Below are 53506 nucleotides of genomic sequence, written 5' to 3' on the forward strand. Positions count from 1 at the left end.
GCCGCGTCCTCGTCTGGCACACACGCCGGAGACGACGACCTCAGCTACCGCGCTACACCACTATGCGGGACTCAGCTACTGCGCCGTCCTCGTGGCCGGTGAGCCATTGCACGCCTGCGAGCTGATAACCACGCAGCCTCGCCGCCAGTCCTGCGTTCGCGAGCGTGTCGGTGAGACGTAGTGCGCTGTGGAGGTGCCGTGTGGTGGCCTTGGCGGTGTGAATGTGAGCGCCGTCGGTGACGACGGCGCAGTGCGCCGCCACCGGCAGGAGCGCAGTGTCGGCGTCGGGGTCTCGAGCGATGTGTGTCCAGGCCCGCAGCGAGTCACTGTCGGTCTGCGCTGGCTCACGGTCACGGAGCCAGTGCCATCCCTCGTGCAGGCTCATCTCGTGGCCGGGGACGTCTCGGGTCACGATCATGTCGCCGTCAGGGATCGCCAGTCGCATCGTCGCCGTGGTGTCGGCGGGTGAACCGGAGTCGTCGAGCGTGGCCGGGTCGGGCGTCCAGAGGAACCAGCTCGCACGCTCAGGCAAGTAGGTCAGTTGTGAGTCGGCGGTCACGGACTCTCGTCCAGCAGGGCGCGGGTGTTGTGCAGGCTGGTCTCGATGAATCGTGCGATCACCTCCTGCTCGCGTGCGGTGAACCCGGCCAGGGTCGCGCGGGTCTGCGCATCCAGGCGCCCGTAACGGTCCAGCATCTGCTCACGCGCCGCCGGGACGGCTTGGATGAGCACGCGGCGCCGGTCAGCGCCATCGCGGACCCGCTGCACCAGCCCGGTTTCGGTCAGCCGGTCGATCATGTGCGTGATCGCCCCGGTGGTCAGCCGCAGCCTGCGTGACAGCTCGCCGGCCGGCAGTGGTCCGTCCACGATGACTTCGTGCAGGCACGCTAGATCAGAGGGACCGATGCCTGCCTCACGGGCGACCGCCTCGTTCACCGCATCGACCGCCGACAGCCACGGGGGCAGGGCGCGTGCGATCCGCTCCACCGCATCGGGCTCCGCCGGGGTCTTGCCATCACTCGCCATCTCGATAGTGTACCTGAACTACTCATTATCTTATTCATTCAGATATTATGTGGGCATGCGCACTCGAACTCTTGGCCTCGTCGCGATCCTGCTGGCAGTCTTCGTCGACCTGCTCGGCGTGACGATCGTGACCGTTGCCCTGCCCTCCATCACCACCGACCTGGACGCCAGTGCCGCCCAAGCCCAAGCGGTGCTGTCCGGCTACACGCTGACCTTCGCGGTCGGGCTCATCACTGGCGCCCGGCTGGGCAAACTGCTCGGCCTACTGCGCGCGTTCGTCATCGGCGTGGTCGGCTTCACCCTCGCCTCCCTAGCCTGCGGACTCGCCGATGCCGCGTCGCTGCTCGTGGCCACCCGCGTCATTCAAGGACTGTTCGCGGCGCTCATGGTCCCGCAGGTCCTAGCGTTCATCCAGCTCATGTACGAACCGAGCGAGCGAGCCAAGCCAATGGCCGCGTTCTCCGCTCTGCTGGGCATCGCCGCCGCCGCGGGTCCGATCCTCGGCGGCGTGCTCATCGCCCTGGACCTGTTCGGCACGAGCTGGCGAGGCGTGTTCCTGGTCAACGTGCCCATCGGCATCGCCGTCGTCATCCTGGCGCTGCGGACCCTGCCGGCGGCACGCTCCGAGACTCGGGTCCAACTCGACCTGCTCGGTCTGGCGCTGTCGGCGGCCGCGCTCTTCCTGATTCTGCGAGGACTAGCGGGGCTCGCCGACACCGACACGCCGCTCATCGAAGCCGCCGCCATCGCCGGCGGCGCGGTGCTATTCGTGGTGTTCCTGATCCAGCAGCGCACCAGCGACCGCCGTGGCGGTCAGCCGTTGGTGCCGTTGGCGTTGCAGCAGCGCAGCACCTTCCGGTCCGCGATGGCGGTCCAAGTGCTGTTCTTCATTCCCGTGATGGGCTTCTCCCTGGTCATCACCCAGTACGTCCAGAGCCATCTCGACTACAGCGCCCTCACTGCCGGTCTCGTCGTGCTGCCCTGGGCGATCCTCACCGGAGTCGGCGCGGGCATCGGCACCACCGCGCTCCTGCCACGCCTGGGACGTCTCGTCATACAAATCGGCCTTCTCACCATGAGCCTGGGCATGGCGATGGTGATCCTCGCCGTCCTTCTGGCCTCCGACCAGCCCGCCTTCGCTTCGTTCCTGCCTGGTACCGCCATCGGCGGGCTCGGCATGGGACTGGTCGTCGGACCGCTAACCGAGACCGCCCTGGCCCGAGTGAGTCGCGACCACGCCTCGGAGGCATCTGGCCTGTTCAACAGCGTCGGACAACTCTCAGCCAGCTTCGGCTTCGCCACCGTCGGCAGCACCTACTTCGCCATCACGGCAACCGCAAAGAGCCCTTCCGATTCCGCCTACGACCATGCACTCACCATCGCGCTGAGTGGCGGCATCGCCGTCGCCCTCCTCGCGGCCGTGGTCGCCTACCGCCTACCCAGGCATCACATCACCGGCAGCACCCCGACCCCTACGCCAGATGCCTAGAGACCGCCACCACCATCGGCTCGAAAAGGGTGGTCACCGGGCCAACAATCGGTCCATCGCCTCAAGCCTGTGAGACGCCTTTTGGACGCGTGCCGCGCCGCGGGACCATTCGATTCGCGACACCTGCCAGGGGCCTCGCGCACGAGTGACAGCTGAGGACGTAGATCGGCTGTAGAGAATGAGGGCTAGACCCCTCAGTCGCTGGAGTAGTCTGCGTTTCGCGTACCCACGGGGTTCGGTGAGAGGAGGTTCTAGATGCACGCGAGCACTCGTCGAAACATCGCAGCCGCGATCATGTTGCTGCTGATGCTGGCTCCCTTCATCATGCTTACCGACCCCAGCTCGGACGTGGGCCACAAGGCGTTGCTCGCGAGTCTTGGCCTTGTCGTCGTCTGTCTTTGGCGGGTATGCGTCGCCCTGTGGGGGCCGATCGTCGCTCTGTTGACGTGGGGTACTGCCTGGCCCCTTTACTTCCTGATCTCGTGGCTACTCGCGGCCGGCCTGTGGCCCGCACCTGATCACTCCTGGGGGCACTTCTCGTTCCTCTTCCCCATCTGGGTGGCCATCGTGTTGCTCGCCGGCGGCACGCTCGTGCATCTGCTCGAAACAGAACATCGCCAGGCCACCTCGCCACCCGCGTTGAGAACTTCAGACGCGTAGATCTATAGCTCGGTCAAACCACAGAACGGTCGCCGACACTGCATCAACGACCTGGCCGACCTGTCGACAAGTCCTGCGCTCGGGTCCTCGCGCCACAGCGAGCGAGAAGGACAGGACGTCGACCCCGGTGAGGCGCCAGGTCCCACTCACCGGACGTGACGCGCCCGCGCGCTCGCCAGCGCTATAGCGGCGGCACCTGGTAGGTGTCGACCTTCCAGTCCCAGGCGCTCATGTCGTGCGGGTCCAGGTCCAGCAGCGAAGTGATCACCATCGCCATGAGCACGTCGGAGACCTCCACCCACAGCCCGTCCCGGTCGGGCAGACGTCCGTCCTCGCCAGGAACGGGTTCGGCGTTGGCCACCCAGGTCCAGAAGGGGATCTCGAACTCGGCCGGGTCCCCCACCAGGTCGCCGGTGTCGGACTCGTCCAGGCCGTAGCTCAGCCGCCGCTTCAGCCGGCCGCGCTCCCACCAGTCGAACTCCTCCCACCCCACCTTGGTGTTGCGGGCGACGTGCCTCATCTCGCCCGCGGTGATGTCCAGGGTGCGCCAGGGCTCGATCCGCGGGTCCAGGCTCAGGATGCTGGTGCTGGCCATGAGTACGTGTGCTCGTCCGTCCCGAAGGCGACGACCTCAGGGTCCTCCTCGGTCAGAAGGAACTCGCCCAACCGATGGCCCGTCCGTACGGGCTGCATCGGGATCCCTCGTAGAGCGTGGTACTGCTGCACCACCGACCGGGGACCGCCCCTGGGCCGCAGCCACTGCACGATGTCGAAGGTGTCCGCCACCGGCGGGAACTCCTCGATCGGGTCCTTCGGGGCTCCTCCGCGCATGACCCACACCTTAGGTTCATCCAAGGAGCGGACAGCGTCCGGAGCCCGCTCGAGATCGGTCGTCACCGAGTCAGGCTCAAGACCTGATCAGGCCCGACACGACAGAGGTTCCACGAGTTCTCACCGGGTCCTGGGTGGACGCGAGTCGGAACCGGCCATTCGTGACGCTCGGTCGGTGCTCAGCCAACCACTCACGACGCTCGGTCGGTCCTGAGGCAACCACAGGCGACGCTCGGTCGGTCCTGAGCCAACCACAGGCGACGCTCGGTCGGTCCTGAGCCAACCATTCGCGACGCTCGGTGGGGTGAGGTGGTGGGGCGGTGGGCGTGGTGGGGGTGGGTAAGGCGGGGCGTGGGTTTAGAGCGGGAGGGCGCGGACCCAGTTGGCGCCGGCGCCGGTGTCGTAGCGGCCGAGCTCGGTGAGCGCACCGTCCGCACCGACGGAGACCAGGGCCACGTCGGTGTCCTTCTCACCGGCGACCACCGCGAGGGTCCCGCCGCCCAGGACGGCGAAGCCGCGTGGCTGCGCCACGGTCCCGATCATCGACACCGGCTCGCCGAGCGAGCCGTCGGCCAGGACCGGCAGGCTGGCCAGGGTCGACTCGGAGCGTTCGCTGGCCAGCAGGAAGCTCCCGCCCCGAGCCAGGTGCAGGTCCGCACCCCAGACGAGGTGCCCCTCCACCGGGTCGGCGCCCAGCTCGCTGTGGCGCAGCCCCCGGTCCTGGGCGTAGGCCGGGGTCTGACCCTCCAGCAGCAGGTCGCCGCTGGCGTCGCGCCGGTAGGTCAGCGCCTCGCCGGAGAACTCGGTCAGGACGTAGGCGTGCGACTCGTCCTCGTCGAGCACGAGGTGCCGGGGCCCGGACCCCTCCGGCGCGCCGGCGGTGGGGGGCGCCAGCGGGGAGAGCCCGCCCGCGGGCGAGAGGGCGTACTGCGCGACGACGTCGCCGCCGAGCGACACGACGTAGAGCTGTCGACCACCACCGGCGAGCGCCACGCAGTGCGCGTTCGGCCACGAGACGGACGCCGTCGGGTCGTCCACGTGACCGTCCCCGTCGACCCCGAAGACGTGCGCGCTCCCGCCGCCGTAGGACGCCCCCACCAGCAGGCTGCCGCCGTGCGCCAGCGCCAGGTAGGTCATCGACGCCTCGACGTCGGTGCGCGAGAGGTGCTCGAGCCGGCCGGTCTCCCGGTCCACGGCGAAGACATCGATGCCGGGGGGATCGCCCTTGGCCGCGGCATACACCAGGTCGCGGTCCGCGTCGATCACGAACGTGCCGCACCCCTGCCCCACCTCGCTGACGGCGATCCGCTCCAGGGACGGCTCGCGCTCGCCGCCGGTGAGGCGGAAGGTGCTGATCGTGCTGTCTGCGGCGTTGGCCACGAGGACGAGTTCACTCATGACCCCACGGTATGCGCTGCGCCGTCGGCGTCAGCGGTCGGCGTCGGCCGACCAGGCGAAGAGCTCGCCGTCCGCGCCGGACACCGTGACGGAGGCCTCCGGTGCGAGGTCGAGGGTCACGCGGATCCACTGGTCCTGCCCCGCCGAGGTGTAGGTGATCGACTCGTTGCTCCGGTCGTCCACGGTGGTGCGCGCCCGGGCCAGCCAGGCGTGCTGCCGGCGCAGCCCGATCAGCCCCCGGTGCAGCGACTCCATCCAGGCCCCGTCGTCACCGAGGTCCGCCGGGCTCGTCGGCAGCTCGGGACGGATCTCGTCGTCACCACCCAGCCGCTCCTCCTTGAGCCCGCGGTATGCCCGCTCGTCGCCGTAGTAGATCGAGGGCATGCCCCCGACGGTCATGAGCACGGCCAGCGCCAGGACCGCGCCGGGGTCACCGACCCGGGTCGCGATCCGGGTCACGTCGTGGTTGCCCACGAAGGTCTGCGGCACGAAGCTCTGGAGCAGTGCGTCGTGGCGCTCCAGGGCGTGCGCGAGCTCCCAGAAGTTGGTGTCCAGGATGGAGCTCCAGACCGCCTTCCACAGCTCGTACTGGGTGACGGTGTCCAGCCCGCTCGCCGCCACGATCGCGGCGTAGTCGCCGTGGATGACCTCCCCGACGAAGAGCGCGTCCGGGAACTCCTCGCGCACCCGCGCGGTGATCCGGGACCACGCCTCCTCCGGCACGGCATACGCGACGTCCAGCCGCCAGCCCGCGACCCCGCGCCGGAGCCAGCGGAGCATCACCTCGACCACCAGGTCCTCGACCCGCTGGTCGGTGTGGTCCAGCTCGACCAGGCCCTCGTGCCCCTCCCAGCTCGCGGCCCCGCCGTCGGCGGACCGCTTGAGCATGCCGGCCCGCTCCTCGTCCCGCGTCAGCGGATGGTCGGCGGCGACGTGGTTGAAGACGCCGTCCAGCAGCACCGACAGGCCGCGCTCGCGACACTCCTCGAGCAGCCGGTCCAGGTCGGCCTCGTCACCGAGGCGCGGATCGATGCAGGAGTGGTCCAGCGTGTCGTAGCCGTGGCTGCGCGAGGCGAAGACCGGACCCAGCAGCAGCCCGGAGCACCCGAGCTCGACCAGGTGGTCGAGCCAGTCGGTCAGCCGGGGCAGCCGGTGCTCCACCGCGGCGTCGGCCACCTCGCCCTCGAGGACGTCGGGTGCCCCCAGGGCGCGCAGCGGATAGACGTGCCACCAGATCGCGTGGTCGAGCAGACGGGCGGCGCCGGGCGCGGTGGTGGCCATGACCCCATCGTCTCAGTCCTCGGCCCCGGGCGGGCAGCACCAGTGCCAGGGTGAGCGCCGTGGCACCGGCGGCCAGCCCCACCGAGGTGACCAGGGGGAGATGGCCGGCGAGCGCGGCGAAGCAGGTGCAGAAGACGAAGTAGCCGGGCAGGGTGCGCAGCAGCGAGGTCGCCACCGCGTCGGCTCCCGGCGACCCCTGGTGCCGCCAGACCAGCAGCGCGACGAAGGTCGAGACCGCCGGGAAGGCGCCCAGCGCGGCGCCCATCCGCGGGCCGAGCAGCCCGGCCGCGGCGACCAGACCGGCCACGGCGAGCCAACCCACCAGGGCCCGCGCCGCGAGGCTGCCCACGCTCAGCGGCGCACCGGCTCCGATCGAGGTCGTGCCGCGGCGTCGGGCGACCCACCACCGCGCACCGACCATCACGGCCGCACCGGCCACCAGGGCGGCGACCGCCGGCGCCCGTGCGACCAACCAGGCCGTGCCGGCATACGCCAGGCAGGCGGCGAGGAAGGCCCACGCCGCCGACCACCGACGGCTCGTCGCGAGGAAGACCAGCGGCGCGGCACACTGCGCGACCACGTGCGACCCGAGGCTGCCGGCCAGCACCCCGGCGGCGACGGTCCCGGACTCACCCCCGATCACCGTCACGGCGAGGACCGGACTGAGCGGCAGGGCGGTGACCATGCCGGCGGCGGCCGGGCCGAAGCGTCGCTCCATGGCGGCGGCGAGCAGGATGACGAGGGGGACGAGGAACAGCGAGGGGTGGGGCACCTCTCCAGCGTGACGCGGCTATCACGTGGGCACAAGCGATGCTTTATGACGCAATCTCATGTGATAATCCGATGTATGGAGCTGCGTCGCCTCCGCCTGCTGGCCGAGCTGGAGCACCGCGGCACGATCGCCGCCGTCGCCGAGGCCCTGTCCTTCAGCCCGTCCTCGGTCTCGGTCCAGCTCGCCGAGCTGGAGCGCGAGGCCGGCTCGGTGATCCTGCAGCGGGTCGGGCGGGGCGTCCAGCTCACGGCGGCGGGCCGGCTGCTCGCGCAGCACGCACGGGAAGCGCTGTCGGCGGACGAGGCCGTGCGCGCCGAGATGGCGGCGACCGCCGAGCGGCCCGGCGGGCGGCTGCGGATCGCCGTCGTGCAGACGGCCGCCCTGGCGCTCGTCCCGCCGGTGCTCGCGGGCCTGGCCCGGAGCGCTCCCGAGCTGCGCGTCGAGGTGGTGGGCAGGGAGACCGAGGCGGCGCTGGACGAGCTGCGGGCCCGCGGCCTGGATCTGGTCGTGGGGATCGACTACGAACCCGTCCCGACCAGCCGGCACCGGGACGTGCACCGGACCGACCTGCTGCAGGAGGACGTGCTGGTCGCTGTGCCGGCCCGGACGCGGCCCCGCCTGGGCGTCCCGATCGACGTGCGGACACTGGAGTCCGCGGCGTGGGCGGCGAGCCGACCGGGCAGCGGGCACAGCGCCGCGGTGGAGTATGTCTGTGCCCGCCACGGTGGTTTCGCCCCGGACATCCGGCACCGCACGGACGACTCGTTGATCCTGCGGGCGCTCGTGTCGTCGGGCCACGCGGTGACCCTGCTGCCGGCCCTCATCGGGACGGCCACCCCGCAGGTGGCCGTCCGGCCGGTCGAGGGCACCCCGTTGGTGCGGACGATCTTCTCCGCCACCCGTGAGGCGCTCCGTGGCAGCCCGGGGGTCGAGGCGGTGCGGGCGGCCCTGCACCAGGCGGCCCAGGTCGTGACGCAGGACCGCACCGACGTGCGGGCGCTCTGAGGTCGGCCGACCCGAGTCGCGGGACGGCGCGCCTCAGCCGGCCGTCTCCTGCTGGACGAGGGCACGGTAGGCGTCGAGCAGCCGGCGCCACTGCGGACCGGGCTCGCCGGTCCCGATCGGGCGGGCGTCGATCGTGGTGACCGGCACCAGCTCGCACACCGTCCCGGTGACGAAGACCTCGTCGGCGGTGTAGAGGTCGAAGAGCGTGAGCTTGTCCTCGTGGGTCTCGACGCCGAGCTCACGCCCCAGCCCCAGGACGATCTCGCGGGTGATGCCGTGCAGGCAGGCCGTCGCCACCGGGGTGCGCAGGACGCCGTCGGTGACGCAGAAGACGTTGGCGGTGTCCGCCTCCGCGACGAAGCCGTCGGTGTCGAGCATCAGCGTGGCGTCCACCTCCTCCTCGTCCAGGATCTCCAGCCTCGCCAGGATGGAGTTCAGCTGGTTCGAGTGGTGGATGGAGGGGTCCAGCACCTGCGGGGTGGGCCGCCGGATGCTCGCCGTCCGGAGTCGCTGCGGCGCCGGCGCCGGGGCCACCGGCTTGTGCTCCGGGACGATCACCAGGGTCCCCGACGGTGGCGCGTTGCGCGGGTCCATCCCGGACGTCGAGCGACTCCCGCGGGTCACCATGAGCCGGATGTGCGCATCACCGGTCATGCCGTTCGCGGCCAGCGTCTCCTCGATCGCGGCCGCGATGCCCGCCTCGTCCAGCGGGAGCACGAGCCGGACCGCGTGGGCCGAGGCCCGGAGCCGTGCCAGGTGCTGCTCCAGCCGGAAGACCCTGCCGTTGTAGACACGCATCCCCTCCCAGACGGCATCACCGGACTGGAAGCCGGCGTCGAACACCGAGATCTGCGGCTGGTCCGCGGGCACGACCTCGCCCCCGACATACACCTTGAGCTGAGCGACGGACACTGCGGCTACCTCCTGCTGGGACTGGATGACGGTCAGGGATCAGGGTGCCAGCCCGCGACCACCGGCGACCGCCGGGACGACGCACCGGAAGCCGAGGTTGCCACTGGCGGAGTCCGGGTCGTTGCTCGTCCTCGCGGCCACCCGATAGCGGTTGCAGTAGGAGTCGTGGCACAGGTAGGAACCGCCACGCATCACCCGCGCGGACCCGCTGCGGGGACCCTGCGGGTCCTGGGTCGGCGCGGCGGTATGCGCGGTGCCCCACCAGTCGGAGCACCACTCCCACACGTTGCCGGCGACGTCGAACAGGCCGTAGCCGTTGGGCGGGAAGCTGCCGACCGGCGCGGTCCCGGCATACCCGTCCTCCGCCGTGTTGCGCACGGGGAACCTGCCCTGCCAGATGTTGCACCTGTGCTCGCCTCCGACCAGCAGGTCCTCACCCCAGGCGTAGCGTGCGCCCACCAGGCCGCCGCGCGCGGCGCACTCCCACTCGGCCTCCGTCGGGAGCCGGCCGCCGACCCAGGCGCAGAAGGCCCGGGCGTCGTCGTGGTCGACGTGGACGACGGGGTGGTCGGGGCGCTCGGAGATGTCGCTGCCGGGCCCTTCGGGCGCCGACCAGACGGCACCGTCCACCCGGCACCACCAGGGCGCGCCCGGAGGTCGTTCGCCGCCGCGCAGGCGTCCCGGCAGGAACCCCGCGAAGACGAAGGACCACCCGAAGCGCTCCGCGCCGGTGCGGTGGCCCGTGGCCTCGACGAAGGCGGCGAACTGGGCGTTGGTCACCGCGGTCCTGCCGATCGAGAACGGGCTGAGCCGCACCTCGCGGAGCGGCCCCTCCCCGTCCCCGGGGTTGGCGTCCGGGTCCTCGGACCCCATCTGGAAGTTCCCCCCGTCCAGGTGCACCAGGTCCAGCAGGCCGGCCGGGGCCGGCGACCCCTCCGCCGCCCCTCGGTCACGGTCGATGACCGGGCGTTCACCCTGGGGCGCGCAGCACCGCGCAGCAGGCTCTGGGGCGGGGTCCATGGCCCCATGGTCCCCCACGACCCCGCGAGCACGACCCTCTGGTGCGGAGGGACTGCCCGGCCCCGGCACTCCCAGCCGGTCCGTCCACCATCAGCCTGGAGGAACAGGCCGACAGCTGACGAACCGGCTGGGAGTGGTCCGTCACCAGCGGTGGGCGACGTCGATCACCAGCCGTTGTCCGTCGCCCGGGCCGTCGAGGACGAAGGCCCGCATCGGCAACCGGGCGCGAACCCCCATGCCGATGGAGGTCTGACCCTCGAAGCTCCCGCCGAGGCGCACCTGGCGCAGCGTCCGGTAGCCCGTCGTCCCCACCAGCTCCGCGGGGCGGGCCGGGTCGTAGACCGGGTCACCGTCGGCGTCGTAGGTCGGGTTGCCGACCAGGACCTCGAGCTTGGCTCCGCCGCGCAGCGACAGGGCCTGCCCGCTCCCGGGGGCACGGTAGGTGTTGACGTAGCGCACGGAGTACTCCCCCGCGTCGCCCGAGACGTCCAGGACGACCCGGTCGAAGCAGTCGTGCCGTCCGGCGCGGACGTCGGTCAGCGGGGCCTGCTCCACGTCATACCCCGTGACCTTGGGCAGCGAGCCCCAGTGGATGCCGCAGTACGGCGCCGCCTGGGCGGCGGGCGCCGCGGCGATGCTGCTGACCGGCGTGAGTGCCAACCCCGCCAGCATGGCGCTGGCCAGGAGGGCACGTGGTGTGGTTCTCATGACGACCTCCTCGTCGTGCAGTGGTGCTCTCATGTCGCACGGGGGAGGAGAAAGGTTGCCGCGCAGATACGCCCGGCGAGGCGTCGGGCTCAGACCGGTGCGGTGAGGCCGCCCGCCTGCTCGGCGTCCAGCGAGGACGCCACCCGCCGCAGCTGCAGCTGCAGCTCACGCACCTCGTCGGCGGACAGGCCCAGGACCTCCAGCAGACGGCACTGCACCCGGTCGCTGTCCTCGAAGATCGCCTGGCCCGCGGCGGTCAGCTCCAGCACCCACGACCTGCCGTCCCCGGGCGCCGGGCCACGCCTGATGACGTCGCTCCCCTCGAGCCGTCGCAGGATCGGGGTGAGGGTGCCATGGTCCAGGTGCAGCAGGCTCGCGAGCTCCTTGATCGACAGCGGACCACGACCGCCGAGCACCACCACCACGAGGTACTGCGGATAGGTGAGTCCGTGCCGCTCGAGCAGCGGCCGGTAGCGCCGGGTCATGGCCCGGGAGGCGGCATACAGGTCGAAGCAGAGCAGCTCCTCCAGGTCCACGCCCGCGGAACGGTTCACGACACACTCCAGACGTCTCGGGTGACCGGGAGTGTAGCTCCGGGTTGCGGCACCACCGGACACCACTAGCATATCTTGTGCACAAGACATCTCGACCGAAGGAGAGACCGTGCCCACGCTGAACGCCCAGGACATCTCGCTGGCCTACACCGACTCCGGGGGCCAGGGCCGCCCCGTCGTGCTCATCCACGGCTGGCCGCTGCGCGGGTCGTCCTGGACCTCGCAGGTCCCCGCGCTGGAGGAGGCCGGATACCGGGTCATCACCTACGACCGTCGCGGTTTCGGCGACTCGGACAAGCCGGCCGACGGCTACGACTACGACACCCTCGCCGACGACCTGGCCGCCCTCCTGGACGGTCTGGACCTGACCGACGCCAGCCTGGTCGGCTTCTCCATGGGTGGGGGCGAGGTGGCCCGCTACGTCGGTTGTCACGGCACCGACCGGCTCCGGTCCGTCGTCTTCGCCGCCGCCGTCCCGCCGTTCCTGCTCACGACGGACGACAACCCCGACGGCGCGCTCGAGGAGGCGGACGTCCAGGAGATGGAGCAGGGCGCGCGCGAGGACCGCGAGTCCTTCCTCGACGGCTTCACCACGAACTTCTTCAGCGTCGACGGCGAGCTCGTCGTCGACGAGGAGCAGCGACAGGACGCCCTGACGATGCAGACTCCGGCTCGGGACGAGGCGGTCGTCGGATGCATCGACGCCTTCGCCCGGACCGACTTCCGGCAGGACCTGGAGGCCCTGACCGTGCCGACCCTGGTGCTGCACGGCGATGCCGACGCGGTGGTGCCCTTCGAGGCCTCCGGCCAGCGCACGGCCGCAGCCGTTCCCGGCTCCACGGTCACCGTGGTCGAGAGGGCGCCGCACGGGCTGAACGTCTCCCACGCCGAGGAGTTCAACCAGGCGCTGCTGTCCTTCCTGCGCGACTGAGGGTCCGGGGCCTGCCCGCTCACCCCGAGCGGCGCAGGCCCCGCGCCAGTGCGGCGGCACCTGCCGCGACGGGCAGCGCCAGCCGGAGCACCAGACGACCCGACGGCGTGGCCGAGCGCCGGATCCACGACACCGGCTCCAACGAGTCGTTCACCGCGCGGGCGGCATACTCCCGCATCCGCCGCTCATAGGCCGCGACGGCACCGACCACACCTGTGCTCGCGCCGGCCCGGCCCAGCTCCTCGACCAGTGCGGCCGCGTCCCGGACCGCGGTCGCGGCGCCCTGCCCGCCGGTCGGGGGCATGGCGTGCACCGCGTCACCGATCGCGGTGACGGGACCGGCCGACCACGGCGCGATCCCGGCAGGGTCCGCGGCGAGGAAGCGGAAGCCACCGACCGTGCGCCGGTCCGACCAGGTCAGCAGGTCGAGCGTGGCGTCGGCCCAGGACCGCTCCCCGAGGACCTGGGTCACCCGGTCCACCAGGTCCGACGGGGGCACCTCCTTGAGCCGCTCCGGCAGCAGCCCTTCCGTCCCCAGGAACCCCCAGATCACGACCGGCTCGGTGGTCCGGGCGAGTGATCGGACGCCGACGTGCGCCGGTCGCCCCCGGGGGTCGTGCAGCGAGGCGAAGAGCCCGGCGCCTGCCGGTCCGACGGCCAGCATCGGGTCCTCCCGGACCAGTGCCTGTGCCCCCTCGGGGAGCGAGGCCCACGGAGTGCGTCCGGCGACCCCCACCAGCCCCGTGGGGGTGCTCGTGGGCGACCCGGCCAGCGCGGCCGCCAGCTCGGACCCCGCGCCGTCGGCGAGGACCAGCAGATCCGCCTCGAGGCTCGTGCCGTCGTCGAGGTCCACCTCGACGAGCTGTCGCACGGTGCGGTGCCCCACGACCCGCAACCCGGTCCGCAGGGCCGACCCGAGCCCCTCGGCCAGCACCAGCCGGAGCGTCACGCGGTCGATCTCCACCGAGGTGCCGGGACCCTGGTCGTCCGAGGCGCGTACCAGCAGTCGTCCGCGGTGGTCACGCACCGCGATCCGGAAGTCCTCCGAGCCCATCGAGGAGCCGAGCAACAGCTCGTGCCGCTCGCCGGGCAGCAGGGTCTCCAGGGCCGCGAGCGCCGTCGGCCCGAGGTGCAGCTTGTAGCCGCCGGTGCGCGCGAGGTCGACGTCCGGCTCGACCACGGTGACGGCATACCCCCGGCGGAGCAGTCCCTGGGCCAGCGCGAGCCCGCCGATCCCACCCCCTGCGACGACCACCCGCATCATCGGCTCCGCCCCGCTGGCCCCGTCCTCATGCGGTCGACGCTCGCAGGTCGCGGACCGGACGTCCACCGGGACCGGGGGATATCCTCGCGACATGGCGACGTCGACGGTCCCCGGTGGCAAAGTGCACGACCTGCCCGACGACCTGCGGGCCGAGCTGACCGGTCACGACGACGCGCTCGCGGCGTGGCTGGACATCACGCCGCTGGCCCGTAACGAGTTCATCTGCTGGGTCGAGGACGCGAAGAAGGAGCAGACCCGCGCCCGCCGGATCCGTCGCACGCGGGAGGAGCTCGAGGACGGCATGCGCCGACCGTGCTGCTGGCCCGGCTGCAGCCACCGGGAGAAGACCGGCAGCTGAGTCAGGCGGTCGCGAGCAGGTCGACGCCCAACGTGGCCAGCACTCCGAAGAGGACGCCCCACAGGATGATGGACACGACCTGCCACACGATGACGCCTCGAGTGTTGGCGCCGAAGGCCACGAGTGCCCCCGACGTGATCTGGCTCGGCAGCACGGTCTGCCCGAGCAGGCTCACACCCGGCACCCCGAACCGGTCGAAGATGCGGTGCAGCCGCTGCTTCCGCGGTGACATGTCCTCGGGAGCCTCGACCCCCCTGAGCCGACGGATCCGGTCGCCGAAGAGCACGACGAGCACCATGCTGATGACGTTGCCCACGACCGCCGCCACGATGGCCACGACCGGGTTGAGCCCGGCCACCACCCCGATGACCGACCCGAAGTAGCTCTCGACGAAGGGGATGGCCGAGACGGCGATCACCCCCAACCACTGCAGCACCGCGGGAAGCCCGGCGGTCCACTCCTGAAGACCCTCGATCACAGCCATACCCCTCTCGTCGTTGTTAGTACGGCGTACTAGCTGTATGTTAGCACGGTGTACCAGCACAGCGTACCAACGAGGGAGGCAGGGTGACCGAGGACCGGCGGACCCAGATCGTCGACGCCGCCCACCGCCTGGTGCAGCGCTCGGGGATCGAGTCCATCAGCGTGCGCAGCGTCGCCCGGGAGGCCGGGATCGGGGCCAGCACCCTGCGCCACTACTTCCCCACGCAGGCCGACCTCTTCGAGGTCCTCATCGAGCCTGCCGTCGAGCGCATGCTCCCCGACCTGCGGATCCACGACCAACGTGTGGCACCACGGCGCCGGCTGACCGAGTGCCTCATGCAGTACTTCCCCGCAGAGTTCCTGCGACCGGACACGGTGTCGCTCTGGTTCGCCTCGTATGCCGTCGCCGTCGGGCCCACCGCCACCGAGCACGGGACCAGGACCCTGGAGCGGATGGCCCAGGTGTCCCGTGGACGGATCGAGCGGTGGCTGACGCAGGTGGAGGACGAGGACGCGCTGCTGGTGGACCGCCGCACGGCCATGCTGCAGGTCATGACCGTCCTGGACGGCATCTGCGTGCAGCTCATCACCCCGGGCACGATCTTCACGCCCGACGACGTGCGGCCGATGGTGGAGCGTGCGGTCAGCGCCGTGGTGCGCTGACCTCCTACGGGAATGCCGGGTATGCCGCCCGCACGGCGTGCACCGAGGCGGGCGTGGGCGCGGTGGTGCCGGGAGTGGGCTCCGGCTCCCCCGCGACGAGCCGCAACGGCACGACGCCGGTCCAGACGCTGCGCTCGCTCGGGGCGTCAGCACCCCCCGTGCGGGACTTGAACAACCACGACCCCTCCTCGATGGGCAGCACCAGGCAGGTCGTGGCGGCCACCTCGCGCCGGGTACTCGCCCGGATCTCGGTCGTCCGGCCGGGCAGCAGACGGTCGGTCAGGCGCTCCAGACCCTGCCAGGCCTCCTCGCCGCCGATCTCGACGGCCGTGCCGCGCAGCACCGCGCTGCGGTAGTTCGCCGAGGAGTCGAAGGCGCTCTCGGCCAGCACCAGACCGTCCAGCGCGACGACGGTCAGGGTCAGCGGCGCGCCCGCGACGAGGTGTCGCAGCGCGCCGGCCCCGGTGGAGCCGTGCAGCAGCACGCGGTCGCCGTCCCGGGCGACCAGGAGCGGCACGGACCACGGCATCCCGTCCACGACCGTGGACAGCACCCCCACCGGCATGCTGTCGAGGAGCTCGTCCAGGCGCGCCCGGTCCTCGGTGTAGCGGTCGGGCTTGCGGGTCGGGGTCGACAGGTCGGTCATGGCACCATCGTCGCGCACCGGCGGCATCCCGCACACCGCGACGAGAGGAAACCATGCGCAGGCTCGTGTACTACGTGGCCACCACGCTCGACGGCTTCATCGCCGGCCCCGACGGGACAGACCCGAGCGGGTCGGACTTCCTCCCGGTGACGCCGGATCTCGTGTCCTTCATCGCCCGGCACCACCCCGAGACGCTCCCCGCACCGGCACGCCAGGCGATGGGGATCGACGGGCCGGGCACCACCTTCGACACCGTCCTCGAGGGTCGCGCGTCCTACGAGCTGGGGCTCGCGGCCGGGATGACGGACGCCTACCCGCACCTGCGCCACCTCGTCTTCTCCAGCACGTTGCAGCGGCACGACCCGGCGGTCGAGGTGGTCCGCGGCGATGCCCTGGAGCGGGTGCGCTCGCTGAAGGCGGAGGAGGGCAGGGACCTGTGGCTGGTGGGCGGAGGCACCCTCGCGCACTCCCTGCTGCCCGAGATCGACCGCCTCGTGCTCAAGCAGAACCCGACGGTGATCGGGGCCGGGGTGCCGCTCTTCGCCGGGCCGTTCCAGCCGCACGTCTTCCGCCCGGTGGACCAGGTCCTGCTGGAGTCCGGGGTGCGGGTCCTGACCCTCGAGCGCTAGCTGCTGCGGCTCGCGCGCTGCTCCCGGTAGTGGGGGTTGGCCATGATCCCCAGGATGTTGCCGAAGGGGTCGGCCACCGCGGCGGTGACGAATCCCTCCCCACGCGGGGTCGGCTCCTCGTAGGCGGTCGCACCCAGCTCCAGCAGCCGGGACCACACGGCCTCCAGGTCGTCGACGGCCCAGTAGGCCACGACGCCACCCTCGGTGCCCTTCGGGCCCGCGAAGCGCCGGTCGACGATGCCGAGCTCGGTCTGGTCGTCACCGATCCGGAACTCGACGTACTGCGGCGGCTCGGGCGGCTCCGGCATGGCGAAGTAGCTCTCGACCCCCAGCAGCTCGGCATACCAGTCGCGGGCCTGTGCGACGTCGTCCGCGAAGTAGCTCAGGGTCGCGATCCCGCGCAACGGGCTGGTGGTGGTCATGGGTCCTCCTCGGTGGTGGCCGGTGGCCCCGAACCTAGCCCGAGGGACCGACGAACCTCACCCCGAGCGGACCGACCAGCCGGTGTCCGTCTCGCGCAGCACCAGGTCCGCGGGGTCCGACCGGTCCCGGACCGTGCTGGCGTTGACCTCGTCCACCCGCGCCACCCACGCCCGGGCCCGCTCTGCCCCCTTGCCCCACGCCTCGTGCCGGGAGACCAGGCGGGCCTGCCGCACCCCGGCATCCACCGCGACCCACCAGACCGCGTCCAGCTGGGCCCGCGCCGCCCGCCACCGGTCGTCCCGGAGCAGCAGGTAGTTGCCCTCGGTGAGCACCAGGCGCGCGGTCGGCGGGATGTGCAGAGCGGCCGCGAGCGGCTGCTCCAGGTCGCGCTCGAAGCCCGGGGCGTAGACCGGCCCCGACCCCGGCGCGGGGCGGCGCACCCGGTGCAGCAGCGCGGCATACCCCTCGACGTCGAAGGTCTCCGGGGCACCCTTGCGGTCGGTCAGACCCAGCCGCGCCAGCTGTGCATCGGCCAGGTGGAAGCCGTCCATCGGCAGGTGCGCGGCCCACCCCTGCCCGTGGACGGCGGTGAGCTCGCCCAGCAGCAGCCGCACCAGGGTGGACTTCCCCGCCCCCGGCTCCCCGGCAATCCCCAGCACCGCCCGGCCACCCTCCGCCCCGTCCACCAGCGCCTCGGCGAGCGTGCAGAGCTGCCGGAGGCCGGGCATACCGGTCACTCCTTCCGCCAGATGGACACGTGGCTCTCACTCTCCCCGGTGAACTCCGCACCGCGCCAGTCCGCCGTCCGCCGCTCCAGCCGCAGCCCCGCCAGACGGGCCATGAGGTCCAGCTCGCTGGGCCAGACGTAGCGGAAGTGGTGCGGGAAGTAGGCGTAGGACCCGTCTGCCTGCCGCGAGTAGTGGTGCGACATCGCCTGCTGGGTCACCGGGTCGTAGGTGTCGAGCCCGACGTGCTCCTCGCTGACGTCGAAGGGCACCGCGGCCTGGCCGGGCGGGAGCCGCCGCAGCGACGGCACCCCGACCTCGACCACGAAGCGTCCGCCCGGCTCGAGGTGCCGCGCGGCGTTCGCGAAGCAGGCGACCTGCTCCTCCTGCGTGGTGAGGTTGCCGATGGTGTTGAAGACGAGGTAGACGAGCGAGAACAGACCCTCGACCCTCGTCGTCGCCATGTCGCCGACGGTCACCGGCAGGTCCGGCGCCTTGCGGTGGAGCTGGTCGGCCATCGGTCGGGACAGCTCGATCCCCACGACGTCCACGCCGCGCTCGGCCAGGGGTATGCCGACGCGCCCGGTGCCGATCGCCAGCTCCAGGGCGCGGCCGGCGCCGGCGAGGTCGGCGAGCAGGTCGACGGCGGGGTCGAGCACCTCCGGCGCGAACATCGCCGCCGAGCTCTCGTCGTAGCGCGCGGCCGTCCCCTCGTCCCACAGGTCGCTGGTCGTCATGGCGCCAGCCTGCCGCCGCGGCCGTCCTCGTCGCCACCGCATTTCCTCGGGCACACTGAGGGCCATGGCCTCCTTCACCGGCATCCCGCACGCCGCGACCGACTTCTACGCGCGGCTGGAGCAGGACAACACCAAGGAGTTCTGGGCGGCGCACCGGGAGGACTACGAGCGCGACGTGGCCGGGCCGCTGCGCGCGCTCACCGACAGGCTCGCCGACGACTTCGGTGAGGCCAAGCTCTTCCGCCCGCACCGGGACGTGCGCTTCTCCGCCGACAAGAGCCCCTACAAGACGCACCAGGGGGCCTACGTCCCTGTCGCGGAGGCGACCGGGTGGTACGTCCAGGTGTCCGCGGACGGCCTCATGCTCGGCGGCGGCTGCTACCAGATGGACGCCGCCCGGCTGCGGGCCTACCGCGCCGCCGTGGACAGCCCCGGCACCGGTCAGGAGCTGGAGAGCCTGGTGGCCGGGCTCCGCGAGGGCGGCTGGGAGATCGGCGGCGACCGCGTCAAGACCGCCCCGCGCGGCTGGGACCGCGAGCATGAGCGGATCGAGCTGCTGCGGCACAAGAACCTCACCTGCATGCGCTGGGAGCAGGACGGCGACATCGTCACCACCCCGCGGCTGCTGGACGAGGTCCGTGGGCTGTGGGAGCAGGTGCGTCCCCTCGTCGACTGGTTGGCGGCGACCGACACCGGCCCCCGGGCAGGTGTCGACCGGTGATGATCCGGCCCGCCGAGCTGACGGCGATCAGGCAGGGTCAGATCGACCTGGCCTTCCGCCGCTGGGACCGGCCCCGGGTCAAGGTCGGCACCCGGCTGCGCACCTCGGTCGGTCTCATCGAGGTGACCTCGGTGGATCAGGTCGCCACCTCTTCGCTGCGGGCCGAGGACGCCCGCCGGGCCGGCGCCGCCAGCCTGGCCGCGCTCCGGGCCGGCCTCGCGTCGAAGGCGGAGCGACCGGCATACCGCGTGGGGTTGCGGTATGCCGGTCCGGACCCGCGCACCCAGCTCCGGGAGCAGATCCCCGACGCCGAGGAGATCGGGCGGTTGCGCGCCTGGATGGACCGGCTGGACGCCGCGTCCAGCCATGGCCCGTGGACACGGGAGACGTTGCGCCTCATCGACGAGAACCCCGGCGTGCGGGCGCCCGAGCTCGCCGAGGAGCTCGGCCGGGAGACGCTGTCGTGGAAGGCGGACGTGCGCAAGCTCAAGGAGAAGGGGCTCACCGAGTCCCTCGCCATCGGCTACCGCCTCTCCCCCCGCGGTGAGGCTGTCCTGGACCACGGCGGGCCGGCCCGGCGGCGGGACCCGCGACCGACAGGCACCGGCCTGCCCCGCTCGATCGGGGCCCAGGCGACGCGCGCACTGCACGCCGCTGGCGTCAGCACGGTCGAGGAGCTGGCCGGGTGGACCGAGGTCGACCTGGACGGGTTGCACGGCGTCGGTCCGGTCGCCGTGGCGCGGCTCCGGGAAGCCCTGGGCGAGCTGGGTCGCGGGTTCGCCGGCTGACGCCTCACGGCCCGACCGCACCCACGACCTCCAGGTCGGCGGGCAGGTCCTCCCCGCGGATCCAGGCCAGGACCGTCGCGTTGAACAGGTCTGGATCCTCGCCGTTCCACCCGTGGTGCAGCCCCGGCGCCGATGCCGCGTGGGCACCGGTGATGATCCCCAGGCCCACCTCCAGGCTCCGCCGCACCGGCGCGAGCTCGGCCCCGCCCGCCAGCAGCAGCACGGGGAGGGCCGTCTGGAGCGGTGGCGGCGCGAAGTCGGTGACCTCCTCGTAGACGCGTCGGAAGGTGCGGTGCGGGACGCCGGTGGTGTCGGCGACGTAGGCCTCGTGCGCCTCGGCGGGCAGCTGCATCGCCCGGGCACCGACACGGGCCAGCACCCTCGAGGTCATGACCGGCGCGCCCCACCGGGCGACACCACGCCAGAACCAGCTCGGTGTCACCGGCTGCAGGCTCACCCCGGAGAGCACGAGGGAGGCCAGCAGGTCCGGGTGGTCCCGCAGCAGGTGCCACCCGACATACCCACCCAGCGAGAGCCCGACGACGTGCACCGGGCCACCCTGCCGGGCGAGCTCCTCGGCCACCAGGTCGGCGGTGTCGGCGAAGGAGGTCCACTCCACCTCGCGCGAGCCGCCGAACCCCGGCAGGTCGATCGTGAGGCAGCGCACCCGACCCGCCAGCCCCGACACCTGGTCGGCCCACATCCAGCTGCTGGTGCCGAAGCCGTGGAGGAAGGCCACGGTGGGCGCCTCGTCGGGCCCGCCGGCGTGGACCTGGGTGGCGAGTCTCATGCCTGCCCCCTGTCGGGTCTCGGCACGACCACCGAGGCCAGGGTGTAGGGGCGCGTGCCGGCACGCGGCCCCTGCTGGAGCATCTCCCCCACGAGCTCCTCCAGCCGGGACCGCATCTGACCGCGCTCCGCATCGGTGAGGTGCACCACGACCCGGTTGTAGGACAAGCCGGCGTCGAGGAGCTCGGGCACCGTGGACTCGTCCAGTGCTGCGGCGAAGGTGTCCATCAGCGAGGCGACGTAGGTGGCGAAGAAGCCCCGGTGCTCCGAGACCGACGCATCGCGCAGGGCGTCGGGCTCCAGCCGGTCCATGCCGGCCGCGATCCGCAGCAGCCGGTCACGTTCGGTGGAGCCGTCGGCCACCTCGAGCACGCCGGCGTCCAGGAGCGCGCTCACGTGCCGGTAGAGCGTGGCCGAGGGCACGTCGTGGAGGCTCTCGGCCAGCTGCTTGGTCGTCGCGGTCCGCCCGGCCAGCTCCGAGAGCAGCCGCAGCCGCACGGGGTGGGCGAGGAGATCGAGCGGTGGACTGTTCCCGTTCATGAGAACAGCGTATTCTCATGAATGGGAATGTGGCAAGGGGCTCAGCAGGTGGTCGTCCCCGAGCGGTGCTTGGAGGCGGTGAAGGTGCAGGTGTCCTGGACCGAGCCGCGGCTGTTGCGCAGCGTGGCGGTGTCGCCGGGCGTGTTGTTCCACACGTAGTTGCCCTGGCCCCAGTAGACGTGGCCCGCGGCGTTCCTGCCCTTGCCGGTGTGCAGGACGACCGCCTTGCCGGGCTTCAGGGTGAGGTTCTTCGGGAAGGTGAACCGGTGGTTCTGCTTGTCCCTCACGGTGTAGCCGGACAGGTTGATGGTGCTCCGTCCGGTGTTCTTGATCGTGATCTTCTCGCGGTTGATGTGCGCGTTGGTGCGGTTGTCCTTCCCCGACGGGTCCGCGACGAAGGTGGTGAACCGGAGCGCGGACGCCGCCTCGACCGACGGCACCGGGCCGGCGCCGAGCACCAGGGTGCCGGTGAGCGCCGCGGCGGCGCAGAGGGCGGAGAGGAGTCGGGCAGGGGTCGCGAACATGGGGGGCCTCCAGGACGGGCGGTGGGTGACACCGGGGTCCCGGGCAGCAGGAAGTTACCAGAAGGTAGGCGCGCGCTGCTCCACCCGCAGGGGTGAGGAGGCTCAGAGGTCGTGGCGCCGCAGGAAGCCCGTGACGGCGGCGTTGAAGCCGGCCGGGTTCTCGAGGTTCGGGTAGTGCGCGCCGCCCGGGACCTCCTCGTGGTCCGCGTCCGGCACGACCTCGGCCAGGCGCCGGCCCAGGCGACGGTGGTCCTCCCCGTCGAGCGCGCCGGGCAGCGCCAGCACCGGCACCGAGATGCCGGCAGCCCGCTCCCACGTCTCGGTGACCGGGGTGGGTGGCACGGGAGGCAGGGGTATGCCGTCGGCCCCCACCCGCAGGTGTCCGGCCAGCGTCTCCCGCGCCATCGTCTCGACGAGGTCCCACACCTGCGGGTCGACCTCGGCACGGTCACGCCCGGGACCGTGCGTGAACCGCAGGAAGGCGGCGATCCACCCCTCCAGGTCGGCCTGCTCCTCGGCGCGCCGCCAGGCGGCGAGGGTCTCCAGGGTCCAGCTGTCGGCGAAGTCCGGCTCACTCGTGCCGGTGCCGCTCACCACGAGCCCGGCCACCCGGTCGGGGTGCTCGAGCGCGGTGTCGACCGCGATGCCGCCACCCATGGACACGCCGACGAGCACGGCGCGCCCGACCCCGAGCGCGTCGAGCAGCTCCACGACGTCGTCGGTCAGGCGGTATGCCTCCTCCGCGTCGGAGGTGCCGCCGTGGCCCCGCGCGTCGGGTGCGAGGACGAGCCGGTCCGGGAAGGCCTCGAGCTGCGGCTCCCACATCCGGTGGTCCACCGCCCCGCCGTGCAGCAGGACGAGCGGGGTGCCGGTGGCCTCGCCGCGGGGGGCGCGCAGGGCATACCGGACGCTGTGGGAGCCGAGCTGGGCGGAGGTGGGCGAGGAGGCGATCATGACAACCAAGGTGTCATATGTCGTTCTCGTTGACAACCCAGGTGTCATACTGACCTCCGTGGACACCCCTCTGGACCCCACTGCTCTCGCGCCCCGCCTGGCCGAGGTCTACGGCGTGCTCGGGCCGATCTACCGGCGGGTCGCCCGGATCGTGGAGCGCGACCAGGAGGTGATGGGGATGTCCGTCGGGGTGCGCGCGGTCCTGGACCAGCTCCGGCACGAGGGGGACCTGACCGTGCCGGAGATGGCGAGGGAGCAGGCGCTGAGCCGGCAGTTCGTCCAGCGGATGGTGAACGACGCGCTCGAAGCCGGGTTCGTGCGGCTGCGGGACAACCCGGCGCACCGCCGCTCCCGCCTGGTGCAGCTCACCGCCGCAGGACGGCAGGCGATCGGAGCGGTCCACGACCGCGAGCGCGGGCTCCTCGCCGAGGTCGGGGGCGAGCTCACCGGTGCCGAGCTCGACGCGACCCTGCGGGTGCTCCGGCAGATGCTGCTCGCCCTGGAGGACATCGAGCGTCGCTGAGCCTGCGGCCGCCGTCGCTCAGCGGTTCTCGCCCGTCGCGGGCCCGCCCTCCCAGGGGTAGCCATGGTCGACGAAGGCGCGACGGACGGCGTCCTTGTCGCCCTCGATCTCGTCGTCGAAGAGCACCCGCCCCTCCTTGGCCTCGATGACCGTCTTGCTGCCCCTGCGGTGCACGCCCCCGACCGTCTCCCGGGGGATGACGCGCTGCACCTCGCCGTAGCGCCGCACCTCCAGCGCGTCGTCCCTGACCTCGAGCACCGGGCTCTCCAGGATCACCCACAGCCCGAAGGCGAGACCGAGGACGGCCCCGATGAGCGGTCGGCCCCACACCAGCCAGGTGCCCTCGAAGGAGGAGAACAGCTCCAACGGGCCCTGGAAGGGCACCCAGGGCAGTCCTGCCGCCCACTGCGCCACCAGCGGCAGCAGGAACCCGGCCGCCACCCCGGCGAGCGCGAAGCCACCGGCCACCAGGGAGCGACCCGCCCCGTCGAAGCCTCCGACGACCGTTCCCGACCCGTCCCCACCGTCTGTCATGGCCCCCATGCTAGGACGCGCCCCGCGCGCTCAGCCGTCCTCGACCACCTCGGTGAGGAAGGCGTCCATGATCGGGCCGGCCGTCGTCGACCCGCGCTCGCCCTCCTCGACGAAGACGGCCACCGCGAGGTCACCCTGGACGGCGACCATCCACACGGGCGTGCGTGGCGGGTCGTCGGTGCCCACCTCGGCCGTCCCGGTCTTGGCCAGCACCGGTGGGCCGGGGTTGTCGGCCAGCATCGAGCCCCCGCCCTCGGTGACCACCGCCCGCATCATGGTCCGCAACGCCTCCGACTCCTCGGGGCTCAGGGCGCCGTCCGGCTCGGGGACCTCCTGCCCGTCCACCACCCGGGGGACGACCGGGGAGCCCTGCGCGACGGTCGCGGCGACGACCGCCATCGCGGTCGGTGAGGCGAGCACCCTGCCCTGGCCGATGAGGCTCGCGGCGTGCTCGGTCTCGCTGGCGGCCTCGACCGGCACCGAGCCGGAGAAGGCCGTGACAGGCATGTCCCAGACGCCGCCGATCCCGAGGTCTGCCGCGGCCTGCGCCAACGCCTCCATGGGGACCCGGTCGCGCTCGGCGATGAGAGCGGTGTTGCACGAGTTGGCCATCGCGGTGGTGAGCGGGATCTCGCCCAGCGCGGACACCGGGTATCCCGGCACGTTGGTGAACTCGTAGCCGTCCACCACGAGGCTCTCGGTGCAGGTCACCGTGGTCTGCGGGGTGCTCCCGTCCCGCAGCAACCCGAGGGCCGACGCGAGCTTGAAGGTCGACCCCGGAGGATATTGCGAGGCCAGCGCCGTCGACCGCCCCTCCGAGCCAGGACCGTTGGCCAGCGCCAGGACGTCGCCGGTGGTGTGGTCGATCGCGACCAGCGCGCTGGCCGGCCCGACCTCGCCGAGGGCGGTCTCGGCCGCCCGCTGCATGCTGGTGCTCAGCGTCAGCCGCAGCGGGTCACCGGCGACCGGGTCCCGCTCGAGCAGGGTGTCGGTGACGCGACCGGTGTCCGCGTCCACCGCGGCCACGCGCAGCCCGGGCTCGCCCCGCAGCGACTCGTCGAAGGCCGCCTGCAGACCGCTGCGGCCGACCTCGTCCCCCTCGGCATACCGGTCCGGGTGCTGCTCCAGCAGCTCCTGGGTCACCGGCCCGACCGTGCCGAGCAGCGGCTGGGCGAAGGTCCGGGTGGGCCCGAGGACGAGCTCGTCCTCGATCGCGACCGCGCCCGGTATGCCCTCGGTCGCCGCGGCCAGGTCCTGCCCGTCGGGGTCGCTCTGGCGGTAGGTGATGAGCTCGACGAAGGCCTGCTCCCCGGCGGTCCAGACCCGCTCGGCATAGGGCTCGGCGTCGAGGTCCGCCGCCTGCGCCAGGTCGCGCGCCGCGCTCCGGAAGGCCTCGGGCTCGACGGCGGTCTTGTCGATCCCGATCCGCCAGACCGGCCGACCGGTCGCGAGCGGCTCGCCGTCGCGGTCGACCACGTCGGCCCGCACCGGCGGGGTCTCCTCCAGCCGCAGCTCCTGCCCTCGCGGGACGCCGAGCAGCGCGTGCTCCCACGAGGCCACCCACTGGTCCTCGGCGACCTGCATCCGCAGGGCGACCTCCTGGTCCAGGTCCGCCCCCTCGCCCGGGAGATCCCAGGTCAGCCGCAGCCGGGCCTGGGCGCGCTGCGCCTCGTCCGGCTCCCCCACGTCCAGCACCTCGACGGACAGGGGTGCCTCACCCAGGCCGGTGTGCGCCCGCTCCAGCTGGGCGGCGGCGTCTGCCGGGGTGCTGTCGACCAGGCTCACCCCACCGAGGTCGCCCGACTCCAGCCCGGCCGCCAGCTCGGCGGCCACCTGCTCCGGGCTGCCGTCCGGCCCGGCGTCGCAGGCCACGAGCGACCCACCGAGGGCGAGGGTCAGGCCGAGGATCGTGGTGCGGTGCCGCGCTCGTCCGGGAGGGGCGGCGCGGGCCACCCGTCGTCCGGCCGTCACCGTACCGTCGCCGCCGGCGCGGGTCCGCTCGATTCCCAGGCCTCGAGCACCTTGACGGGCGTGAACGGCAGCTCACGCAGGCGCAGCCCGGTCGCGTCGAAGATCGCGTTGCCGATCGCTGCGGGGACGCCGACGATCCCGACCTCCCCGATGCCCTTGGCGCCCGTCGCGCCCATCCACGGGTCGGGCTCGCCGACCCAGCCGACCTCGATGTCCACGACGTCTGCGTGCGCGGCGACGTGGTAGCCCGCCAGGTCGGCGTTGACCACGTGCCCGAAGCGGGGGTCGCGGTAGGACTCCTCGAAGAGCGCACCGGACAACCCCATCGTCATCCCGCCGACGAGCTGGCTGCGGGCGGTCCGCGGGTTCATGATCCGACCGCCGTCGAAGTGGCCGTAGAGCCGCCGCACCCGCACCTCGCCCGAGACCTCGCTGACCGCGACCTCGGCGAAGTGGGCGCCGAAGGCCATCCGACGCACCCCGCGCACCCCCTGGGGCATCCGGGTGCGTGCCCGCGTGGTGGCGCCCTCGGCAGGGTCGCTCCCGTGCTCGGCGCGGAACGCCTGCGCCGCCTCGACGACGGCGGATCCCCAGCCGAAGGTGCCGGTGCTGCCACCGGCGATGATCGCGTAGGGAGCGTCGGTCGTGCCGATCCGTGCCTCGACCTGGTCCTGCGGCACGTCCAGCGCCTGCGCGGCGATCTGGGCCAGCACCGTCCACGCGCCGGTGCCGATGTCGCTGGCCTGCATGCTCACGACGTAGCGACCGCCGGTGAAGGTGATCCGCGCCAGGCTCGGGCCCATCCCCATCTGCGGGAAGCTCGCGCTGGCCACGCCCATGCCCAGCAGCCACTCCCCCTCGCGTCGTCCGCCGGGCTGCTGCTGCTGCTCGAGACCGAAGATCCGTGCGCCCTCGGTCAGGCAGGTCGCGACGTGCCTGCTGCTCCACGGCCTCCCCGACTCCGGGTCGGCCTCCGGCTCGTTGCGCAGCCGCAGCTCGACCGGGTCCATCCCCATCTCCCGCGCGAGCTCGTCCATCGCCGTCTCGAGCGCGAACATGCCGGTGTACTCCCCCGGCGCCCGCATGAACGTGCCAGGCCCGATGTCGAGGTGCTGCGCCCGGTAGGACACCCGCCGGGTGGGGGAGGCATACATCGACAGGCTGGGGCCGGCGGTCGGGTCGACCCAGGGGATGACCCGGGAGACCGGGGCGAAGACCTCGTGGTCCACCGCGCGCAACCGACCCTGCTCGTCGGCGGCGAGCGCGACCCGCTGCCGGGTCTCGGGCCGGTAGCCGGTGCCCGCGAACATCTGCGGCCGGGTGAGCGCGACCTTGACCGCCCGCCCCGGCAGCTTCCGCGCCGCCATGGCCGTGACCATGACGTGCGGGTGCGGCATGCCCTTGGTGCCGAACGAGCCGCCGACGTAGGGCGAGATCACCTCGACCTGGGTCGGCAGCAGTCCGAAAGCCCCCGCGAGCACCCCCTGCGGCGCGACCACGCCCTGGTTGCTGTCCCACACCGTGAGCCGGGTCGAGCGCGGCTGCACGGTCGCCAGCGGCCCGAGGTCGGCGTGCCACAGCGCGACCATGCTGTGCGGCTCGATCGGGTTGTGGTGGTTGACCGGGGTCGCATAGTGCCCCTCGACGCGGTATGCCGCTCCCGCGAGCTCGCCGTCGACGTCACCGACGGTGTGCTGACCCGGGTAGACCCCCATCACCCGGCGCAGCGGCCGGACGCCGGGGTCCTCGGGGTCGAGACGCACGTCGGGCCCGGACGGAGGGGCGGCGTAGTCCACCCGGACCAGGGACGCGGCATACCGGGCGGTCTCCAGCGAGTCGGCCACGACGGCGGCGACGATCTCGCCGCGGTAGCGCACCCGCGGCTTGCGCAGCACCGCCAGGGTGGGGATCGTCGGGAGTGCCAGCCGCGGGGCGTTCTCGTGCGTGAGCACGAGGGCCACCCCGGGCACGGCACGGGCGGCCTCCGCGTCGATCCCGGTGATCGCACCGGTGGCGACGGTGGAGAGGACGGGGACCAGGAAGAGCGGGTCCTCCAGCTCGTGCTCGTAGGCGTACGGCGCCAGGCCGGAGACCTTGAGGGGGGCGTCGACCCGGGCGCGGTCGCGGCCCTGCTCGGTCGCGGCGTCGCTCATGCCGTCTCCTCCGTCAGGGCCGACAGCACGGCGGGGACGGCCCGCCGCAGCTGGGTGACCTTGTAACCGTTGTCCGGCCCCGGCCTGGCCTGCTCCATCTCGACCGCGATCGCGGCGGCGTAGGCCTCGTGGGTGGCCGGGCCGCCGCGCAGCACCTCCTCGGCCCGCAGGGCCCGGTGCGGCTTGTGCGAGACCCCACCCAGACCGATCCGCACGTCCGCGACCTGTCCGTCCCGGACCTCGAGGGCGGCGGCGACGGAGACGGTGGCGAAGGCATACGAGGCGCGCTCACGCAGCTTGCGGTAGCGGGATCGGCGGGCGAAGCCCGGGCCGGCGATCTCGATCGCCGTGATCAGCTCGCTGCGCTCGAGCGTGGTGTCGCGCTCGGGCCGGTCCCCGGGGAGCCGGTGCAGGTCGGCGAAGTCGATCCGCCGTTCGCCTAGCGGGCCCTCGACGACGACGGTGACGTCCAGGGCGGCGAGCGCCACGCACAGGTCGGAGGGGTGGACGGCGACGCAGGAGTCGGACGTCCCGATCAGCGCGTTGTAGGTGCCCAGCCCCTCGATCGCCGAGCAGCCCGAGCCCGGGTCCCGCTTGTTGCACGGGGTGCTGAGGTCCTGGAAGTAGACGCAGCGGGTGCGCTGCAGCAGGTTGCCGCCCATGGTCGCCATGTTGCGCAGCTGCCCGGACGCACCGGCCAGCATCGCCGCGCTCACCACCGGGAAGGTGCGGCGCACCAGCGGGTGGGCGGCGACGTCGGCGTTGCGGGCCAGCGCCCCGATCCGCAGCCCACCCTCCTCGAGCTCGGTGACCTCGGTGAGGTCGAGGTGGCTGACGTCGATGAGCCGGTCGGTCTCGCGGATGCCCAGGCGCAGGTGGTCGATGAGGTTCGTCCCGCCGGCGAGGTATGCCGTGCGCTCGCCCTCGCGGGAGGCGCCCGCGGTGCGGCGCAGGGCGTCGGCGACGCTGGTCGCGCGCTCGTAGGTGAAGGGCCTCACGGCTGCGCCCCGGTCCCGGCACGCCGGGCGGCCGTGTCGCGGATGGCGGCGACGATGTTGACGTAGGCGCCGCAGCGGCACAGGTTGCCGCTCATCCGCTCGCGGATCTCCTCGTCGGTGAGCTCCACCGCCGTGTCGGGGTCGGTGAGTGCACCGGGCTCGGTGACGTGGCTGGGCATACCGGCCGCGACCTCGGCGAGCATCGCCTGGGCGGAGCAGACCTGCCCCGGGGTGCAGTAGCCGCACTGCAGCCCGTCCCGGTCGACGAAGGCCTGCTGCAGGTCGCTGAGCTCGTCGGGCGTGCCGAGCCCCTCGGCGGTGACCACCTCCGCGCCGTCGAGGGAGGCGGTCAGCGACAGGCAGGACACGACCCGGCGCCCGTCGACGAGCACCGTGCAGGCGCCGCACTGCCCGTGGTCGCAGCCCTTCTTCACCGAGGTCACCCCGAGGTGGTCGCGCAGCGCGTCGAGCAGGGTCACCCGCACGTCGTGGCGCAGCTCCTGGGGGTGGCCGTTGACGACGAGCTTGGTGGACAGGTGGCTCGTTCCCCCGACGGCATGATCCATCGCCTCAGTCTGCCCCGCGGCCCTCGGCGGCGCACGTCGAGCCCGTCAGCACCTCGACCAGGTGGGCGGAGGCCAGGCGGTGCCAGGCGGCGCGATGGCGCATCATGCCGTGGGTGTCGGCGAGGTCGGTCCGCGCCCGCGCGTCCGCGCCGAGACCGCGCAGCCGCTCGGCGGCGAGGCGGGAGCCCTCGGCCGCGGTCATCTGGTCCTCGGAGCCGTGCAGCAGCAGCACCCGGCCGCTGGCCGGCGGCCGCAGCACCGACAGGTCGGCCTCGTCCACCCAGGCGGCCGCCGTGACCACCGTCTCGACCCCGTCGGCGAGGTGCAGCGCCACCCGGCCCCCCATCGAGTAGCCCAGCAGGCCCACCGGCAGGCCCGGGTGCTCGGCACGCACGGTCTCCAGCGCCCACCGCGCGTCCCGCACCGGTGCGCCGTCGTTCCAGCCGCGCCGGGCATACCGCAGGAAGGAGACGTCGATCCGGTGCGGCGCCCCGGCCCGAGCCACCGCGCTCGCGAAGAGGCGGCTGCGCAGCACCGAGAGCTGGCGCCAGCTCGTCGGCTCGGTGCTGCGCTGCTGGCCGCCGTGCAGCACGAGGACGTGGGCGCACGGATCCCGGTGGCGGCGCACCGTGTGCAGGCGCCGGGTCACAGGAGGTAGCGGTACATCAGCAGGAAGTGCAGGGCGGCTGCGAGCATCACCAGCAGGTGCCAGATCTCGTGGAAGCCGAAGACGCCGGGCACCGGGTTGGGCCGCTCCAGGATGAAGATGATGAAGCCGATGCTGTAGACCACGCCCCCGGCGGCCATGAGCACCAGCGCTCCGGTGGGCAGCTCGAGCCCGCCGAGGACCAGCACCACGGGCATCCACCCGAGCACGATGTAGAGCGTGTTGGTGACCCACTTGGGCAGCTCGCGCCAGACCGACCGGGCCGCGATGCCGAGTCCCGCGATGCCCCAGACGGTGCCGAGCACCGCCCAGCCGAAGGCCGTCCGGTCCAGCACCAGCACGATCGGCGTGACCGTGCCCGCGATGAGGAAGAAGACCGAGGTGTAGTCCAGCGTCCGCAGCACGTCGTTGACCTTCGGCCCGCGGTCGAACCCGTGGTGCACCGTGCTGGCGACGAAGAGGGTCACGAGGGAGGCGGCATACACCGACAGCCCGACCACCCGCCACGGGTCGCCGCCGACGCCCGCCTGCGCGATGAGCAGGGCGGCACCGAGCACGGCGAAGCAGGACGCGACGAGGTGGGAGATCGTGTTGATCCGCTCGTCGGTCACATGGACGCTGCCGTCGCGGCTGCGCTGGACGGTCTCCACGGGCTCACTCTCGATGTCGGACACGGCGTATGTCGATGGTAGCCGGGGCGTGGTGCAGGCAACGTTCAGCCGGGCAGCACCCGGCGGCCCTCCCAGGTGCCGTGCTCGGAGACGGGCCGGAAGCGCAGCGTCGTGAACTCGTGGTGGAAGTCGCGGCGCTCCCGCTCGACCATCGCGTCGGCGTGCCGGCGAGGTGCCTCGACGCTCCCGTCGGTGCGCCCGTGGACCATGCCGGTCATCTCGCGGGCGCTGCGCCAGACCGAGAAGGTGGAGACGGTGCGGGATGGCCGGAAGGCGGCGAGCGCCAGGGTCGTGGCGGGGTGGTCCCGCACCAGCCGCTCCACCGGCCGCCCCCAGTGCACGAAGCGCGGCACCTCCGGCAGCCGCATCCGCGCCAGCGTCACCGCGACGACCGGCTCGGCCGGGTCCGAGCGTCCGGCGAGCTCGGGCAGGTCCCCCAGCTCGCGCACCCGGCCCCAGCGGCGCAGGAACTCCAGCCGCACGTGCCAGCCCTGCGCCAGCTCGCGCCCGAGCTGGTCCTGCTCCAGGAAGCGCTGCAGCGCACCCTCGTCCTCCCAGGCCGCGAAGACCGCGAGCCGGCGCAGCTGCAGCCGGTCCGGTGAGACGACCGGTGCGCCCAGCCGCATCGTGACCATCGTCTCCGCGTGCCGCAGACCGGGCACGTCCCGCAGCGGCCGCGCCAGCGCCCGGGCGCCGGTGCGTGCCGGCACCTGCACCAGGTGGAAGGAGTGCACCACCGCAACCTACCGATGAGTCCGCAGGGCCGGCACGGTCCACCTCGCAGGACCGGCTGCGCCCAGGCACGCTGGTCGACACCAGGACGACCGGAGGACGACACCCATGAGCAACCCCAAGACGCAGCAGCCCGAGGCGGCCCCGCAGGTCGTCGACCGCGCAGCCTTCGACGCCGCCCTGGAGGAGCAGGTCGCGCGGGACAAGGAGGTCACCCGCCTGGGCGACCAGGTCTCGGCCGCGCGTCGCCGGCTCCCGATGGTGGAGGTGGACAACTACACCTTCGAGGGCCCGGACGGTCCGGTGACGCTGGTGGAGCTCTTCGGCGATCACTACCTGCTGCTGGTGCAGAACGTCATGCACGGCGTGGACTGGGACGAGGGTTGCCCGAGCTGCACGTGGGCGGTGGACAACCTGCCGGCCAACATGGAGCGGATGGGCGAGGAGGGCATCGCCTTCGCGATGATCTCGCAGGCACCGATCGACAAGCTGGAGGCGTGGCGAGCGCAGCACGGCTGGCCGCACACGTGGGTCTCCTCCGGGGGGACGAGCTACCACGACGACTGGGGCTGGACTGTCGAGGGCGAGGACGGCTCACCCTTCCCCCTCCCGGGGTACTCGTACTACCTGCTGCACGACGGCAGGCCCTACCTCACCTACATGACGGGCGCACGGGGCACCGAGGCGATCCTGCCGGTCGCGCACATCATGGACCGCACGGTCTACGGGCGGCAGCAGGACTGGGAGGACAGCCCGGAGGGCTGGCCGCAGTACCCGACGTACGGGTGAGGGTCCAGCAGGATGCGCCATAGTGGGCGCATGGAGGCAGCACTGCGCGACATCCTGACGGCGGGCGGCACCGGCGCCCTCACGACCATCAAGCGGGACGGCCGGCCGCAGCTGTCGATGGTGACCTACGTGATCGACCCCGAGGCGACCCTCGTCCGGGTCTCCACGACCGACGGCCGGGCCAAGGTCGCCAACCTGCGCCGCGACCCGCGCGGGAGCCTCTACGTCACCAGCTCGTCGGGATGGTCGTATGCCGTCGCCCAGGGCACCGTCGAGCTCTCACCCGTCGCCGGGGCGGAGGACGACCCGGTGGTCGAGGACCTCGTCCAGCTCTACCGCGACGCGAACGGCGAGCACCCCGACTGGGACGAGTACCGCCAGGCGATGGTGGCCGACCGGCGGCTCGTCGTCCGGCTGCGGGTGGAGCACGTCTACGGCGTGGCCCAGGGCTGAGCCGCCGCCGAGGTCACAGCTGCTGCAGGTCGCTGAAGAGCTGCATCACGGGAGCGTCCATCTCGACCTGGGTGAGCAGCACGGCATACCGCCCGGAGCGGGGGTCCACCCACAGGTCCGTGCCCAGGCCGCCGGACCAGCCGAACCGGCCCGCGTGCGCTGCCGTCCGCTCGACGGCGACGCCGAAGCCCCAGCCCGAGGAGTCCCAGAACCCGGGGAAGAAGCTGCCCGAGTCCTTGGCGGCGTCCGGCACCTGGTCGACCCGCAGCTGGGCGAGCAGCTCGGCACCGACGATCCGCTCGCCGTCGTGCACCCCACCGGCTGCCAGCACCCGGGCGAAGGCGGCGTAGTCCCGCACCGTCGAGACCAGCTCGTCGTGCGCCCGGTCCGCGGCGTCGTCGGCGACGTAGTGGCCCGCACCAGCCGGCTCGATCTGCACCAGCGTGCCGTCGTCCTGCCGCCGGTAGGCCGCGGGGAGGCGGTCCGCGGCGCCGGGGGCGACGGCATACCCCGTGTCGTGCATGCCCAGCGGGTTCAGCAGGTCGTCGGCCAGGTGGTCGCCGAGCGGTCGCCCGGCCACGCGCCCCAGCAGGATGCCGAGGAGCCCGAAGGAGTGGTGGTAGCGCCACCTCTCCCCCGGCTGCGCCACCAGCGGCAGCGAGCTGAGCGCCCCTAGCCACTCCGGGGCGCTCAGCGTGAGCGGGTCGGGGCCCGCCTCGACGCCGGCCTCCCGCATCGCCTCCTGCAGCGGCGACTCCTCGAGGACCATGCCGTAGCCCGAGGTGCAGGTGAGCAGGTGCCGCACCGTGACCCTGCCCCGCGCGGGCACCGTGTCGTCCAGCGCGGCGTCGGGCGACCGCAGCACCTGCCGGTCGGCGAGCTCGGGCACCCATCGCTCGACCGGGTCGTCCAGGGTGATCGCCCCCGCGCCCACCAGGCGGAGCGCGGCGACCGCGAGCACCGGCTTGGTCATCGACGCGATCCGCACGACCGCGTCCTCGGCGAGCTCGCCCACGGCCGCGACCTCGATCGCGCCGTCGGCGTCGCCCAGGGCGGCCACGATGCCGGGGGCGGTGCCCTGGTCCAGGTGGCGGTCCAGCAGGTCGGTCAGCTCGCTCATCGTCTCGTCTCCCGATGGATGGATGGGGCGCTGGTCCGACCGTCGACCGGCCGGTGACTCATCGGTCCGGGTGCGACGGCGGACGTGCACGACGCCTGCTCCCCCACGGTATGCCCGTGCTCAGGTCCGCGGTGCACGTCGGGCCGCACGTGGGGACGGCGAATGACACCGGTGTAGTTCTCCACAGGCTGTGCACATCCTGGGGACGACGCGGTGGCTCGTCGGTGGGCACGTGGGCCGGAGCCCCGCGAGCTCAGCCGGCGCGGACGGCGCTGCGGCGCAGCGCCCGGTCGGCCACGCGGTAGCCGTCGCGGGCCATGGCCTGCCAGATCGGCAGCGCGACCGCGGGGTCGTCCTCGGTGATCCGTGCCAGGTCGTCGGCCGAGAGGACGAGCAGCTCCAGCTCGGTCGCGGCGCGGATCGTCGTCTCCTGCACCTCACCGGTGCCGAGGGCGAGCTCGCCGAAGGACGTGCCCGGCCCCATCGTCACCAGCGTCATCAGCTCGCCGTCCGGCCCGGTGTCCTCCGCCACCGCCTTCCCGGCGACGATGAGGTGGATGCCGGCGAAGCCGCCGCCCGCCTCCAGGACCACCTCGCCCCCCGGCACAGTGCGCCGGGTCATCGCCGCGCGCACCGCCTCCAGGGCGGCGCCGTCGAGGTCGCGCACCAGGGGGTGGTCCTCCACCGGGTCGGGCTCCTTGCGCGGGCCGCAGTGGGTGCGGATGAGCTGCCGCTCGCACCACTCGATCGCGGTGGGCAGGTCGGTGAAGATCGGCGAGGCCTGGTCGGTCCCGGCGTCCGGGTCGGGGAAGACGCCGTCCGGGTCGACCGCGATCCCCTCCGAGCCCTCCTCCCGGAGCCGGTCCCGCAGCGCCAGCAGCGTCACCCGGCTCACCTCGGCGATGTCGTTGACGTGGGTCAGGTCGAAGATCGCCAGCTCGGGCGCGTCCTGCACCACCTGGCGGACGACGGCCTCGGCCCCGGCGAAGAGGATGTCGCCGTGCAGCTCGTAGACCCGCGCCCGGTCCGAGACCCGCTCCAGCACCTCCTGGTCCGCGCCCTGCCAGCGCGTGGTGGAGCGGGCGGTGGCCAGCGAGTAGCTGCTGCGCAGGGCGCTGCGCGAGCCTCGGCTGACGTGCATGAGATGCAGCTCCATGTCGGTCGACATCCGCTCGAAGAGCGCGACGCCGCGGGCACTGTTGCCGTGCGCGTCCAGCCGCGGTGAGAAGACCGCCAACCCGACCTGTCCGGGAAGGATGCCGATGATGCCGCCGCTGACCCCGCTCTTGGCCGGTATGCCCACGGCCGTCACCCAGTCCCCGGCCGCGTCGTACATGCCGCAGGTGGTCATGACCGACAGGACGTGCTCGACCAGCGTGGGGTCGAGCACCTGCTCCCCGGTGCGCGGCTGCCGTCCTCCGTTGGCCAGGGTCGCCGCCATGAGCGCCAGGTCGCGGGTGTCGACCGCCACCGAGCACTGGCGGACGTACTGGTCCAGCACCTCCTCCGGGTCGCCCTCGAGGATCCCGAACTCGCGCAGCATGTGCGCGATGGCCCGGTTGCGGTGGGCCGTCCCCAGCTCCGAGGAGTAGATCGAGGTGTCCAGCTCGAGCTCGCGACCGGCGAAGCGGCCGTACCACTCCAGCGCCCGGGCGAAGCGTGCGTCGCCGCTGTCGCCGGAGACCAGCGAGGACGCGGTGATCGCCCCCGCGTTGATCATCGGGTTCTTCGGTCTCCCCGTGTCCGGCGAGACGCTGATCTCGTTGAAGGCGTCACCGGACGGCTCGACGTCCACCTTCCGCGCCACCGCCTCGACGCCCTGGTCGTGCAGGCCGAGGGCATACGTGAACGGCTTGGACATCGACTGGATGCTGTAGCGGTGGTCGGCCTCCCCCACCTCGTAGACCTGGCCGTCCACGCTCGCGAGGCACAGCGCGAAGCGGTCGGGGTCGGCCGCCGCGAGCTCGGGGATGTAGGCGGCCACCTCCCCGCCCGAGTCGCCGCACTGCTCGACGATCTGCTCGAGATAGTCCTGCACCGGGTTGCGCATCAGAGTCCTCCTCGCCGTGGCCGACCCGATGAGCCTACGGGTGGCAGGATCGGGGTCATGTCGGACGATCAGGCGCGCACGCTCGAGGCGGTGCGACGGTATGCCGTCGAGCTCGACGCGCAGGTGCTGACCGGGCCTGGCGTGTGCTCGGGCCTGGGCGCGTGGCTGCTGCTGGCGCTGGCGGCAGGCAGCGGCAGCGCCGACGAGCCGGGTGCCGCGGCCCTCACCGACGCCCTGGGGCTGAGCCCGCAGGAGGCGGTGGCCGCGCTGACCCGGCTGCTGGACGACCCGCACCCCGCCGTCGCGGCGGCGGTGGCGCGGTGGGCGGACGCCGGGAGCCTCACCGAGGACTTCGCCGCGTGGTCCGTGCCGGAGCGGGTCGAGGACGGGCCGCTGCCGGACCAGGCCGGGGCGGACCGCTGGGCCAGCGAGCGGACCGACGGCCTGATCGAGAGCTTCCCGGTGGAGATCACCGAGCTGACCCGCCTGGTGCTGGCGTCCGCGCTGGCCAGCCGCATCTCGTGGACCACGCCGCTGACCGAGGAGGCGGACGGTGGTCTCGGCACCGAGGCCGCCACCGCCCGGCACGCCGTCCTCGACACCGGGGCCGCGGGGCAGGTCGGCGTGGTCGCCCCGACCTCCTCCTCCGGCCTGGCCGTCGTCAGCGTCATCGCCGACCCCCAGGTGCCACCCGGGCGGGTGATCGCGGCGGCGCACGAGGTCGCCGCCCGCTTCGCCAGCCCGCGCATGCTGCAGGGCGTCGAGGTGAGCGCCGACGGCCACGCCTGGACCGTGACCGAGCGCCGGGAGGTGCGGCCTAGCTTCCGGGACGTGGTGGAGGAGTGGACCGGCTGGGTGCCGGCGTGGCGGATCAGCAGCGACCACGACCTGTCGGCCGCCCCGGGCTTCCCGGCCGCGATGGCCGCGATGGGTCGGTTCGTCCTGCCGGCCGAGCGACCGGCCGAGTGCGGGGCCCGGCAGAGCGCCGTGGCCGCCTACTCGGCGACCGGCTTCGAGGCGGCCGCGGTCACCGGAATGGCCGTCCGCGCCGCGGGGCTGCCCCAGGAGCAGGAGGTCCTGGTGCGGGAGATCCACCTGCGCCTGGACCGGCCGCACGCGGTGGTCGCCGTCGCGCTCGACCACGGCGGCGCCTGGCACGGCATCCCCGTCTTCACCGCCTGGGTGGACCCGGCGGAGCACTGAGGCCGCGCAGGGTCAGAGGCTGCCGAGCCGTCCGGCGAGCTGGCGGTGCCGGGAGAGGCTGGACTCGTTGAGCCCCTGGATGTCGACCGTGGTGCCGTGCGCCGCATACTTGCGCTCGATCGCGTCGAGGGCGGCGACGGTCGACGCGTCCCAGATGTGCGAGTCGCTCATGTCGATGACCACCGTCCCGGGGTCGCCGGCGTAGTCGAACTGGTGCACCAGGTCGTTGCTGGAGGCGAAGAAGAGCTCGCCCACGACCTTGTAGGTGCGCACCTCGGGGTCGTCGCCGGGGACGGTGACGACCTGGGTGAAGTGGGCGACCCGGCGGGCGAAGACGACCATCGCGGTGAGCACCCCGACCACCACGCCGATCGCGAGGTTGTGCGTGGCGATAGTGGTGACGACGGTCGCGAGCATGACGACGTTTTCGCTCTTGGGCATCCGGCGCAGCGTCGACGGGGCGATGCTGTGCCAGTCGAAGGTCGCGACCGAGACCATGATCATCACCGCGACCAGCGCCGCCATCGGGATGGAGGCGACGAGGTCGCCGAGCGCGACGACGAGGACGAGCAGGAAGACGCCGGCGAGGAAGGTCGAGATCCGGGTCCGCGCGCCGGAGGCCTTGACGTTGACCATGGTCTGGCCGATCATCGCGCAGCCGCCCATGCCGCCGAAGAGGCCCGTGACGAGGTTGGCTACGCCCTGTCCCCACCCCTCGCGGGTCTTGTCCGACCCGGTGTCGGTGATGTCGTCGACGAGCTTGGCGGTCATCAGCGACTCCATCAGCCCGACGAGCGCCATGCCGAGGGCATACGGCGCGATGATCTGCAGCGTCTCCCAGGTGAGGGGGACGTCCGGGACCAGCAGGGAAGGCAGGCTGTCCGGCAGCCGCCCCTCGTCGCCGACGTCGGGCAGGCTCCACCCCGCGGCGAGCGCCATCGCGGTGAGCAGCACGATGGCGACCAGCGGGGCGGGGACGACCGTCGTCACCCGCGGCAGCAGGACCATGATCGCGATGCCGGCCGCGACGAGCGGGTAGACCAGCCAGGGCACCCCCAGCAGGTGGGGCAGCTGCGCCATGAAGATGAGGATCGCCAGCGCGTTGACGAAGCCGACCATGACCATGCGCGGCAGGAAGCGCATCAGCCTGGCCACCCCCAGCAGGGACAGCACGATCTGCAGCGCACCGGCCAGCAGCACCGTGGCGATGAGGTAGTCCAGGCCGTGCTCGGCGACGACCGGGGCGATGACCAGTGCGATCGCCCCGGTGGCGGCGGAGATCATGGCCCGGCGACCGCCGACGACCGCGATGGTCACCGCCATGGTGAAGGACGCGAAGAGCCCCACCCGCGGGTCGACACCGGCGATGACGGAGAACGAGATGGCCTCGGGGATCAGGGCCAGCGCGACGACGAGGCCGGCCAGGATCTCGGTGCGCAGCCGCGCCGGGCTGCGCAGCGCGGCGCGGACGGAGTGCGGGTCGGGGGTGGTCGAGGGCGCGGAGGCAGGCAGCATGGACAGGGCGAGTCCTCGCAGAATCGTCGGTGGTGTCAGGGAGATATGCCGCCGGGCCGGTCTGGGTGGGCACCCACCGAGGGCAGCGGCTCCAGTCTATCGCGTCGGGAGACTGGGGAGCGCCGGACGCCGGGTCGGCGGCACGCCGTCAGGACGGAGCGCCGACCAGCGTCCCGACCGCCGCGTCGCGGTCCTGGTGCTCCAGCACGCTGACCTTCTTGACCTCGAGCATGCGGTAGGCCTCGAAGAAGGCGTCGAGCTCGTCGCGGAAGGCCTGCGGCAGGTCCTCCAACCCCTGGAGGTGGTCCCGGTGGTGGTCGTGCAGCGGCACGCAGATGAGCTTGGTCTCCTCGATCTCACCGACCTGCAGCAGGAAGCCGGCGACCACCCGGCACCGGATCCGGATGCCCGGGAAGGTCGGCTCGTCGATGAGGACGAGTGCGTCGAGGGCATCGCCGTCCTCCCCGTCGGCACCCATGACATACCCGTAGTCGCCCGGGAAACCGGCCGGTCCACCGAGCCGGCGGTCGAACCACATCTCGCCGTCGGCTCCGACCTGGTACTTGTTCCGGCTACCGCGAGGGATCTCGACGACGACGTTTCAGACCCCGTCGGCGTGCATGGCGTCGCGGTCGTCCCAGGTCTCCTCGCCCATGGACCCCGAGGCTACGCACCGGGCTCCGCGTGCCGCCAGGCGGTCAGCCCTCGGCGACCGCGGCGAGCCGATCCAGCGAGGCGCGCAGGTTGTCGGCGGTGGTGCTGCGGGCCTTGGCCAGGCGGGACTCGTCGGTGAGCTCGGTCCAGTCGTAGACGTGGGTCACGCGGCAGCGACCCTCGCCCAGCGGCTCGACCTGCCAGCCCCACTCGTGCCCGGCCGGGTCCTGGCCCTCGCTCGCCGGTCGCCAGGCGACCCGGCGACCCTCCTCGAAGGCCACGACGTGGTTGTCGCGCACCTTGTCGTTGGTGAGCCGCATCGAGAAGACGTCGCCCACGGCGCGGATCCGCTCGCCCCGGACGATCTCGGCCAGGTTGTCGTTGCCGTCCCAGTCGGGCTGGCGGCCCGGGTCGGCGATGAGCTCGAAGACCACCTCCGCCGGCGCCTCGATGTCGCGGCTGGCGGTGATGACGCGCTGTTCGCTGTCCATGGGTCCATGATGGACCCCATGACCGCAGCCCGGGGCAGCAGCGACACCCGCACCGTCGGCGAGGGCGCCGACCTCATCACGTATGACGTCCACGGCGATCTCGCGGACGCCTCGCCCGACCGCCCGGTCCTGCTGGCCTTCGGCTCGCCGATGGACGCGGTGGGCTTCCTGGCGCTCGCCGAGCAGCTCGACGACCGGCCGGTGGTGACCCTGGACCCGCGCGGCTCGGGCCGCAACCCACGGGGCACCGACCCGATGACCCCGGAGCAGCACGCCGAGGACCTGCACCGCGTGGTCGAGGCTCTCGGCGCCGCGCCGGTGGACGTCTTCGGCTCCAGCGGGGGCGCCGTCAACGCCCTCGCGCACGCCGCGGCATACCCGGAGGACGTGCGCCGGGTCGTGGCCCACGAGCCGCCGCTGGCCACCTACCTGCCGGACCGGGAGACGCTGCTCGCCGCCTGCGCGGACCTGGAGCAGACCTACGAGCGGGACGGCCACGGCCACGCGATGGCCCAGTTCATCGCGCTCGTGATGGCGCCCGGTGAGCTGGACGCGGCATACCTCCAGCAGCCCGCCCCTGACCCCGCCGCCTTCGGCATGCCGGCTGAGGACGACGGGTCGCGCGACGACCCGCTCTTTCGCAACCTGCCCGCGTGCAACGCGCTGGAGCTCGACGTGGAGCGGCTCGGCACGCTCGGGGACCGGCTGGTGCTGGCCGTCGGCGAGGACTCGGGCGAGACGTTCGCCGCCCGCGGCGCCCGGTCCGTGGCGCGGGCGCTGGGCGGCGAGGCCGTGGTCGTGCCCGGTGACCACGGCGGATTCATGGGAGAGGTCTACGGCCAGCCCGCCGGCAAGCCCGAGGAGTTCGCCGCAGCGCTGCGCGAGATCCTCGGCTGACCACCCTGGTGCAGGAACGGTGCGTCACATCCGTCGCCCTGACGACGGATGTGACGCACCGTTCCTGCACCACCGTCGAGGTCACCCCTCGAGGACGGCCTTCATCCGCTCCAGCGTGGTGCGCATCCCCTGCTCGTTGGTGCGCCCGCGCATCCTCCCGAGCAGCGCCCAGTAGACCCGCAGCGGGAGCATCGGCTCGAGCCGGTAGTACTCGGTGACGTCGGTGCCGCCACCGGACGGCTGGAGCCGGTAGCCCCAGTTGTTGACCGCGACCTTCTTCGTGCCGACGGAGAACTCGAAGACCCGCTCCGGCTCGCAGCGGGTGACCCGGCAGGCGGACCAGTAGGTCGGACCCACGCCGTTGCGCACCACCTTCCCGGCGAAGGTCGCGCCCACCTCCGGTCCGGTCGACCCGCCGGTCCAGCGCCCGGCGACCGTCTCGGGGCTGAACTCGCCGATCCGCGTGACGTCGCTGATCAGCGCCCAGACCCGGTCCGGTGGCGCGTCCATGTGCAGCGTGACCTCACCGCCGAGCGGTCTCATCTGCTCCTCCTCGCTGCGGCACCCGGTATGCGCCGCGGTCGGCTCCTGCGGACGACGGTAGTGGGTCGGGGTGCGGCCGCCCATCACACCCTGACGGGTGGTGTGGGCCGGTCGCGCCGTGACTAACGTCGACGTGGTCCCGTCCGGCGACCGCCACGTCACCGGTCACCCGATCACCGAGGGGTTCACATGGCCGCGCGCGAGAACGACACCGCCACCTCAGCAGTGGACCTGCACGAGCCGTCCGCACCGCACTACCCGCCGGCACCCGAGGCTCCGGCACCGCCCACCCCGCGGCACGCCGGCGCCGCGGCGGACAACGCGGTCTACACCGAGCGGACGCAGCCCGGTCACGGCGGTGAGCTGCACCAGCAGCCCGGCCCCGACCAGCCCACGCTCACCACCTCCCAGGGGCAGCCGCTGTCGGACGGCCAGAACTCGCTGACGGCCGGTGAGGCGGGGCCGACGCTGCTCGAGGACTTCGCCCTGCGCGACAAGATCTTCCACTTCGACCACGAGCGGATCCCCGAGCGCGTCGTGCACGCCCGCGGCTACGGCGCGCACGGGACCTTCACCGCCGCCGAGGACCTCTCGGACCTGACCTGCGCCTCCGTGTTCGCGAAGGCGGGCAAGCAGACCCCGGTCTTCGTCCGGTTCTCCACGGTCGCCGGCAACCTGGGGTCGTTCGACCTCGCCCGGGACGTGCGCGGCTTCGCGACGAAGTTCTACACCGACGAGGGCAACTGGGACCTGGTCGGCAACAACATCCCGGTCTTCTTCATCCAGGACGCGCTCAAGTTCCCCGACCTGATCCACGCGGTGAAGGAGGAGCAGGACCGGGGCTGGCCGCAGGCGCAGTCCGCCCACGACACCTTCTGGGACTTCGCGGGGCTGATGCCCGAGTCGACGCACATGCTGATGTGGCAGATGTCGGACCGCGCCATCCCACGCTCCTTCCGGTTCATGCAGGGCTTCGGCGTGCACACCTTCCGGTTCGTCGACAAGGACGGTCGGAGCACCTTCGTCAAGTTCCACTGGGTGCCCAGGCAAGGGCTGCAGTCGGTGGTGTGGAACGAGGCGGTGAAGATCAACGGGGCCGACCCGGACTTCCACCGCAAGGACCTGTGGCAGGCCATCACCAACGGGGACCTGCCGGAGTGGGACCTCGCCGTGCAGACCTTCGACGACGAGTTCGCCGACCAGTTCGAGTTCGACGTGCTGGACGCGACGAAGCTCATCCCCGAGGAGCAGGTGCCGCTGCGGGTGATCGGCACGATGCGGCTCGAGCGCACCGTCGACAACGTCTTCAGCGAGACCGAGCAGGTCGCCTTCTGCACCCAGAACATCGTGCCCGGGATCGACTTCACCAACGACCCGCTCCTCCAGGGTCGCAACTTCTCCTACCTGGACACCCAGCTCAAGCGGCTGGGCAGCCCCAACTTCAGCCAGCTCCCCGTCAACGCGCCCCGCTGCCCGGTCGCCCACTTCCAGCGGGACGGGCACATGCAGACCGGGCGTCAGGCCGGCCGGGCCACCTACGAGCCGAACTCCTTCACCGGAGCAGCGGCGGGGCCGCGCGCGGACGCGGAGAAGGGCTTCCGCAGCGCGGAACGCCCGGTGAGCGGCGACACCCGCCGGATCAGGCCGGAGTCGTTCGCGGACCACTACTCCCAGGCCGGGCAGTTCTGGCGCAGCCAGAGCGCGGTGGAGCAGCAGCACATCCGGATGTCGTTCGTCTTCGAGCTCTCCAAGTGCGAGATCCCCCAGATCCGCACGCGTGTCGTCGCCAACCTGCGCAACGTCGACGAGGAGCTGGCCGCCGCCGTGGCCGACGGTCTCGGGATGGAGCTGCCGGAGGCGACCGAACCGCACACCCGGCCGAACCACGACCTGCCGGCTTCACCCGCGCTGAGCATGACAACTCGGGCGCCGGAGAGCTTCGCCGGCCGCAAGCTGGGCATCCTCGTGAGCGACGGCGTGGACGCGGGTGTGCTGGACGGGCTGCAGCAGACCTTCGAGCAGGGCGGCGCCCTGGTGGAGACGATCGGGCTCAAGGTGGGTGGGGTCACCCTCGCCGACGGCGAGCGCCGCACCGTGGACCACACCGTCGCCGGAGCCCCCTCCGTGCTCTTCGACGCGGTGGCCCTGCTGGGTGCGGGACCGGCCGCCGAGCAGCTGGCCGGTCACCCTGCCACCCGCGACTTCGTCGCGGACGCCTTCAGCCACTACAAGGTCATCGGCCACCTCCCCGGTGCCCGGGCGATGCTCGAGGCCGGCGGCATCGCCGACAGCCTGGACGAGGCCTGCCTCGACCTCGAGTCCGTCACGCCGCAGGAGTTCCTCGACGCCTGTGCCGAGCTGCGCCGGTGGGCGCGAGACGTCTGACCGACCCGACCCAGGAGCACCCATGACCAGAGCTGACCTGTCCTCGATCCCCGGCCAGCACCAGGAGTGGCCGGGCACCGTCGCCGACCTCGACCCGCAGCCGGACCACGGCGAGCAGTCCTGGACCGGCCGGGAGCGGCTGGTCGGCCGGCGGGCACTCATCACCGGCGGCGACTCGGGCATCGGCCGCGCGGTCGCCCTCACCTTCGCCCAGGAAGGCGCCTCGGTGGCGGTGGCGCACCTGCCGCAGGAGCAGGAGGACGCCGAGCGCACCCGGCACCTGGTGGAGCAGGCGGGAGGCACCTGCCACCTCTTCCCGGTCGACCTGACCGACCGCGAGGCGAACGAGCAGGTCGCCCGGGACGCCGTCGAGGCACTCGGTGGGCTGGACGTGCTCGTCGCCAACGCGGCATACCAGATGACCCACGACGTGCTGGAGGACTTCCCGCCCGAGCAGATCGAGCGGACCTTCGCCACCAACGTGTTCTCCCCCTTCTGGTTGGTCCGTGCACTGGCCGGTCAGCTCGACACGGGTGGCTCGGTCGTCGTGACCACCTCGATCCAGGCCTACTCGCCCTCGGACCACCTGCTGGACTATGCCGCGACCAAGGCCGCGCTCAACAACCTGGTGGTCAATCTCGCGGCCGAGCTGGGGCCGCGCGGCATCCGGGTGAACGCCGTGGCACCGGGGCCGATCTGGACGCCGCTCATCCCGGCGACGATGACGGCGGACAAGGTCGAGGGCTTCGGCTCCGACACCCCGCTCGGGCGCGCCGGACACCCGGTGGAGGTGGCTGCGGCCTACGTCTTCCTCGCCTCGGACGAGGCGAGCTACGTCTCCGGGACGGTCCTCGGGGTGACCGGCGGCAAGCCGGTCTTCTGACCCGGGTCACCCGCCCGGCGGGTGGACATGGTGACCGCGTTGGCGGCCACGATGACGGCCAGACCGACCCACTCGTGCAGGGCGAGGAGCTGGCCGAGCAGCACCATCCCGACGAGCGCGGCGAGCACCGGGTGGGCGCTCATGGCGATCCCGAAGACGCCGGCCGGCACCCGCCGCAGCACGAGCAGGTCCAGGGTGTAGGGCACGACCGTCGACAGCACCCCGGCGACCACGGCATACCCGAAGGCGGCGGTGGTGAACCGTCCGGTGACGCTCAGCCACACCAGCACCGGGAGGTATGCCGTCGCCGTGACCGCGGTGGCCAGCGCCGTGCCCTGCACACCGGGCACCACGGCGCCCACCGCCCGGTTCGCGAGGATGTAGCCGCCCCAGCAGGCTGCCGCGGCCAGGCCCAGGAGCACGCCGACGTGGTCGCTGCTCGGCCCCGGCAGCACCAGCACGTAGACCCCGATCCCCGCGGCCACGGCGAGCGCCAGGTCGCGCGCCGAGCGTGAGCCCAGCAGGGCCACCGCGAGGGGGCCGAGGAACTCCAGCGTGACCGCCAGGCCGAGCCCGATGCGCTCCACGGCCGCGTAGAGGGACAGGTTCATGCCGGCGAACATCGCCGCAAGCCAGACGATCCTCAGCCACTGGGTCCGCGTCAGCCGGCGCACGGGTGGACGGGTCAGCGGCAGCAGCACCACCGAGGCGACGAGCTGCCGCACCGCGACGACACCGGCCGGGCCGATGGCCGAGAACGCGTGGCTGCCCCAGGCGGCCCCCACCTGCGTGCTGCCGGCCGCGGTGAGCATCAGCGCGACGTCCCGCGCACGGGTGCGTCCAGGGCGCGACGGGGCGAGGCTCGGGGGTGGGGCGACCGACATGCCTCCAGTGTTGGCGGTGCCGGGGCATACGAGAAATGCACAACTCTTGATCGACATACACTTCACGTATGTCCGACGCCGACCCCTCGCTGCGCGACCTACGTTCCTTCGTCGCCGTCGTCGACCAGGGGACGTTCACCGACGCCGCGATCTCGCTGCGGACCACCCAGGCGAGCGTCTCCCGCCACGTCGGGTCGCTCGAGGCCGCGCTGGGGGTGCGGCTGCTGCAGCGGGGCGGGCGGGTGGTGACCCTGACCGTCGCCGGGCGTCGCGTGCTCGGCCACGCGCGCCGGGTGCTGGACGAGGCCACCGCCGTCGTCCGGGCCGCCCAGGACGAGGGGCGGGAGGTCAGGGTCGGGTATGCCTGGGCCGCCCTCGGCGCGCACACGGCCACCGTGCAGCGGGCGTGGTCGCGGCGCCGCCCAGGCTCGGAGCTGACCTTCGTCAACAGCACCACCCGCTTCGCCGGGCTGACCGAGGGGATCGCGGAGGTGGCCGTCGTCCGGCGCGACCCGGGCGTCTCGCAGATCGCGAGCGCGCTGCTGGGGCACGAGGACCGGGTGGCGGCGCTGCCGGCCGGGCACGAGCTGGCCCGGCGTCGCAGCCTGCGGATGGCCGACTACGCGGGGCAGGTCGTCGCGCGCGACGTCGCCACCGGCACCACCACGCCCGACCTGTGGACGCCGCAGCAGGCGCCCCGGGCCTACCGCGAGGTGCGGGGCACCGACGAGTGGCTCACCACCATCGCGGCCGGCCGGGCGATCGGCCTGACGTCGCAGGCCACGGCCGCGCAGTACTCCCGGCAGGGCGTCGTCTTCCGCCGGGTGCGCGACGCCCCGACCGTGGCCGTCCACCTCATCTGGTGGCGCCAGGACGCACCGGTCTGGCTCGACGACCTCTGCGCCATCATCCGGGAGGCGTACCAGGCCGGCTCGCGGTGAGCCGACCGGTCAGCGGCGGCTCTGGGCGACCGCCTCGAGCGCCGTGAGCGCCGCCGCGATGGCCGGCTGCTCCCTGCTGCCACGGCGGATGCCGGTCCGCAGGTGCCGGGCCGGGGCCGGGTCACCGTGCAGCGGCACCCGCACGACCGGGTATGCCGTGGGGATCTGCGCGAGGCGCGGGACCAGCGCGATGCCGAGACCGGCGCCGACGAGGGCGGCACCGGTGTCCCACTCCGAGGCGAAGTGGGCCACGGAGGGCGTGAAGCCGGCCTCGGTGCACGCGGTCTGCAGCAGCTGGTGGTAAGGCCGTCCAGGCCGATCCATGATCCAGCGCTCCTCCGCGAGGTCGCGCAGCGCGACCGACGTCCTCGCCGCGAGCGGGTGACCCTCGCGCACCAGGAGATCGATCGGGTCGTCCACCAGGTGGCGCTGCTCGAAACGTGCATCGGTGCTGGCGGGGAGGGTGGCGACGGCCACGACGACCGCGATGTCGGCCCGGTCGGTGAGCAGCAGCTCGAAGCACTCCTCGGGGTCGGCCTCGATGATCTGCACCTCGCTGCCCAGCTCGGCCCGGACGCGTGCCGCGACCCCCGGCAGCAGTGCCGACGCGGCCGTGGAGAAGCCCGCGAGCCGCAGCACCCCGCCCCCGGTCTGCGCCACCCGCGCGACCTCGGCGCGGATCTGCTCCCACCGGTCCACCAGGTCGTCGGTCCGGGCCAGCAGCACCTGCGCGGCGGGGCTGAGCCGCACCCCGCGCCCGTCGTGCACGAGCAGCTCGACCCCGAGCTCCCGGCCGAGGGCGCGCAGCTGCTGCGAGACCGCGGAGGGGGTGTAGCTGAGCGCCTCGGCGGCGGCCGTGACGGTGCCGCGCTGCGCCACCATCCGCAGCACCTGGAGGCGCCGGTCGATCATGCAGCCAGTGTGCACGACACCGTGCAGATTTCGGCGCTGGTGCGGCGCCGTCAGGCACCCGCAGACTCACGGTGTGCGCACCCTCGACCCCCTCCTGGACCCCTACCGGATCAAGGGCCTCCAGCTGCGCAACCGGGTCGTCAGCACCAGCCACGAGCCGGCCTACGCCGAGGGGGGACTCCCGCGCGAGCGCTACCTGGCCTACCACCGGGAGAAGGCGCGCGGCGGCGTCGGCCTCACCATGATCGGTGGCTCGGCGGTCGTCGCGCGCGACAGCCCCCCGGCCTTCGGCAACCTGGAGCTGCACCGCGACGAGATCGTGCCGTGGATGCGCCGGCTCGCGGACGCCGTGCACGCGGAGGGGGCCGCGGTGATGTGCCAGGTGACCCACCTGGGTCGGCGGACCAGCAACTACACCGCCGACTGGCTCCCGACGATCTATCCCTCCCCGTTGCGCGAGCCCGCGCACCGTGCCTTTCCCAAGGTCGCCGAGGCGTGGGACCTCGACCGGGTCGTCGACGACTACGTCAGCGCCGCCCAGCGCTGCGTCGAGGCGGGCCTGGACGGGATCGAGCTGCAGAGCTACGGCCACCTGCTCGACGCCTTTCTCTCCCCCGCGACCAACCACCGCGACGACGAGTGGGGCGGATCCTTGGAGCACCGCATGGCCTTCCCGCGCCGGGTCATCCGGGCGGTCCGGGAGGCGATCGGTCCGGAGCCGGTCCTCGCGATCCGCATGTCGATGGACGAGGACCGACCCGACGGGTTGCAGCGTGAGGAGGCGCTGACCGCGCTGCGCGCCTTCACCGAGGACGGCATCGACCTGCTCAGCGTGATCAAGGGCACCATCGAGAGCGACGCGACCCTGGCCAGGGTCATCCCCTCGATGGGCACCCCCTCCGCACCCTTCCTCGACTTCGCCGGGGAGATCCGCCGCGAGATCGACATCCCGGTCATGCACGCCTCGCGGATCTCCGACGCGGCCACCGCGCGGCACGCGATCAGGGACGGGTTGCTGGACCTGGTGGGGATGACCCGCCCGCAGATGGCCGACCCCTACCTCGTCGCCAAGATCGCCGCCGGCGAGGAGGACCGGGTGCGGCCCTGCGTGGGCGCCAACTACTGCCTGGACGCGATCTACGAGTCCGGCGACGCCAAGTGCCTGCACAACCCGGCGACCGGACGTGAGCTCACCCTCGGCCACGTGGTCCCGCCGGCCACGGTGCGGCGCAAGGTCGTCGTGGTCGGCGCCGGCCCGGCCGGCCTGGAGGCCGGCAGGGTGCTGGGCGAGCGCGGCCACGACGTCGTCATCCTGGAGGCCGACGACCTGCCCGGCGGCCAGGTCAGGCTGGCCTCGCGGCCCTCCCGCCGCCGCGACCTCATCGGCGTGGTCGACTGGCGGGTCAGCGAGCTCAAGCACACGGGGGTCGACCTGCGCCTCGGCGTCTTCGCCGAGGCGGACACGGTGCTCGCCGAGGAGCCGGACGTCGTGATCGTCGCGACCGGGGGTATGCCGAACCACGGCTTCCTCGCCGAGGGCGGGTCGCTGGTGCGCGACACCTGGGACGTCATGTCCGGCGACGTGCGGGCCGGGGGCAACGTGCTCGTCTACGACGACAACGGTGCCGAGCCCGGGGTGGACGCCGCCGAGCTGCTGGCCACCCGCGGTGCACGGGTGGAGTTCGTCACCCCGGAGCGGACGCTGGCGCCGCTCGTCGGAGGGATGAACTCACCCGCCTACCTCCGGGCGTTCGACGAGCACTCCGTGGCGGTCACCCTGGCCACCCGGCTGGTCGGTGTCACCCGCCATCCCGGAGGCGGTGTGGTCGCGCGGCTGCGGCACGACTACTCCGGGGCCGAGTCCGAGCGGCAGGTCGACCAGGTCGTGATCGAGCACGGCACCCTGCCCAACGACGACCTCTACCACGAGCTCGTGCCGCTGTCGGCCAACCACGGCGCGGTCGACCACCAGGCGCTGCTGGACGTCCGGCCGCAGCCGGTCGGCGGCGAGGGCTTCCAGCTCTTCCGGATCGGTGACGCGGTCGCCAGCCGCAACATCCACGCCGCCACCTACGACGCCCTGCGCCTCTGCCTGCCCATCTGACCGGCATACCCGAAGGAGGACCCGATGACCACCCTCACCGCCGCCACCGAGGCGACCGACCTCGCCGGCCTCGTCGCCCGCAGGACGCCGGGCTTCAGCCTGGACGCGCCGTTCTACACCAGCCAGGAGGTCTTCGACGCCGACCTCGCGGCGGTGTGGGCGCGCAGCTGGGTCTTCGTCGCGACCGAGGCCGAGATCCGTGAGCCCGGCGACTTCGTCACCATCGACATCGGGCCCCACTCCGTCATCGTCGTCCGCGACGACGACGAGCAGGTCAGCGCACTGCGCAACGTCTGCCGGCACCGCGGCTCGCGGGTGCTGACCGAGCGCTCCGGCTCGGTGGGCAACATCGTCTGCGGCTACCACCGGTGGACCTACGCGACCGACGGCACCCTGCTGCACGCCGGCGACCAGGCACCCACCTTCGACCGCTCCTGCTTCGGGCTGCGACGGGTGCACGTGCGCACCGTGTCCGGGCTGATCTTCGTCAGCCTCGCCGACGACCCGCCGGCCGATGTGGACGAGATGGCCGCCACCGTCGCGCCCTACCTCGACCCGCACCAACCGCTGCGGACCAAGGTGGCCGCCCAGCACGACCTGGTGGAGCACGCCAACTGGAAGCTGGTGATGGAGAACAACCGGGAGTGCTACCACTGCGAGGGCGGTCACCCCGAGCTGACCTGCACCTTCTTCCCGACCTACGGCTACGACCGGGACCAGATCCCCGCCCGGCTGATGCCGGCCCACGAGCGCTACCTGGCGGCCGAGGCAGACCTGGAGGCCGCCTGCCTGCAGCGCGGCATGGCCTTCGCCGAGGTCGAGGCCCTGGACGAGGACCGGGTCACGGCCTACCGGGTCCAGCGCGAGGCCCTCGACGGTGCCGGCGAGTCCTACACCCTCGACGGGGCGGTGGCCTGCCGCCGGCTGCTCGGCGACTTCGACACCGCCCGGCTCGGCCGGGCCTCGGTGCACACCCAGCCGAACGCGTGGTTCCACTTCCTCTCCGACCACATCGTGACCTTCGCCGTGCTGCCCCTCGCCCCGGACCGGACCCTGGTGCGCACCACCTGGCTCGTGCACGAGGACGCGGTCGAGGGTGAGGACTACGACCTGACCAGCCTCACCCAGGTGTGGGACCACACCAACGAGGAGGACGGCGAGTTCTGCGCCCGGGCGCAGCAGGGCGTCGGCGACCCCGGCTACCTGCCGGGCCCCTACTCCGCGAGCGAGCGTCAGGTCGAGTCCTTCGTGGCGTGGTACGTCGCGCGGCTGCGCGAGGAGCTCGCCCGATGACGCACGTCCTGGCGGAGCCGAGCACCGGCACCCACCGTGAGCAGGTCGACGAGGCCCTGGTCTGCGTCGCCGTCGAGCAGGTCACCCATGACGTGCGCAGCCTCACGCTCGCGGTGCCCGGCGGGGCGGCGCTGTGGTTCCGGCCCGGTCAGTACGTCACGGTCACCGTCGAGGTCGACGGGGAGCAGCTCAGCCGCTGCTACACCATCGCCTCCTCCCCGCTGCAGACCGGGAGCATCACCCTCACCGTGAAGCGGCAGGGGCCGGTGTCCGGCTGGCTGCACGACCGGCTCGGCATCGGGGGACGGGTGCGGGTGAGCGGGCCGATGGGGGTCTTCAGCACGCACGAGCACCCGGCCCCCGCCTACCTGCTCCTCTCCGCCGGGAGCGGGATCACGCCGGTCATGTCGATGCTGCGGACGCTCGCCGGGGCGGACGTGCCCACGGACGTCGTCTTCGTCCACAGCGCGAGGACCCCGGCCGACATCATCTTCCGGCACGAGCTGGAGGAGCTGGAGGCGGCGCTGCCCTGGCTGCGGGTCGCGGTGGTCTGCGAGGGGGACGGCGACGACGAGGTATGGCGTGGGGCCAGGGGCAGGCTCACGCGCGAGCTGCTCGGGGCGCTGGTGCCGGACGCGGCCGCGCGGGAGGTGTTCACCTGCGGCCCCGCGCCGTACATGGACAGCGTGCGCGGGCTGCTGAGCGAGCTGGGGTGCGATCCCGCGCGGTGTCACGAGGAGTCCTTCGTGCTCGACACCGGGGGGGCCGTGGTGACCGGACCACCCGGTGACCTCCCCCGCGGTCCGGTTCGGACGCATACCGTGACGCTGACCCGCAGCGGTCGGCAGGTGACCTGCGCGGCCGGTCAGACCATCCTCGCCGCCGCCGCGGAGGCGGGGCTGAGCCTGCCGTCGTCCTGCGCGGAGGGGGTGTGCGGCACCTGCAAGAGCCAGCTGCTCACCGGCCGGGTCGACATGCGGCACGGCGGCGGCATCCGGCCTCGCGAGATCGCCGCCGACAAGGTGCTGCTGTGCTGCTCCACGCCGGAGGAGGACTGCGTCATCGAGGCGTGAGACCTGGTGGCAGGACCGTCGGTTCCCTCACGCATGATGGGCGTATGCCGCAGCCGCAGGACCCGGTGCGGGTCGTGGAGATCGGGATCGCGCCCGGCAGCCGCCTGCCCGTGCGGACCCTCGATCAGGTCGACGCCGAGGCCGGGGTGGGCCTGGTCGGCGACCGCTACCACGGCAGCCGGCACCGGCACGTGACGATCCAGTCCCGCAGCGACCTCGACGACGCCGCCGCCGACCTGGGCCGGCCGGTCCCCGCCACCGGCACCCGACGGAACGTCACGGTCTCCCACGGTTCGGTGCCGACCCGGCCTGGCACCCTGCTGCGGATCGGGGAGGTCGAGCTGCAGGTCGTCCGGCTCGCAGCGCCCTGCCGGCTGCTCGACGACTGGCTCGGCCCGGGGGCGATGCGGGCCCTGCACGGGCGGGGCGGAGCAGTGTGCCGGCTGCTCGGCTCCGGGACGATCCGGGTGGGCCACGAGCTGCAGGTCGGCGACGTCGCCCCGGCTCCGTCCGGTCCCCGGACCTAGGCCGACAGCTCCTGCAGCCGCGGCCGCAGCTCGTCGGCGCAGCCCGCTGTTGCCGCGCGGTCACGCGACGCAGAACTCGTTGCCCTCGGGGTCCAGCATGACGACGTGACCGAGGACGGTGCGGCCCTGGTCGTCGGCGTACTCCTCCTCGCGCACCGTGCTCGCCCCGAGGCCCAGCAGCTGCTCGACCTTCGTCCGGATGAGCTCGGCCCGGGCCGGCCAGTCCCACGGCGGCTCGCCCGCGACCCGGATGTCCAGGTGGAGCCGGTTCTTGGCTGTCTTGGCCTCCGGCACCCGAAGCCAGCCGATCGCCGGCGCGAGACCCTCCGGGTCCACGATCGAGGCGGCGTCCGGGTCCTCGAACCCCGGCTCCCGGACGTATCCCAGCGCAGCGGCCCAAAAGGTCGCCTGGCGCTGGGGGTCCTGCGCGTCGCAGCCGAGGGTCCAGTGCGTGGCCATGGACCCAGCGTAGAAGCGTTCGCGGACGCCTCGGGTCCGCGACCCATGGGCCAGCGGCGTAGAGTCCGCGCAGGACCTCGACCTGGAAGGACATCGTGCCCGTGACCGACATCAGCGCCGCCACAGACCGTTCCGAGGTGCCGCTGTGAGCACCCTGCACGACTTCGAGGCCGAGACGCTCACCGGTGGACGACAGGACCTGGGCGACTACGCAGGCCGGGCGGTGCTGGTGGTCAACACGGCCAGCCAGTGCGGCTTCACGCCGCAGCTGGCCGGGTTGGAGGAGCTGCACGCCGAGCTCGCCGACGCCGGACTGGTCGTCCTCGGTTTCCCGTGCAACCAGTTCGGCAACCAGGAGCCCGGCGACGCGGAGCAGATCGGCGACTTCTGCCAGCGCAACTACGGCGTGAGCTTCCCGATGTTCGCCAAGGTCGACGTCAACGGGTCGGGTGCGCACCCGCCCTTCGCGTGGCTCAAATCGCAGAAGAAGGGGTTGCTCGGGGGCCGGATCAAGTGGAACTTCACCAAGTTCCTCATCGGTCCCGACGGGCAGGTGGTGGCGCGGTATGCCCCGACCACCGAGCCGTCCGCCATCCGGGAGGACATCGAGCAGGTGCTGGCCGGGCGCACCACCTGAGCGCACGCGCGGGGAAACAACCTTCGGTGGCGGTACGTTGAGCGCAG

59 protein-coding genes are annotated in these 53506 nt (G+C 72.7%); 22 read left to right on the forward strand and 37 right to left on the reverse strand.

Features of this window, described 5'->3' with window-relative positions; genetic code table 11:
• Nucleotides 1-52 precede the first annotated feature (52 nt).
• Nucleotides 53-559 (reverse strand): DEAD/DEAH box helicase, encoded by a 507-nt coding sequence (locus FXF60_RS02130; protein WP_151523623.1) that lies wholly within the window; start codon nt 557-559, stop codon nt 53-55.
• Entirely contained in the window at nt 556-1026 is a 471-nt protein-coding gene (locus tag FXF60_RS02135; protein ID WP_151523624.1) for a MarR family winged helix-turn-helix transcriptional regulator, read from the reverse strand. Before FXF60_RS02135 ends, FXF60_RS02130 begins: the two co-directional genes overlap by 4 nt.
• A gap of 55 nt (nt 1027-1081) precedes the next feature.
• Here FXF60_RS02135 and FXF60_RS02140 point away from each other — a divergent pair, with 55 nt between their 5' ends.
• On the forward strand, nt 1082-2515 hold the full coding sequence (locus FXF60_RS02140) for an MFS transporter (protein ID WP_192796557.1): 1434 nt from the start codon (nt 1082-1084) through the stop codon (nt 2513-2515).
• A gap of 255 nt (nt 2516-2770) precedes the next feature.
• Entirely contained in the window at nt 2771-3175 is a 405-nt protein-coding gene (locus FXF60_RS02145) for a hypothetical protein (protein ID WP_151523626.1), read from the forward strand.
• A gap of 181 nt (nt 3176-3356) precedes the next feature.
• On the opposite strand, the gene FXF60_RS02150 is transcribed toward FXF60_RS02145, so the two are convergent.
• The 4 genes from FXF60_RS02150 to FXF60_RS02160 form a co-directional block, all read right to left on the reverse strand.
• Nucleotides 3357-3770 carry a DUF6928 family protein gene (locus tag FXF60_RS02150; RefSeq protein WP_151523627.1) on the reverse strand — a complete coding sequence of 138 codons (414 nt, stop codon included), beginning with the start codon at nt 3768-3770 and terminating at the stop codon, nt 3357-3359.
• Nucleotides 3749-4006, reverse strand: a complete 258-nt coding sequence (locus FXF60_RS16415) for a hypothetical protein (RefSeq protein ID WP_192796558.1) — start codon at nt 4004-4006, stop codon at nt 3749-3751. Before FXF60_RS16415 ends, FXF60_RS02150 begins: the two co-directional genes overlap by 22 nt.
• Before the next feature lie 357 nt (nt 4007-4363).
• Entirely contained in the window at nt 4364-5404 is a 1041-nt protein-coding gene (locus FXF60_RS02155; RefSeq protein ID WP_151523628.1) for a lactonase family protein, read from the reverse strand.
• 30 nt (nt 5405-5434) lie between these two features.
• Entirely contained in the window at nt 5435-6685 is a 1251-nt protein-coding gene (locus FXF60_RS02160) for an alpha-amylase family protein (RefSeq protein WP_151523629.1), read from the reverse strand.
• Nucleotides 6686-7532: 847 nt separating this feature from the next.
• On the opposite strand from FXF60_RS02160, the gene FXF60_RS02170 reads away from it, so the two are divergent.
• Nucleotides 7533-8462 (forward strand): LysR family transcriptional regulator, encoded by a 930-nt coding sequence (locus FXF60_RS02170; RefSeq protein ID WP_192796559.1) that lies wholly within the window; start codon nt 7533-7535, stop codon nt 8460-8462.
• Between the two features lie 33 nt (nt 8463-8495).
• Here the strand turns inward: FXF60_RS02170 and FXF60_RS02175 are convergent, their stop codons facing one another.
• The 4 genes from FXF60_RS02175 to FXF60_RS16905 form a co-directional block, all read right to left on the reverse strand.
• The gene (locus FXF60_RS02175) at nt 8496-9374 is read right to left on the reverse strand and encodes an aminotransferase class IV (protein ID WP_151523632.1); all 879 of its coding nucleotides are present in this window, start codon (nt 9372-9374) and stop codon (nt 8496-8498) included.
• A gap of 39 nt (nt 9375-9413) precedes the next feature.
• Complete coding sequence (locus tag FXF60_RS02180; RefSeq protein WP_151523633.1) at nt 9414-10394, reverse strand: formylglycine-generating enzyme family protein; 981 nt, start codon at nt 10392-10394, stop codon at nt 9414-9416.
• Nucleotides 10395-10535: 141 nt separating this feature from the next.
• Nucleotides 10536-11102, reverse strand: coding sequence for an AMIN-like domain-containing (lipo)protein (locus FXF60_RS02185; protein WP_238335656.1), 567 nt, complete (start codon nt 11100-11102; stop codon nt 10536-10538).
• 89 nt (nt 11103-11191) lie between these two features.
• Complete coding sequence (locus FXF60_RS16905) at nt 11192-11656, reverse strand: MarR family winged helix-turn-helix transcriptional regulator (protein ID WP_192796560.1); 465 nt, start codon at nt 11654-11656, stop codon at nt 11192-11194.
• Nucleotides 11657-11765: 109 nt separating this feature from the next.
• On the opposite strand from FXF60_RS16905, the gene FXF60_RS02195 reads away from it, so the two are divergent.
• Nucleotides 11766-12587: an alpha/beta fold hydrolase gene (locus tag FXF60_RS02195; protein WP_151523636.1), complete on the forward strand. Its 822-nt coding sequence runs from the start codon at nt 11766-11768 to the stop codon at nt 12585-12587.
• 19 nt (nt 12588-12606) lie between these two features.
• Here the strand turns inward: FXF60_RS02195 and FXF60_RS02200 are convergent, their stop codons facing one another.
• Nucleotides 12607-13944 carry an FAD-dependent oxidoreductase gene (locus FXF60_RS02200; RefSeq protein WP_151523637.1) on the reverse strand — a complete coding sequence of 446 codons (1338 nt, stop codon included), beginning with the start codon at nt 13942-13944 and terminating at the stop codon, nt 12607-12609.
• Between FXF60_RS02200 and FXF60_RS02205 the strand changes: the two genes are divergently transcribed.
• Nucleotides 13943-14209 carry a YdeI/OmpD-associated family protein gene (locus FXF60_RS02205; RefSeq protein ID WP_151523638.1) on the forward strand — a complete coding sequence of 89 codons (267 nt, stop codon included), beginning with the start codon at nt 13943-13945 and terminating at the stop codon, nt 14207-14209. The genes FXF60_RS02200 and FXF60_RS02205 overlap by 2 nt on opposite strands.
• A gap of 1 nt (nt 14210) precedes the next feature.
• On the opposite strand, the gene FXF60_RS02210 is transcribed toward FXF60_RS02205, so the two are convergent.
• Complete coding sequence (locus tag FXF60_RS02210) at nt 14211-14687, reverse strand: hypothetical protein (RefSeq protein ID WP_192796581.1); 477 nt, start codon at nt 14685-14687, stop codon at nt 14211-14213.
• 89 nt (nt 14688-14776) lie between these two features.
• On the opposite strand from FXF60_RS02210, the gene FXF60_RS02215 reads away from it, so the two are divergent.
• The gene (locus FXF60_RS02215; protein ID WP_151523640.1) at nt 14777-15355 is read left to right on the forward strand and encodes a TetR/AcrR family transcriptional regulator; all 579 of its coding nucleotides are present in this window, start codon (nt 14777-14779) and stop codon (nt 15353-15355) included.
• 4 nt (nt 15356-15359) lie between these two features.
• Here the strand turns inward: FXF60_RS02215 and FXF60_RS02220 are convergent, their stop codons facing one another.
• Nucleotides 15360-16001: a pyridoxamine 5'-phosphate oxidase family protein gene (locus tag FXF60_RS02220; protein ID WP_151523641.1), complete on the reverse strand. Its 642-nt coding sequence runs from the start codon at nt 15999-16001 to the stop codon at nt 15360-15362.
• A 53-nt stretch (nt 16002-16054) separates the two neighbouring features.
• Between FXF60_RS02220 and FXF60_RS02225 the strand changes: the two genes are divergently transcribed.
• The gene (locus tag FXF60_RS02225) at nt 16055-16630 is read left to right on the forward strand and encodes a dihydrofolate reductase family protein (RefSeq protein WP_151523642.1); all 576 of its coding nucleotides are present in this window, start codon (nt 16055-16057) and stop codon (nt 16628-16630) included.
• Here the strand turns inward: FXF60_RS02225 and FXF60_RS02230 are convergent.
• The 3 genes from FXF60_RS02230 to FXF60_RS02240 are packed head-to-tail and all read right to left on the reverse strand — an operon-like array spanning nt 16627 to nt 18515.
• Nucleotides 16627-17052, reverse strand: a complete 426-nt coding sequence (locus tag FXF60_RS02230; protein ID WP_151523643.1) for a VOC family protein — start codon at nt 17050-17052, stop codon at nt 16627-16629. The genes FXF60_RS02225 and FXF60_RS02230 overlap by 4 nt on opposite strands.
• Nucleotides 17053-17109: 57 nt before the next feature.
• On the reverse strand, nt 17110-17781 hold the full coding sequence (locus FXF60_RS02235; RefSeq protein WP_151523644.1) for a nucleoside/nucleotide kinase family protein: 672 nt from the start codon (nt 17779-17781) through the stop codon (nt 17110-17112).
• Between the two features lie 5 nt (nt 17782-17786).
• Nucleotides 17787-18515: a class I SAM-dependent DNA methyltransferase gene (locus FXF60_RS02240; RefSeq protein ID WP_151523645.1), complete on the reverse strand. Its 729-nt coding sequence runs from the start codon at nt 18513-18515 to the stop codon at nt 17787-17789.
• A gap of 64 nt (nt 18516-18579) precedes the next feature.
• Between FXF60_RS02240 and FXF60_RS02245 the strand changes: the two genes are divergently transcribed.
• Nucleotides 18580-19236, forward strand: a complete 657-nt coding sequence (locus tag FXF60_RS02245) for a DUF2461 domain-containing protein (RefSeq protein WP_151523646.1) — start codon at nt 18580-18582, stop codon at nt 19234-19236.
• Nucleotides 19236-20024: a hypothetical protein gene (locus FXF60_RS02250; RefSeq protein WP_238335692.1), complete on the forward strand. Its 789-nt coding sequence runs from the start codon at nt 19236-19238 to the stop codon at nt 20022-20024. The genes FXF60_RS02245 and FXF60_RS02250 overlap by 1 nt, the downstream gene beginning before the upstream one ends.
• A gap of 4 nt (nt 20025-20028) precedes the next feature.
• Here FXF60_RS02250 and FXF60_RS02255 read toward each other — a convergent pair whose 3' ends face one another.
• The 4 genes from FXF60_RS02255 to FXF60_RS02270 form a co-directional block, all read right to left on the reverse strand.
• A complete protein-coding gene (locus tag FXF60_RS02255; protein WP_151523648.1) occupies nt 20029-20814 on the reverse strand; it encodes an alpha/beta fold hydrolase in 786 nt (261 codons plus the stop codon).
• A complete protein-coding gene (locus tag FXF60_RS02260) occupies nt 20811-21353 on the reverse strand; it encodes a helix-turn-helix domain-containing protein (protein ID WP_151523649.1) in 543 nt (180 codons plus the stop codon). The genes FXF60_RS02255 and FXF60_RS02260 overlap by 4 nt, the downstream gene beginning before the upstream one ends.
• A gap of 41 nt (nt 21354-21394) precedes the next feature.
• Nucleotides 21395-21877, reverse strand: coding sequence for a lamin tail domain-containing protein (locus FXF60_RS02265; protein WP_151523650.1), 483 nt, complete (start codon nt 21875-21877; stop codon nt 21395-21397).
• 102 nt (nt 21878-21979) lie between these two features.
• The gene (locus FXF60_RS02270; protein WP_151523651.1) at nt 21980-22831 is read right to left on the reverse strand and encodes an alpha/beta fold hydrolase; all 852 of its coding nucleotides are present in this window, start codon (nt 22829-22831) and stop codon (nt 21980-21982) included.
• A gap of 58 nt (nt 22832-22889) precedes the next feature.
• Between FXF60_RS02270 and FXF60_RS02275 the strand changes: the two genes are divergently transcribed.
• Nucleotides 22890-23354: a MarR family winged helix-turn-helix transcriptional regulator gene (locus tag FXF60_RS02275; protein ID WP_202879527.1), complete on the forward strand. Its 465-nt coding sequence runs from the start codon at nt 22890-22892 to the stop codon at nt 23352-23354.
• Between the two features lie 18 nt (nt 23355-23372).
• Here FXF60_RS02275 and FXF60_RS02280 read toward each other — a convergent pair whose 3' ends face one another.
• The 8 genes from FXF60_RS02280 to FXF60_RS02315 form a co-directional block, all read right to left on the reverse strand.
• Nucleotides 23373-23888, reverse strand: a complete 516-nt coding sequence (locus tag FXF60_RS02280) for a YqeB family protein (protein WP_151523652.1) — start codon at nt 23886-23888, stop codon at nt 23373-23375.
• Between the two features lie 30 nt (nt 23889-23918).
• On the reverse strand, nt 23919-25859 hold the full coding sequence (locus FXF60_RS02285; RefSeq protein WP_238335657.1) for a penicillin-binding transpeptidase domain-containing protein: 1941 nt from the start codon (nt 25857-25859) through the stop codon (nt 23919-23921).
• Nucleotides 25856-28012 (reverse strand): xanthine dehydrogenase family protein molybdopterin-binding subunit, encoded by a 2157-nt coding sequence (locus tag FXF60_RS02290; RefSeq protein ID WP_151523653.1) that lies wholly within the window; start codon nt 28010-28012, stop codon nt 25856-25858. Before FXF60_RS02290 ends, FXF60_RS02285 begins: the two co-directional genes overlap by 4 nt.
• Nucleotides 28009-29010 (reverse strand): FAD binding domain-containing protein, encoded by a 1002-nt coding sequence (locus FXF60_RS02295; protein WP_151523654.1) that lies wholly within the window; start codon nt 29008-29010, stop codon nt 28009-28011. Before FXF60_RS02295 ends, FXF60_RS02290 begins: the two co-directional genes overlap by 4 nt.
• Nucleotides 29007-29576 carry a 2Fe-2S iron-sulfur cluster-binding protein gene (locus FXF60_RS02300; protein ID WP_151523655.1) on the reverse strand — a complete coding sequence of 190 codons (570 nt, stop codon included), beginning with the start codon at nt 29574-29576 and terminating at the stop codon, nt 29007-29009. Before FXF60_RS02300 ends, FXF60_RS02295 begins: the two co-directional genes overlap by 4 nt.
• Before the next feature lie 4 nt (nt 29577-29580).
• Complete coding sequence (locus tag FXF60_RS02305) at nt 29581-30225, reverse strand: dienelactone hydrolase family protein (protein ID WP_151523656.1); 645 nt, start codon at nt 30223-30225, stop codon at nt 29581-29583.
• Nucleotides 30222-30893 (reverse strand): PAQR family membrane homeostasis protein TrhA, encoded by a 672-nt coding sequence (gene trhA, locus FXF60_RS02310; RefSeq protein WP_151523657.1) that lies wholly within the window; start codon nt 30891-30893, stop codon nt 30222-30224. Before trhA ends, FXF60_RS02305 begins: the two co-directional genes overlap by 4 nt.
• Nucleotides 30894-30958: 65 nt before the next feature.
• The gene (locus FXF60_RS02315) at nt 30959-31648 is read right to left on the reverse strand and encodes a hypothetical protein (RefSeq protein WP_238335658.1); all 690 of its coding nucleotides are present in this window, start codon (nt 31646-31648) and stop codon (nt 30959-30961) included.
• 106 nt (nt 31649-31754) lie between these two features.
• Here FXF60_RS02315 and FXF60_RS02320 point away from each other — a divergent pair, with 106 nt between their 5' ends.
• Nucleotides 31755-32435 (forward strand): DUF899 family protein, encoded by a 681-nt coding sequence (locus FXF60_RS02320; protein WP_151523659.1) that lies wholly within the window; start codon nt 31755-31757, stop codon nt 32433-32435.
• Between the two features lie 30 nt (nt 32436-32465).
• The gene (locus FXF60_RS02325) at nt 32466-32888 is read left to right on the forward strand and encodes a PPOX class F420-dependent oxidoreductase (RefSeq protein ID WP_151523660.1); all 423 of its coding nucleotides are present in this window, start codon (nt 32466-32468) and stop codon (nt 32886-32888) included.
• Between the two features lie 13 nt (nt 32889-32901).
• Here the strand turns inward: FXF60_RS02325 and FXF60_RS02330 are convergent, their stop codons facing one another.
• Nucleotides 32902-34008 carry a serine hydrolase domain-containing protein gene (locus tag FXF60_RS02330; protein WP_151523661.1) on the reverse strand — a complete coding sequence of 369 codons (1107 nt, stop codon included), beginning with the start codon at nt 34006-34008 and terminating at the stop codon, nt 32902-32904.
• A 253-nt stretch (nt 34009-34261) separates the two neighbouring features.
• The gene (gene glsA / locus FXF60_RS02335) at nt 34262-36058 is read right to left on the reverse strand and encodes a glutaminase A (protein ID WP_151523662.1); all 1797 of its coding nucleotides are present in this window, start codon (nt 36056-36058) and stop codon (nt 34262-34264) included.
• 57 nt (nt 36059-36115) lie between these two features.
• Between glsA and FXF60_RS02340 the strand changes: the two genes are divergently transcribed.
• Nucleotides 36116-37261, forward strand: a complete 1146-nt coding sequence (locus tag FXF60_RS02340) for a hypothetical protein (RefSeq protein WP_151523663.1) — start codon at nt 36116-36118, stop codon at nt 37259-37261.
• Between the two features lie 12 nt (nt 37262-37273).
• Here the strand turns inward: FXF60_RS02340 and FXF60_RS02345 are convergent, their stop codons facing one another.
• From FXF60_RS02345 to FXF60_RS02355, 3 genes are all read right to left on the reverse strand, one after another.
• Nucleotides 37274-38776, reverse strand: coding sequence for a SulP family inorganic anion transporter (locus FXF60_RS02345; protein WP_151523664.1), 1503 nt, complete (start codon nt 38774-38776; stop codon nt 37274-37276).
• A 148-nt stretch (nt 38777-38924) separates the two neighbouring features.
• Nucleotides 38925-39362, reverse strand: coding sequence for an inorganic diphosphatase (locus FXF60_RS02350; RefSeq protein ID WP_151523665.1), 438 nt, complete (start codon nt 39360-39362; stop codon nt 38925-38927).
• 112 nt (nt 39363-39474) lie between these two features.
• Nucleotides 39475-39921, reverse strand: a complete 447-nt coding sequence (locus FXF60_RS02355) for an SRPBCC family protein (protein WP_151523666.1) — start codon at nt 39919-39921, stop codon at nt 39475-39477.
• Nucleotides 39922-39939: 18 nt separating this feature from the next.
• Here FXF60_RS02355 and FXF60_RS02360 point away from each other — a divergent pair, with 18 nt between their 5' ends.
• Nucleotides 39940-40818 carry an alpha/beta fold hydrolase gene (locus FXF60_RS02360; RefSeq protein ID WP_238335660.1) on the forward strand — a complete coding sequence of 293 codons (879 nt, stop codon included), beginning with the start codon at nt 39940-39942 and terminating at the stop codon, nt 40816-40818.
• Nucleotides 40819-40899: 81 nt separating this feature from the next.
• Here FXF60_RS02360 and FXF60_RS02365 read toward each other — a convergent pair whose 3' ends face one another.
• Nucleotides 40900-41445 carry an SRPBCC family protein gene (locus tag FXF60_RS02365; protein ID WP_238335661.1) on the reverse strand — a complete coding sequence of 182 codons (546 nt, stop codon included), beginning with the start codon at nt 41443-41445 and terminating at the stop codon, nt 40900-40902.
• 105 nt (nt 41446-41550) lie between these two features.
• Here FXF60_RS02365 and FXF60_RS02370 point away from each other — a divergent pair, with 105 nt between their 5' ends.
• Entirely contained in the window at nt 41551-43746 is a 2196-nt protein-coding gene (locus FXF60_RS02370) for a catalase (protein WP_151523667.1), read from the forward strand.
• Between the two features lie 22 nt (nt 43747-43768).
• A complete protein-coding gene (locus tag FXF60_RS02375) occupies nt 43769-44629 on the forward strand; it encodes an SDR family oxidoreductase (RefSeq protein WP_151523668.1) in 861 nt (286 codons plus the stop codon).
• Here the strand turns inward: FXF60_RS02375 and FXF60_RS02380 are convergent.
• Entirely contained in the window at nt 44578-45513 is a 936-nt protein-coding gene (locus FXF60_RS02380; protein WP_238335662.1) for an EamA family transporter, read from the reverse strand. The genes FXF60_RS02375 and FXF60_RS02380 overlap by 52 nt on opposite strands.
• A gap of 68 nt (nt 45514-45581) precedes the next feature.
• On the opposite strand from FXF60_RS02380, the gene FXF60_RS02385 reads away from it, so the two are divergent.
• On the forward strand, nt 45582-46454 hold the full coding sequence (locus FXF60_RS02385; RefSeq protein WP_151523669.1) for a LysR family transcriptional regulator: 873 nt from the start codon (nt 45582-45584) through the stop codon (nt 46452-46454).
• Nucleotides 46455-46463: 9 nt separating this feature from the next.
• On the opposite strand, the gene FXF60_RS02390 is transcribed toward FXF60_RS02385, so the two are convergent.
• The gene (locus tag FXF60_RS02390; RefSeq protein WP_151523670.1) at nt 46464-47366 is read right to left on the reverse strand and encodes a LysR family transcriptional regulator; all 903 of its coding nucleotides are present in this window, start codon (nt 47364-47366) and stop codon (nt 46464-46466) included.
• 73 nt (nt 47367-47439) lie between these two features.
• Here FXF60_RS02390 and FXF60_RS02395 point away from each other — a divergent pair, with 73 nt between their 5' ends.
• Genes FXF60_RS02395 through FXF60_RS02410 form a run of 4 tightly spaced genes read left to right on the forward strand, consistent with a single transcriptional unit; the run spans nt 47440 to nt 52363 of the window.
• The gene (locus FXF60_RS02395; protein WP_238335663.1) at nt 47440-49470 is read left to right on the forward strand and encodes an NADH:flavin oxidoreductase; all 2031 of its coding nucleotides are present in this window, start codon (nt 47440-47442) and stop codon (nt 49468-49470) included.
• Nucleotides 49471-49494: 24 nt separating this feature from the next.
• Entirely contained in the window at nt 49495-50763 is a 1269-nt protein-coding gene (locus FXF60_RS02400) for an aromatic ring-hydroxylating oxygenase subunit alpha (RefSeq protein ID WP_151523672.1), read from the forward strand.
• Nucleotides 50760-51836, forward strand: a complete 1077-nt coding sequence (locus FXF60_RS02405) for an FAD-binding oxidoreductase (RefSeq protein ID WP_151523673.1) — start codon at nt 50760-50762, stop codon at nt 51834-51836. Before FXF60_RS02400 ends, FXF60_RS02405 begins: the two co-directional genes overlap by 4 nt.
• 44 nt (nt 51837-51880) lie before the next feature.
• Nucleotides 51881-52363, forward strand: coding sequence for an MOSC domain-containing protein (locus tag FXF60_RS02410; protein WP_151523674.1), 483 nt, complete (start codon nt 51881-51883; stop codon nt 52361-52363).
• Between the two features lie 60 nt (nt 52364-52423).
• On the opposite strand, the gene FXF60_RS02415 is transcribed toward FXF60_RS02410, so the two are convergent.
• On the reverse strand, nt 52424-52822 hold the full coding sequence (locus FXF60_RS02415; protein WP_151523675.1) for a VOC family protein: 399 nt from the start codon (nt 52820-52822) through the stop codon (nt 52424-52426).
• A gap of 145 nt (nt 52823-52967) precedes the next feature.
• Here FXF60_RS02415 and FXF60_RS02420 point away from each other — a divergent pair, with 145 nt between their 5' ends.
• A complete protein-coding gene (locus FXF60_RS02420; RefSeq protein WP_151523676.1) occupies nt 52968-53459 on the forward strand; it encodes a glutathione peroxidase in 492 nt (163 codons plus the stop codon).
• Nucleotides 53460-53506 lie beyond the last annotated feature (47 nt).

The organism is Serinicoccus kebangsaanensis (genome assembly GCF_008919445.1).
Taxonomy (GTDB): domain Bacteria; phylum Actinomycetota; class Actinomycetes; order Actinomycetales; family Dermatophilaceae; genus Ornithinicoccus; species Ornithinicoccus kebangsaanensis.

What these genes read in the sequence shown, in the direction of transcription:
- FXF60_RS02135 (WP_151523624.1), bottom strand. Translation starts at nt 1,026, where the DNA reads ATGGCGAGTGATGGCAAGACCCCGGCGGAGCCCGATGCGGTGGAGCGG.
- FXF60_RS02140 (WP_192796557.1), top strand. Translation starts at nt 1,082, where the DNA reads ATGCGCACTCGAACTCTTGGCCTCGTCGCGATCCTGCTGGCAGTCTTC.
- FXF60_RS02145 (WP_151523626.1), top strand. Translation starts at nt 2,771, where the DNA reads ATGCACGCGAGCACTCGTCGAAACATCGCAGCCGCGATCATGTTGCTG.
- FXF60_RS02150 (WP_151523627.1), bottom strand. Translation starts at nt 3,770, where the DNA reads ATGGCCAGCACCAGCATCCTGAGCCTGGACCCGCGGATCGAGCCCTGG.
- FXF60_RS16415 (WP_192796558.1), bottom strand. Translation starts at nt 4,006, where the DNA reads ATGCGCGGAGGAGCCCCGAAGGACCCGATCGAGGAGTTCCCGCCGGTG.
- FXF60_RS02155 (WP_151523628.1), bottom strand. Translation starts at nt 5,404, where the DNA reads ATGAGTGAACTCGTCCTCGTGGCCAACGCCGCAGACAGCACGATCAGC.
- FXF60_RS02160 (WP_151523629.1), bottom strand. Translation starts at nt 6,685, where the DNA reads ATGGCCACCACCGCGCCCGGCGCCGCCCGTCTGCTCGACCACGCGATC.
- FXF60_RS02170 (WP_192796559.1), top strand. Translation starts at nt 7,533, where the DNA reads ATGGAGCTGCGTCGCCTCCGCCTGCTGGCCGAGCTGGAGCACCGCGGC.
- FXF60_RS02180 (WP_151523633.1), bottom strand. Translation starts at nt 10,394, where the DNA reads ATGGACCCCGCCCCAGAGCCTGCTGCGCGGTGCTGCGCGCCCCAGGGT.
- FXF60_RS02185 (WP_238335656.1), bottom strand. Translation starts at nt 11,102, where the DNA reads ATGAGAACCACACCACGTGCCCTCCTGGCCAGCGCCATGCTGGCGGGG.
- FXF60_RS02205 (WP_151523638.1), top strand. Translation starts at nt 13,943, where the DNA reads ATGGCGACGTCGACGGTCCCCGGTGGCAAAGTGCACGACCTGCCCGAC.
- FXF60_RS02200 (WP_151523637.1), bottom strand. Translation starts at nt 13,944, where the DNA reads ATGTCGCGAGGATATCCCCCGGTCCCGGTGGACGTCCGGTCCGCGACC.
- FXF60_RS02220 (WP_151523641.1), bottom strand. Translation starts at nt 16,001, where the DNA reads ATGACCGACCTGTCGACCCCGACCCGCAAGCCCGACCGCTACACCGAG.
- FXF60_RS02225 (WP_151523642.1), top strand. Translation starts at nt 16,055, where the DNA reads ATGCGCAGGCTCGTGTACTACGTGGCCACCACGCTCGACGGCTTCATC.
- FXF60_RS02230 (WP_151523643.1), bottom strand. Translation starts at nt 17,052, where the DNA reads ATGACCACCACCAGCCCGTTGCGCGGGATCGCGACCCTGAGCTACTTC.
- FXF60_RS02235 (WP_151523644.1), bottom strand. Translation starts at nt 17,781, where the DNA reads ATGCCCGGCCTCCGGCAGCTCTGCACGCTCGCCGAGGCGCTGGTGGAC.
- FXF60_RS02240 (WP_151523645.1), bottom strand. Translation starts at nt 18,515, where the DNA reads ATGACGACCAGCGACCTGTGGGACGAGGGGACGGCCGCGCGCTACGAC.
- FXF60_RS02245 (WP_151523646.1), top strand. Translation starts at nt 18,580, where the DNA reads ATGGCCTCCTTCACCGGCATCCCGCACGCCGCGACCGACTTCTACGCG.
- FXF60_RS02250 (WP_238335692.1), top strand. Translation starts at nt 19,236, where the DNA reads ATGATCCGGCCCGCCGAGCTGACGGCGATCAGGCAGGGTCAGATCGAC.
- FXF60_RS02255 (WP_151523648.1), bottom strand. Translation starts at nt 20,814, where the DNA reads ATGAGACTCGCCACCCAGGTCCACGCCGGCGGGCCCGACGAGGCGCCC.
- FXF60_RS02260 (WP_151523649.1), bottom strand. Translation starts at nt 21,353, where the DNA reads ATGAACGGGAACAGTCCACCGCTCGATCTCCTCGCCCACCCCGTGCGG.
- FXF60_RS02265 (WP_151523650.1), bottom strand. Translation starts at nt 21,877, where the DNA reads ATGTTCGCGACCCCTGCCCGACTCCTCTCCGCCCTCTGCGCCGCCGCG.
- FXF60_RS02270 (WP_151523651.1), bottom strand. Translation starts at nt 22,831, where the DNA reads ATGATCGCCTCCTCGCCCACCTCCGCCCAGCTCGGCTCCCACAGCGTC.
- FXF60_RS02280 (WP_151523652.1), bottom strand. Translation starts at nt 23,888, where the DNA reads ATGACAGACGGTGGGGACGGGTCGGGAACGGTCGTCGGAGGCTTCGAC.
- FXF60_RS02290 (WP_151523653.1), bottom strand. Translation starts at nt 28,012, where the DNA reads ATGAGCGACGCCGCGACCGAGCAGGGCCGCGACCGCGCCCGGGTCGAC.
- FXF60_RS02300 (WP_151523655.1), bottom strand. Translation starts at nt 29,576, where the DNA reads ATGGATCATGCCGTCGGGGGAACGAGCCACCTGTCCACCAAGCTCGTC.
- FXF60_RS02320 (WP_151523659.1), top strand. Translation starts at nt 31,755, where the DNA reads ATGAGCAACCCCAAGACGCAGCAGCCCGAGGCGGCCCCGCAGGTCGTC.
- FXF60_RS02325 (WP_151523660.1), top strand. Translation starts at nt 32,466, where the DNA reads ATGGAGGCAGCACTGCGCGACATCCTGACGGCGGGCGGCACCGGCGCC.
- FXF60_RS02330 (WP_151523661.1), bottom strand. Translation starts at nt 34,008, where the DNA reads ATGAGCGAGCTGACCGACCTGCTGGACCGCCACCTGGACCAGGGCACC.
- glsA (WP_151523662.1), bottom strand. Translation starts at nt 36,058, where the DNA reads ATGCGCAACCCGGTGCAGGACTATCTCGAGCAGATCGTCGAGCAGTGC.
- FXF60_RS02340 (WP_151523663.1), top strand. Translation starts at nt 36,116, where the DNA reads ATGTCGGACGATCAGGCGCGCACGCTCGAGGCGGTGCGACGGTATGCC.
- FXF60_RS02345 (WP_151523664.1), bottom strand. Translation starts at nt 38,776, where the DNA reads ATGCTGCCTGCCTCCGCGCCCTCGACCACCCCCGACCCGCACTCCGTC.
- FXF60_RS02355 (WP_151523666.1), bottom strand. Translation starts at nt 39,921, where the DNA reads ATGGACAGCGAACAGCGCGTCATCACCGCCAGCCGCGACATCGAGGCG.
- FXF60_RS02360 (WP_238335660.1), top strand. Translation starts at nt 39,940, where the DNA reads ATGACCGCAGCCCGGGGCAGCAGCGACACCCGCACCGTCGGCGAGGGC.
- FXF60_RS02365 (WP_238335661.1), bottom strand. Translation starts at nt 41,445, where the DNA reads ATGGGCGGCCGCACCCCGACCCACTACCGTCGTCCGCAGGAGCCGACC.
- FXF60_RS02370 (WP_151523667.1), top strand. Translation starts at nt 41,551, where the DNA reads ATGGCCGCGCGCGAGAACGACACCGCCACCTCAGCAGTGGACCTGCAC.
- FXF60_RS02375 (WP_151523668.1), top strand. Translation starts at nt 43,769, where the DNA reads ATGACCAGAGCTGACCTGTCCTCGATCCCCGGCCAGCACCAGGAGTGG.
- FXF60_RS02380 (WP_238335662.1), bottom strand. Translation starts at nt 45,513, where the DNA reads ATGTCGGTCGCCCCACCCCCGAGCCTCGCCCCGTCGCGCCCTGGACGC.
- FXF60_RS02385 (WP_151523669.1), top strand. Translation starts at nt 45,582, where the DNA reads ATGTCCGACGCCGACCCCTCGCTGCGCGACCTACGTTCCTTCGTCGCC.
- FXF60_RS02390 (WP_151523670.1), bottom strand. Translation starts at nt 47,366, where the DNA reads ATGATCGACCGGCGCCTCCAGGTGCTGCGGATGGTGGCGCAGCGCGGC.
- FXF60_RS02400 (WP_151523672.1), top strand. Translation starts at nt 49,495, where the DNA reads ATGACCACCCTCACCGCCGCCACCGAGGCGACCGACCTCGCCGGCCTC.
- FXF60_RS02405 (WP_151523673.1), top strand. Translation starts at nt 50,760, where the DNA reads ATGACGCACGTCCTGGCGGAGCCGAGCACCGGCACCCACCGTGAGCAG.
- FXF60_RS02410 (WP_151523674.1), top strand. Translation starts at nt 51,881, where the DNA reads ATGCCGCAGCCGCAGGACCCGGTGCGGGTCGTGGAGATCGGGATCGCG.
- FXF60_RS02415 (WP_151523675.1), bottom strand. Translation starts at nt 52,822, where the DNA reads ATGGCCACGCACTGGACCCTCGGCTGCGACGCGCAGGACCCCCAGCGC.